This window comes from Alphaproteobacteria bacterium (assembly GCA_037146715.1).
Taxonomy (GTDB): Bacteria; Pseudomonadota; Alphaproteobacteria; order UBA7879; family UBA5542; genus JBAWWO01.
The window spans coordinates 1-57,671 of sequence record JBAWWO010000003.1; the positions used below are offsets into that span (position 1 = coordinate 1).

The 57,671-nt window shown below is 42.2% G+C and carries 44 protein-coding genes (1 of these 44 running past the window's edge); 30 read left to right on the forward strand and 14 right to left on the reverse strand.

The window, feature by feature from the left end; all coding sequences use genetic code 11:
• The 4 genes from WCG05_01680 to radC all read left to right on the forward strand — a co-directional run.
• A partial coding sequence (locus WCG05_01680) for a TIGR00366 family protein (protein ID MEI8320704.1) occupies window positions 1-974 on the forward strand: 974 nt, incomplete at its 5' end.
• Between the two features lie 6 nt (window positions 975-980).
• Entirely contained in the window at window positions 981-1,685 is a 705-nt protein-coding gene (sfsA, locus tag WCG05_01685) for a DNA/RNA nuclease SfsA (protein MEI8320705.1), read from the forward strand.
• Complete coding sequence (map, locus tag WCG05_01690; GenBank protein ID MEI8320706.1) at window positions 1,685-2,485, forward strand: type I methionyl aminopeptidase; 801 nt, start codon at window positions 1,685-1,687, stop codon at window positions 2,483-2,485. The genes sfsA and map overlap by 1 nt, the downstream gene beginning before the upstream one ends.
• 9 nt (window positions 2,486-2,494) lie before the next feature.
• Window positions 2,495-3,175, forward strand: coding sequence for a DNA repair protein RadC (gene radC / locus WCG05_01695; GenBank protein MEI8320707.1), 681 nt, complete (start codon window positions 2,495-2,497; stop codon window positions 3,173-3,175).
• A gap of 149 nt (window positions 3,176-3,324) precedes the next feature.
• Here radC and WCG05_01700 read toward each other — a convergent pair whose 3' ends face one another.
• Window positions 3,325-4,608, reverse strand: coding sequence for a proline--tRNA ligase (locus WCG05_01700; GenBank protein ID MEI8320708.1), 1,284 nt, complete (start codon window positions 4,606-4,608; stop codon window positions 3,325-3,327).
• A 59-nt stretch (window positions 4,609-4,667) separates the two neighbouring features.
• Between WCG05_01700 and lnt the strand changes: the two genes are divergently transcribed.
• The 4 genes from lnt to dnaJ all read left to right on the forward strand — a co-directional run bounded on the left by lnt (window position 4,668) and on the right by dnaJ (window position 10,033).
• The gene (gene lnt, locus WCG05_01705; GenBank protein ID MEI8320709.1) at window positions 4,668-6,116 is read left to right on the forward strand and encodes an apolipoprotein N-acyltransferase; all 1,449 of its coding nucleotides are present in this window, start codon (window positions 4,668-4,670) and stop codon (window positions 6,114-6,116) included.
• Complete coding sequence (gene trmB, locus WCG05_01710; protein ID MEI8320710.1) at window positions 6,113-6,754, forward strand: tRNA (guanosine(46)-N7)-methyltransferase TrmB; 642 nt, start codon at window positions 6,113-6,115, stop codon at window positions 6,752-6,754. Before lnt ends, trmB begins: the two co-directional genes overlap by 4 nt.
• A gap of 89 nt (window positions 6,755-6,843) precedes the next feature.
• Complete coding sequence (gene dnaK / locus WCG05_01715) at window positions 6,844-8,739, forward strand: molecular chaperone DnaK (protein MEI8320711.1); 1,896 nt, start codon at window positions 6,844-6,846, stop codon at window positions 8,737-8,739.
• Between the two features lie 154 nt (window positions 8,740-8,893).
• On the forward strand, window positions 8,894-10,033 hold the full coding sequence (gene dnaJ, locus WCG05_01720) for a molecular chaperone DnaJ (GenBank protein ID MEI8320712.1): 1,140 nt from the start codon (window positions 8,894-8,896) through the stop codon (window positions 10,031-10,033).
• Window position 10,034: 1 nt separating this feature from the next.
• Here the strand turns inward: dnaJ and WCG05_01725 are convergent, their stop codons facing one another.
• The 3 genes from WCG05_01725 to WCG05_01735 are packed head-to-tail and all read right to left on the reverse strand — an operon-like array spanning window position 10,035 to window position 12,399.
• Entirely contained in the window at window positions 10,035-11,354 is a 1,320-nt protein-coding gene (locus WCG05_01725; GenBank protein MEI8320713.1) for an ATP-binding protein, read from the reverse strand.
• Complete coding sequence (locus tag WCG05_01730; GenBank protein ID MEI8320714.1) at window positions 11,342-12,040, reverse strand: response regulator transcription factor; 699 nt, start codon at window positions 12,038-12,040, stop codon at window positions 11,342-11,344. The genes WCG05_01725 and WCG05_01730 overlap by 13 nt, the downstream gene beginning before the upstream one ends.
• Window positions 12,037-12,399: a hypothetical protein gene (locus WCG05_01735; GenBank protein ID MEI8320715.1), complete on the reverse strand. Its 363-nt coding sequence runs from the start codon at window positions 12,397-12,399 to the stop codon at window positions 12,037-12,039. Before WCG05_01735 ends, WCG05_01730 begins: the two co-directional genes overlap by 4 nt.
• 95 nt (window positions 12,400-12,494) lie before the next feature.
• Here WCG05_01735 and ubiE point away from each other — a divergent pair, with 95 nt between their 5' ends.
• From ubiE to rnhA, 3 genes are read left to right on the forward strand one after another with little or no spacing between them, the layout of a single operon-like run.
• The gene (ubiE, locus tag WCG05_01740; protein ID MEI8320716.1) at window positions 12,495-13,241 is read left to right on the forward strand and encodes a bifunctional demethylmenaquinone methyltransferase/2-methoxy-6-polyprenyl-1,4-benzoquinol methylase UbiE; all 747 of its coding nucleotides are present in this window, start codon (window positions 12,495-12,497) and stop codon (window positions 13,239-13,241) included.
• Window positions 13,229-13,699, forward strand: a complete 471-nt coding sequence (dut, locus tag WCG05_01745) for a dUTP diphosphatase (protein MEI8320717.1) — start codon at window positions 13,229-13,231, stop codon at window positions 13,697-13,699. Before ubiE ends, dut begins: the two co-directional genes overlap by 13 nt.
• Window positions 13,696-14,133, forward strand: coding sequence for a ribonuclease HI (rnhA, locus tag WCG05_01750; protein MEI8320718.1), 438 nt, complete (start codon window positions 13,696-13,698; stop codon window positions 14,131-14,133). The genes dut and rnhA overlap by 4 nt, the downstream gene beginning before the upstream one ends.
• Window positions 14,134-14,414: 281 nt before the next feature.
• Here the strand turns inward: rnhA and WCG05_01755 are convergent, their stop codons facing one another.
• Window positions 14,415-15,554, reverse strand: coding sequence for a glycosyltransferase family 4 protein (locus tag WCG05_01755; GenBank protein MEI8320719.1), 1,140 nt, complete (start codon window positions 15,552-15,554; stop codon window positions 14,415-14,417).
• An 89-nt stretch (window positions 15,555-15,643) separates the two neighbouring features.
• Here WCG05_01755 and WCG05_01760 point away from each other — a divergent pair, with 89 nt between their 5' ends.
• The 4 genes from WCG05_01760 to WCG05_01775 all read left to right on the forward strand — a co-directional run bounded on the left by WCG05_01760 (window position 15,644) and on the right by WCG05_01775 (window position 18,872).
• The gene (locus WCG05_01760) at window positions 15,644-15,847 is read left to right on the forward strand and encodes a hypothetical protein (GenBank protein MEI8320720.1); all 204 of its coding nucleotides are present in this window, start codon (window positions 15,644-15,646) and stop codon (window positions 15,845-15,847) included.
• 84 nt (window positions 15,848-15,931) lie between these two features.
• Window positions 15,932-16,564 carry a hypothetical protein gene (locus WCG05_01765; protein ID MEI8320721.1) on the forward strand — a complete coding sequence of 211 codons (633 nt, stop codon included), beginning with the start codon at window positions 15,932-15,934 and terminating at the stop codon, window positions 16,562-16,564.
• Between the two features lie 406 nt (window positions 16,565-16,970).
• The gene (locus WCG05_01770; protein MEI8320722.1) at window positions 16,971-17,942 is read left to right on the forward strand and encodes an HEXXH motif-containing putative peptide modification protein; all 972 of its coding nucleotides are present in this window, start codon (window positions 16,971-16,973) and stop codon (window positions 17,940-17,942) included.
• Between the two features lie 24 nt (window positions 17,943-17,966).
• The gene (locus WCG05_01775) at window positions 17,967-18,872 is read left to right on the forward strand and encodes a DMT family transporter (protein MEI8320723.1); all 906 of its coding nucleotides are present in this window, start codon (window positions 17,967-17,969) and stop codon (window positions 18,870-18,872) included.
• Window positions 18,873-18,953: 81 nt separating this feature from the next.
• Here WCG05_01775 and WCG05_01780 read toward each other — a convergent pair whose 3' ends face one another.
• Window positions 18,954-19,829 (reverse strand): LysR family transcriptional regulator, encoded by an 876-nt coding sequence (locus tag WCG05_01780; GenBank protein MEI8320724.1) that lies wholly within the window; start codon window positions 19,827-19,829, stop codon window positions 18,954-18,956.
• A gap of 134 nt (window positions 19,830-19,963) precedes the next feature.
• Here WCG05_01780 and WCG05_01785 point away from each other — a divergent pair, with 134 nt between their 5' ends.
• Window positions 19,964-20,257, forward strand: coding sequence for a hypothetical protein (locus WCG05_01785; GenBank protein MEI8320725.1), 294 nt, complete (start codon window positions 19,964-19,966; stop codon window positions 20,255-20,257).
• Here the strand turns inward: WCG05_01785 and WCG05_01790 are convergent.
• The 3 genes from WCG05_01790 to WCG05_01800 form a co-directional block, all read right to left on the reverse strand.
• Complete coding sequence (locus WCG05_01790; protein ID MEI8320726.1) at window positions 20,254-22,638, reverse strand: AAA family ATPase; 2,385 nt, start codon at window positions 22,636-22,638, stop codon at window positions 20,254-20,256. The two genes, WCG05_01785 and WCG05_01790, sit on opposite strands and share 4 nt — an antisense overlap.
• 106 nt (window positions 22,639-22,744) lie before the next feature.
• Window positions 22,745-23,383, reverse strand: a complete 639-nt coding sequence (locus WCG05_01795) for a LysE family transporter (protein ID MEI8320727.1) — start codon at window positions 23,381-23,383, stop codon at window positions 22,745-22,747.
• A 98-nt stretch (window positions 23,384-23,481) separates the two neighbouring features.
• On the reverse strand, window positions 23,482-24,222 hold the full coding sequence (locus WCG05_01800; protein ID MEI8320728.1) for a Bax inhibitor-1/YccA family protein: 741 nt from the start codon (window positions 24,220-24,222) through the stop codon (window positions 23,482-23,484).
• A 348-nt stretch (window positions 24,223-24,570) separates the two neighbouring features.
• Between WCG05_01800 and WCG05_01805 the strand changes: the two genes are divergently transcribed.
• Together WCG05_01805 and WCG05_01810 are read left to right on the forward strand one after the other, a co-directional pair.
• Window positions 24,571-26,442, forward strand: a complete 1,872-nt coding sequence (locus WCG05_01805; GenBank protein ID MEI8320729.1) for a ShlB/FhaC/HecB family hemolysin secretion/activation protein — start codon at window positions 24,571-24,573, stop codon at window positions 26,440-26,442.
• Window positions 26,443-26,465: 23 nt separating this feature from the next.
• On the forward strand, window positions 26,466-41,921 hold the full coding sequence (locus WCG05_01810; GenBank protein MEI8320730.1) for a filamentous hemagglutinin N-terminal domain-containing protein: 15,456 nt from the start codon (window positions 26,466-26,468) through the stop codon (window positions 41,919-41,921).
• 3 nt (window positions 41,922-41,924) lie between these two features.
• Here the strand turns inward: WCG05_01810 and WCG05_01815 are convergent, their stop codons facing one another.
• Window positions 41,925-42,872 carry a hypothetical protein gene (locus tag WCG05_01815; protein ID MEI8320731.1) on the reverse strand — a complete coding sequence of 316 codons (948 nt, stop codon included), beginning with the start codon at window positions 42,870-42,872 and terminating at the stop codon, window positions 41,925-41,927.
• 85 nt (window positions 42,873-42,957) lie between these two features.
• Here WCG05_01815 and tsaD point away from each other — a divergent pair, with 85 nt between their 5' ends.
• The 5 genes from tsaD to WCG05_01840 all read left to right on the forward strand — a co-directional run bounded on the left by tsaD (window position 42,958) and on the right by WCG05_01840 (window position 46,531).
• The gene (tsaD, locus tag WCG05_01820; protein ID MEI8320732.1) at window positions 42,958-43,989 is read left to right on the forward strand and encodes a tRNA (adenosine(37)-N6)-threonylcarbamoyltransferase complex transferase subunit TsaD; all 1,032 of its coding nucleotides are present in this window, start codon (window positions 42,958-42,960) and stop codon (window positions 43,987-43,989) included.
• A gap of 69 nt (window positions 43,990-44,058) precedes the next feature.
• Window positions 44,059-44,871: an enoyl-ACP reductase FabI gene (gene fabI, locus WCG05_01825; protein ID MEI8320733.1), complete on the forward strand. Its 813-nt coding sequence runs from the start codon at window positions 44,059-44,061 to the stop codon at window positions 44,869-44,871.
• Window positions 44,872-44,903: 32 nt separating this feature from the next.
• Window positions 44,904-45,230: a YggT family protein gene (locus WCG05_01830; GenBank protein ID MEI8320734.1), complete on the forward strand. Its 327-nt coding sequence runs from the start codon at window positions 44,904-44,906 to the stop codon at window positions 45,228-45,230.
• A gap of 6 nt (window positions 45,231-45,236) precedes the next feature.
• Complete coding sequence (locus WCG05_01835) at window positions 45,237-46,091, forward strand: tetrahydrofolate dehydrogenase/cyclohydrolase catalytic domain-containing protein (protein ID MEI8320735.1); 855 nt, start codon at window positions 45,237-45,239, stop codon at window positions 46,089-46,091.
• A complete protein-coding gene (locus tag WCG05_01840) occupies window positions 46,091-46,531 on the forward strand; it encodes a DUF721 domain-containing protein (protein MEI8320736.1) in 441 nt (146 codons plus the stop codon). The genes WCG05_01835 and WCG05_01840 overlap by 1 nt, the downstream gene beginning before the upstream one ends.
• Here WCG05_01840 and WCG05_01845 read toward each other — a convergent pair.
• Entirely contained in the window at window positions 46,528-47,277 is a 750-nt protein-coding gene (locus WCG05_01845; GenBank protein ID MEI8320737.1) for an FkbM family methyltransferase, read from the reverse strand. The two genes, WCG05_01840 and WCG05_01845, sit on opposite strands and share 4 nt — an antisense overlap.
• Window positions 47,278-47,658: 381 nt before the next feature.
• Here WCG05_01845 and WCG05_01850 point away from each other — a divergent pair, with 381 nt between their 5' ends.
• A complete protein-coding gene (locus tag WCG05_01850) occupies window positions 47,659-48,270 on the forward strand; it encodes a hypothetical protein (protein MEI8320738.1) in 612 nt (203 codons plus the stop codon).
• A gap of 245 nt (window positions 48,271-48,515) precedes the next feature.
• On the opposite strand, the gene recA is transcribed toward WCG05_01850, so the two are convergent.
• Complete coding sequence (recA, locus tag WCG05_01855; protein ID MEI8320739.1) at window positions 48,516-49,556, reverse strand: recombinase RecA; 1,041 nt, start codon at window positions 49,554-49,556, stop codon at window positions 48,516-48,518.
• A 119-nt stretch (window positions 49,557-49,675) separates the two neighbouring features.
• Entirely contained in the window at window positions 49,676-50,332 is a 657-nt protein-coding gene (locus WCG05_01860; protein MEI8320740.1) for a hypothetical protein, read from the reverse strand.
• A gap of 236 nt (window positions 50,333-50,568) precedes the next feature.
• Between WCG05_01860 and WCG05_01865 the strand changes: the two genes are divergently transcribed.
• The 6 genes from WCG05_01865 to WCG05_01890 all read left to right on the forward strand — a co-directional run bounded on the left by WCG05_01865 (window position 50,569) and on the right by WCG05_01890 (window position 56,688).
• Entirely contained in the window at window positions 50,569-51,804 is a 1,236-nt protein-coding gene (locus WCG05_01865) for a pitrilysin family protein (GenBank protein ID MEI8320741.1), read from the forward strand.
• An 82-nt stretch (window positions 51,805-51,886) separates the two neighbouring features.
• The gene (locus WCG05_01870) at window positions 51,887-52,276 is read left to right on the forward strand and encodes a VOC family protein (protein ID MEI8320742.1); all 390 of its coding nucleotides are present in this window, start codon (window positions 51,887-51,889) and stop codon (window positions 52,274-52,276) included.
• Between the two features lie 566 nt (window positions 52,277-52,842).
• Window positions 52,843-53,835 (forward strand): hypothetical protein, encoded by a 993-nt coding sequence (locus WCG05_01875; protein MEI8320743.1) that lies wholly within the window; start codon window positions 52,843-52,845, stop codon window positions 53,833-53,835.
• 373 nt (window positions 53,836-54,208) lie between these two features.
• A complete protein-coding gene (locus WCG05_01880) occupies window positions 54,209-54,928 on the forward strand; it encodes an OmpA family protein (GenBank protein ID MEI8320744.1) in 720 nt (239 codons plus the stop codon).
• Between the two features lie 331 nt (window positions 54,929-55,259).
• Window positions 55,260-55,808: a hypothetical protein gene (locus WCG05_01885; GenBank protein ID MEI8320745.1), complete on the forward strand. Its 549-nt coding sequence runs from the start codon at window positions 55,260-55,262 to the stop codon at window positions 55,806-55,808.
• Window positions 55,795-56,688 carry a nucleotidyl transferase AbiEii/AbiGii toxin family protein gene (locus WCG05_01890; GenBank protein ID MEI8320746.1) on the forward strand — a complete coding sequence of 298 codons (894 nt, stop codon included), beginning with the start codon at window positions 55,795-55,797 and terminating at the stop codon, window positions 56,686-56,688. The genes WCG05_01885 and WCG05_01890 overlap by 14 nt, the downstream gene beginning before the upstream one ends.
• A gap of 74 nt (window positions 56,689-56,762) precedes the next feature.
• Here WCG05_01890 and tgt read toward each other — a convergent pair whose 3' ends face one another.
• A protein-coding gene (gene tgt, locus WCG05_01895; protein ID MEI8320747.1) for a tRNA guanosine(34) transglycosylase Tgt crosses the window boundary here: on the reverse strand, window positions 56,763-57,671 show its 3' portion. 276 nt of this gene lie beyond the right edge of the window; only the last 909 of its 1,185 coding nucleotides appear in the window; the start codon falls outside the window, past its right edge; it ends in the stop codon at window positions 56,763-56,765.

A 57,671-nucleotide genomic window follows, 5' to 3' on the forward strand; every position in this document is an offset into this window, starting at 1 on the left:
TTGGTTTGGTGGTGGCTAGTTTGCTCTGTCGCGAAATTATTAGGGTTCTTCCAAAAGCTAATTTCCGATTAATGGTTGCCAGTGCTTACGGCGGATTCCTTTTGTTTCATGGGGGGTTTTCAGCTTCCATTCCCCTGATTGTGGCAACCAAAGGTAATTTTAGTGAAGAGTTTATTGGTCGGTTAATTCCCATTCAGGAAACGCTTTTCTCACCCTTAAATCTTTTTCTGTGTGGCACCCTAGTTGTCCTGATTCCTTTGACTGTATGGTATATTAGCAAAGTAGAAAAGGCTTCCCTTCAAACCTATACTCTGCAACCAGAACCTATTTATGAACCAGAGGCAAAATCGCACGCTCCCGCAGAACGCTTGGAACATAGTCGGTTGATTTGTTTGCTGGCAGGCGGAACAGGTCTTACCTATCTATTTATAAAAATTTGTTCAGGTGCTTTTTCTTTAGAACTTAGTTACGTGTGCTTTGTCTTGTTATTCTTAGCCATATTCTTACACAGAAATATTAAATCTCTTTTAAGGGCCGTTGATGAAGCCGCCCAAAAAGTGGGGCCCATTATTTTACAATTTCCATTTTATGCCAGCATCACAGGTATCTTAAAACAATCTGGTTTGGCGAGTATTATGGCAACCTATTTTGCCAAAATTTCTACCCCCGCAACCTTCGACTTGATCAGCTTTTATACGGCTGGACTTTTGACTTTGTTCGTTCCATCGGGCGGTGGGTTATGGGTAATTGAAGCGCCTATTGTTATTGAGGCTGCAAAAACCCTGGGATCTGACTTGCCCAAGGCCTGTATGGCCGTTGCTTGGGGCGACGCCTGGACCCATATGATTCAACCCTTTTGGGCCCTGCCGGTTTTGGCTATTGCGGGACTGAAGTTGCGCGACATTATGGGCTACTGCGTCATTTTGCTGATTGTATCTGGAATTGTGATCACGACCGGCTTTTTGATTTTTTAGAGGCCCATGAAATTTGATACTCCTCTCCTCCGCGGAACATTAATTAAAAGATACAAGCGATTTCTGGCAGATGTCATGTTACCAGGACACAAAGTTGTAACTGCCCATTGTCCGAATCCAGGCTCTATGAAGGGGCTTGTAGAACCAGGCAATCCCGTCTGGATTAGTGAACAATTTTCCCCTACCCGCCGGTTGAAATATACTCTTGAAATTATTCAGGTAGAGGGCGCCCTTGTGGGGGTTAACACGCATCGTCCCAATGCCTTGGTTCATGAGGCCCTGCATGAAGGCACGATTCATTCCCTTATTGCCTATGAATTTATAAAGGAAGAGGTTAAATACGGACAAAATTCCCGAATTGATCTTTTGTTATCGGGGGAAGATCTTCCCAAAGCCTATGTTGAAGTTAAAAACGTAACCTTGAAAGAAAATGGACGCGCTCTCTTTCCAGATTCTGTGACTGAACGGGGAACAAAGCACCTGCGTGAACTAATGAATGTGGTGGCGGAAAATAATCGGGCGGTTATGCTATATGTTGTTCAGCGGGAGGATTGTGACTCGTTTTCAATCGGGTCAGATATAGACCCCATCTATGCCAAAGCTTTTCTGGAAGCCATGGAAAAAGGGGTTGAAGTTTTGGCTTACAGCTGTATAGTTGCAGAAAATGCAATTCGTATTCACAAACCCATACCTTTAGATCTGAAATTTTAATGACATACCGTAACTCACAATCGCAGATTCCGATACATGCCTCAACAGATTTTATTTCTATGCGTAAGGCTGGAAAATTGGCGGCGGAAGTGCTGGATTTTATCACTTCTCACGTGCAAATTGGGGTTACAACAGACCACTTGGATACCCTTTGTCATAATTTTATTCTTGAACATGGGGCGATTCCTGCGCCTTTAAATTATCGCGGTTTTCCAAAATCTATTTGTACATCAGTCAATCACGTGGTTTGTCATGGCATTCCTGGCCCGAAAACCTTGTATGATGGGGATATTTTAAACATTGATGTAACTGTTATTTTAGATGGATGGCATGGGGATACAAACCGTATGTTCTATATTGGAAAACCTAGCCTAAAAGCCCAAAAACTGGTGGAAACCACTTATGAAGCTATGATGCGGGGAATTGAAGTGATGGGGCCTGGTGCCCAACTTGGGGACATTGGTCATGCCATTCAATCCTACGCTGAAAAGAAAGGGTATTCCGTTGTTAGGGATTTTTGTGGTCATGGTATTGGCAAAAAATTTCATGATGCGCCAGATGTCCTTCACTTCGGCAGAAAAGGAACAGGGGATACGTTAGAGACTGGGATGTTTATGACCGTTGAACCTATGATTAACGCTGGTCGTTATGAAGTCAAAATTTTGCAAGATGGGTGGACGGCGGTTACCAAGGACAAGTCTTTATCAGCCCAGTTTGAACACACTGTCGGGATTACGGAAACAGGGGTTGAGATTTTCACCCTTTCTCAAAAAGGGTATGCTTATCCACCCTACAAATAAAATGAATAAATGACTCCTCAAGATTATCGCTATGGCCATCGTCAACGTCTTAGAGAGCGTCTTTTAACGACGGGAGAAGAATCTTTTGCAGATTATGAGTTGCTGGAAATGCTTTTGTTTTTAAGTCATCCCAGAGGGGACGTAAAACCAATTGCCAAGGATTTGTTAAAAAAATTTGGCAGTTTGCAGAGTATGTTTCAGGCGAGTTCAGAAAGCTTGATGGAATGCAAAGGGTTTGGAGAAACCTCAGCCGCTTATTTCAAGATGATCCATGCTTTAAGTCAGCGCCTTGCTTTGGCGGATATTAACAAACGATCCATTCTGTCAGATATAGATCAGTTAGTAAGGTATTGTAGATTGCGCATTTTGGATACTAATGTTGAACAGTTTCATGTGTTTTATTTAGACAAAAAGAAACAATTCATCGCAGACGAAATCCACCAAAAGGGGACTGTTGATCATACCATGGTTTACCCACGGGAGCTTATCAAAAAAGCCTTGGATTATGGGGCTTCTTATTTATTGCTTATTCATAATCACCCTAGCGGAGATTGTACACCATCTGACTTTGATATTGATCTGACGGAATTTATTGCTGAGGTTGGGGCAAAGTTAGGGATAGAAGTTCTTGATCATTTGGTCATCAGCACGACTGAGTATAAGTCGATAGGCACAAAATCTAAACAATAGGAGGTCGGAATACTATTTCTCGACTTGGTAGAAAATTTTAGGTCTTAGATACTTCAGCCCCAAACCAATAGTAAAAAGGGCAGAGGCTACCGGGGAAGCATAAAACCCTTCATCTTCGCGAATTGAAATCCAAGCCCAGGGAAAATTTGTTACATGCCCTCAACTAAGCTTTCAGGGCTTAGATGTTCGATGGCACCTGTGCGACGGTTTTTAAGTTCTACCAGGTTATCTTTTAACCCCTTAGGTCCTACCAAAATTTGCCTAGGAAGACCAATTAAATCCATGGTTGAAAATTTGATGCCGGCCCCTTCATCTCTGTCGTCATAGAGTACAGAAATCCCTTTTTTGGTCAGCTGTTCATAAAGGTGGTCACACATAGCAGTTGTAGCTGGATCAGAGGCTCTTAGGTTCAACAGTCCCAAATCAAAGGGGCTGACAGCCTCGGGCCAAATGATTCCCTTGTCGTCATGATTCGCTTCAATCAAGGCCCCAACCAATCGGCTGACCCCAATGCCATAAGATCCCATTTCTGGCAAAACCATACCTCCATCAGGCCCCATAACTTGGGCTTTCATGGCTGCCGAATACTTGGTGCCAAAATTGAAAATATGCCCCACTTCAATGCCACGGGCTTGACACAGATCTTTTTCTGCCAAAGGGCATTCCGCGGGCTTATGCAGATCATCAGCCATGGCGTACATTTTCATGATTTTATTCACGTCAATGGTATCAATGTTTTGACGCATCTCATCAAACTTTTTGTCATAGTAAACAGCGCTTTCCCCTGTTTGGGCTAGCACATGAAATTCATGACTTAGATCACCCCCAATGGCCCCCGTATCTGCTTTTACGGGAACAACAGCCAATCCCATCCGTTGGAATGTTTTCAGATAAGTCAGCATCATTTGCCGGTAAGTTTCAAGCGCCCCTTCTTTATCAATATCAAAAGAATAAGCATCCTTCATGAAGAATTCCCGCCCGCGCATCACGCCAAATCGTGGGCGAATTTCATCCCTAAACTTCCACTGAATTTGGTAAAGACATTTAGGCAAATCCTTATAGCTTTTTACATGGCGGCGAAAAATATCAGTCACCACTTCTTCTGCTGTGGGCCCAAACAATAGGTTGCGCTTGTGACGATCTTGCACTCGTAACATTTCTTGGCCATAGTCGTCATAACGGCCACTTTCTTGCCACAGATCTGCCGTTTGCAAAATGGGCATCAAAATTTCTTGGCAACCGGCCTTATCTTGTTCTTCCCGAACGATCTGTTCAATTTTTTTCAGAACACGCAACCCCAGGGGAAGCCAGGAATAAATCCCCGATGTTTCTTGGCAAATCAGCCCTGCCCGCAGCATCAGGCGATGAGAAACAATTTGTGCTTCAGCAGGCGTTTCCTTCAAAGTCGGCAAAAAATAAGTCGATAGTTTCATAAAAATCCCTTTTTTAATGGTTCACATCATAAGTGTTTTTGTGGTATTTGGAAAGAGTGATGAAACGCAACCTACACAACAGTCTTCAGAATACTTTGAAAATTCTTAATTGGATTAATAGGCACCCTTATCTTTCAAGTTTTATTAATGGGTTGATGGGGGGGGCTATTTTTTCTGGGTCGATTTTTGACTTTATTTTTTCAAGTGTGGCCATTGTCTGGTTTTTGAAAAATAACGAAACCCACCAGAATCCTCTGCTGTGTACTTTTTTGTTCCTATGGGCTTTTTTTATGATGCCCCTGTATTGGATTCCGAGCGCTCTATTTGTTGAAATTGAGAGTTTTTGGTGGCTGGTTCCTTTCTGTTTTGCCGGTATCCCCGCAGCCCTGGCAGCCATTTATACGGTCGTCAGCTTTTTGGTGCCTTGGCGCAGAAGATCCCCCGTTTTAAAACTTTTTCTTTTTGCCGTCTTTTGGGTGGTGGCTGAATTTGTTTCCTCCTTTATCTTTACGGGCTTCCCTTGGGCCTTGATTGGGTACTCTTGGGATAGTCTTCCTATGTTGCAGTTTGCAAGCGTTGGCTCTGTCTATGGGGTGAGCTTTTTTTCTATTCTGGTGTTGGGGGCCCCTTATCTTTGGCTGCAAAATTATCGGTCTCCATGGCCATGGGTTATTCTGGCTCTATGGGGGGGGATTTACAGTTGGGGATATTACCGACTTGAAAAAAATCCCACGCAATTTACAGGTGTTTCTGTTCGTTTAGTTCAACCCAATATCCCCCAGGTTTTTAAGTGGGAGTATGGGTTGCAGGAGTCTAATCTACGCAAGATTTTAAATCTTGTGGAGAGGCCTGCCGCTCAGCCCATTCAAGTGGTCATATGGCCTGAAGCGGCCTTTGGGTTTGATCTGGAAAAAGATAGTCATTTCTGCTTTAAGGTGGCAGCCTCTTTGCCATCGGGAAGCACCTTGGTTACAGGGGCTATGCGTTACGCGGGGAGGCAGGGCTTTAACAGTGTTTTTGCGCTAAGCAGTGGGGGCGATATTTTGGCCACCTATGACAAACACCATCTGGTACCTTTTGGGGAGTACATTCCCCTGCGACGGTATTTAGAAATGGTGTTTCCTAAAAATCATCTGCGGATTATTACGGCGGGGTTGGGTGATTTTGCCGAAGGACCGGGGCCCAGAACTTTAGCTATTAACAATATTCCCCCTTTCAGCCCCCTTATTTGTTATGAGGTTGTATTTCCAGGGCAGGTGGTGGATCCTACCCATAAGCCCGACTGGCTTTTGAGTGTCACCAATGATGCCTGGTTTGGGGATACGGCGGGGCCCAGACAGCATTTGAAAATTGCTCAGGTTCGGGCTATTGAAGAGAGCATCCCCCTGATCCGCGTGGCTAACACGGGCATCTCTGCCATTATTGATCCTTGTGGTCGCCTAATAAAAACATTGCCTCTGAACACCACAGGCGTTCTGGATGGATATTTACCGCGAGGGTTATCATGATTTATGGTCGCAGGATAGGCCGCCGCCTAACAGAAAACCAAAAGGAACGGCTGAGTCGTTTTTTAAATACCTTTGAAATTAAACTGGGGGAAGAACCCTTTGTTTTGAAAGATACGGAATCCTATGAGGATATCCAAATGGAGATTGGGTTTGGAACGGGCGACCATCTGGCCATGCAGGCAGAGCACCATCCCAGAACTTTGTTCCTGGGGTGTGAGCCCTTTCTGAATGGGATTGTTGCCTTGGAACTGAAAATGGAACAAAAGGGGCTTAGCAATGTTCGGGTATTCAAAGATGATGCGTCCCTGTTGCTGCGGGCTTTGCCCGATGGAATGCTCTCTAAGGTTTTTGTTCTTTTTCCAGACCCATGGCCTAAAAAGCGGCATTATAAGCGGCGGTTTATTTCTAAAGAGAATTTGGACTTGATTGCCTTAAAGCTAAAACCAAAAGGAGATCTGATTGTGGCAACAGATCACACAGATTACGCCGCATGGATTCGAGAGCATCTTGAGGCTCACCCAGCCTTTACGGTGCAGGAAACAAGCGAAATAGACTCTCTTTGGGTCACAACCCGGTTTCAGGAAAAAGCACAGGTGGCAGGCAGGAATACCTGCTTTTTCCTAGGAAAAAAACGATAGGAAGAAAAAAATTAGCACTTGGACTTGAAGAGTGCTAACTTTTTGCTTATATATAGGAAAGAACGTTAAATTTTGAACGAGGTGAAAAAATGAGTAAAGTAATTGGAATTGACTTAGGTACTACAAACTCTTGTGTTGCTATCATGGATGGTAAGGCACCAAAAGTTATTGAGAATGCCGAAGGAATGCGAACAACCCCTTCTATGGTGGCCTTTGCAAAAGATGATGAAAAGTTGGTAGGGCAATCGGCCAAAAGACAAGCTGTCACAAACCATGAAAATACTTTCTTTGCAATCAAGCGGTTGATCGGGCGCCGTTTTGATGACCCGATTATTCAAAAGGACAAAAGCTTGGTTCCTTATAAGATTGTTGCGGGTCCGAATGGAGACGCTTGGGTTGAAGTTGATGGTAAGAAGCATAGCCCCAGTGAAATCAGTGCGCTGATTTTGCAAAAGATGAAGGAAACAGCTGAGAATTATTTGGGTACTTCTGTAACACAGGCGGTTATTACAGTGCCTGCTTACTTTAATGACGCCCAACGTCAAGCTACAAAGGATGCAGGTAAAATCGCAGGTCTTGAAGTGTTGCGTATTATTAACGAACCAACAGCAGCTGCCTTGGCCTATGGACTAGATAAAAAGCAATCAGGCATGATTGTGGTCTATGACTTGGGTGGAGGTACTTTCGACGTTTCAGTTTTGGAAATTGGCGATGGTGTTTTCGAAGTGAAGTCAACCAACGGGGATACGTTCCTGGGAGGTGAAGACTTTGACGGACGGATTATTGAATATCTTGTGGCTGAATTCAAAAAAGAACAAGGAATTGATTTACGTAACGATCGGATGGCCTTACAACGCCTGAAAGAAGGGGCTGAAAAAGCAAAGATTGAGCTTTCTAGCAGCATGCAAACCGACATTAACTTGCCCTTTATCACGGCCGATGCCAGTGGTCCAAAGCACTTAAACGTTAAGTTGACGCGCGCTAAGTTAGAATCTTTGGTGGCCGACCTAGTTGAACGGACTCTTGAACCTTGTAAAAAGGCTTTGAAGGATGCAGGCATTAAGACCTCTGAAATCGAAGAAGTTATTTTGGTAGGAGGAATGACCCGTATGCCAAAAATCATCGAAACGGTTAAAGAGTTTTTTGGAAAAGACCCTCATCGTGGTGTGAACCCAGATGAAGTGGTGGCCATGGGTGCTGCTATTCAAGGGGGTGTTTTGCAGGGAGACGTAAAAGACGTTCTGTTGCTTGATGTGACGCCTCTTTCTTTGGGAATCGAAACTTTGGGCGGTGTTTTCACAAAGCTGATTGAACGAAATACGACAATTCCGACAAAGAAAAGTCAGGTCTTTTCAACGGCGGAAGATAACCAAACAGCCGTAACTATTCGCGTGTTCCAAGGAGAACGAGAAATGGCTGCTGACAACAAAATGTTGGGGCAGTTTAATTTGGAAAACATTCCATCAGCACCGCGCGGAATGCCGCAAATTGAAGTGGCTTTTGATATTGATGCCAACGGTATTGTGAATGTTTCTGCAAAAGATAAGGCAACAGGAAAAGAGCAACAGATCCGCATTCAGGCGTCTGGCGGCTTGTCTGATGCCGACATTGAAAAAATGGTCAAGGATGCAGAAGCCAACGCGGATGCTGATAAAAAACGCCGAGAAGTGGTAGAAGCCAAAAACAATGCTGACGCTTTGGTTCATTCCACAGAAAAGCAATTGGCTGAGCATGGTGACAAGATAGACGCTGCTGAAAAGACAGCTATTGAAGCTGCTTTGGTAGATCTGAAGGAAATTTTGAATGGTGAAGATGTAGAGGCTATTCAGGCGAAGACACAAGCCTTGGTTCAGGTTTCTATGAAGCTAGGCGAAGCTGTGTACAAGCAGATGCAAGAAAAAGAAGGTAAAGAAGCTGCAGAGCCCAAACCTGCTGAAGAGGGTACGGTTATGGACGGCGAATTTACCGAGAAAGATTCTGAGTAACAGAGTTTAGTCCTTGCGAGGATGGAGCGTAGTCCCGACGAAGCAATCCAGCTCTTGTGGACAACTGTGGTGTAGTGCCATGTCTAAAAAGAAGCTGGATCCCCACGTCGGTCTTGCGACCTCCTCGGGATGACGGAAATAGAATGAGATAACCATGGCACGAGATTATTATGAAATTTTAGGCGTTAGCCGAAATGCAACGGCACAGGAACTGAAAAGCTCTTATCGCAAAAAAGCTATGGAATTTCACCCAGATAAAAACCCCGGAAACAAACAAGCCGAAGAAAAATTCAAGGAACTAAGTGAAGCTTATGAAGTCCTAAGCGACCCCCAAAAGAAAGCAGCCTATGACCAGTATGGCCACGCGGCTTTTCAGGGTGGTCAGGGAGGGCCAAGCGGCGGGGCTGGAGGCTTTGATTTTAACCAGTCTGGATTTGGGGGCTATTCAGATATTTTTGAAAATATGTTTAATGAGTTTACTGGGGGGAGACAGTCTTCTACTCAAGAATCTTTACGCGGAAACGATTTACGCTATGACTTGGAAATTAGCTTAAGAGACGCCTTTCACGGCACCGAAAAACAAGTGACCTTACGGAAAATGAATCCTTGTGAGACTTGCTCAGGGAGTGGTGCTGCCAAGGGTAGCTCAGCCGTTTCTTGTAAGACCTGTCATGGGTCCGGTCGCCTTCGGATGCAACAGGGATTCTTTTTGGTGGAACGCACCTGTTCAACCTGTCAAGGCATGGGAAAGATGATCAAGGATCCTTGTAAAACTTGCCATGGACAGGGAGCTACCAAATCCTCTAAAACCTTAGATATAAAAATTCCAGCAGGTATTGAAGATGGCGTACAAATTAGACTTTCTGGCCAGGGCGATGCGGGCATGCGAGGGGCGCAGTCTGGGGACTTGTATGCCTTTATCCATATTAAAAGTCATGAGCTTTTTCAAAGATCTGGAGCAGATCTTATTTGTAAGACCCCTATTTCTATGGTAACTGCTGCTTTGGGTGGCTCTATTGAACTGCCAACCATTGATGGGGGACGTGTTACCTTGACAATTCCTGCGGGTACTCAACCAGGGGATAGATTCCGTCTAAAGGGTAAGGGAATGAGCATCTATCGGCGATCTAGCCGAGGGGATATGTATGTAGAAGCCAAGATTGAAATTCCTAAGAACTTGGGCAAGTCACAAAAAGAAGCCCTAGAAGCTTTTGAAAAAACATCGGAAACTGATAAAAACCAACCGGATTCTTTTAACTTTTTCAAGAAAGTTAAAAAGATGATGGGTGACTAGGTTATAGCGGCAGCTTAATCACAACGCGCAAACCACCCTGAGGTGAAGTCCCTAGATCAATCTTACCCCCATGGTGATGGATAACATCTTGAGTAATGCTTAGACCTAACCCCACACCCCCCGTTTTTGTGTTTCTGGATCCCTCTAACCTAAAGAAAGGGCGGAACACTTCCTGCCTTTTTTTCGTTGGTATTCCCTGTCCGTCGTCGTCAATAACAATCCAAAGATTTTGGTGGCGTTCATAGATTTTTATGAACACTTTTTTTGCATACCGATTCGCATTTGAAAGCAAATTCTGCAGAGCCCGTTTAAAAGCCATTTTTCGAATAGGCATCACAAAATCATGGGGAATATCACAAGATATTTTCAAAGCTTCTTTTTTGAATCCATCCACAACCTCTTGAATAAGCTCTGCAATAGACGCGGGTTCGGGCTGTTCCGTGTAGCTTCCTTTCACGAAAGCCAAATACTCATTCACCAAAAATTCCATCTGATGGACATCATTTTTCAAATTACCGACAGCTTCTGAATCTGGCAGCATTTCTAGCTCTAACTTCATCCGTGTTAGGGGTGTTCTAAGATCATGGGAAATTCCCGCCAACATTTCCGTTCGTTGGTCAATCTGGCGGCGAATACGTTCCTTCATCCCGTTAAAGGCTTTCGCAACGCGCCTTACTTCTGTTGCGCCATACACCTTAAACTTTCCACCATCTAGTCCTTTACCAAAATTTTCAGTGGCAATGGCAAGTTGTTCCAAAGGCCTGACCTGATTTTTCATAAAAATCATGGCGATAATTAAAAATAAAAGGCTGGCCCCAAAGGCCCATAACAGAACTAAAACTGTTGTGCGGCTCATCAATCTTTTGCGCTGAAAAGAAAGACTTAGGACCTCTTTGTCAATCTGGATAAAAACTTCTAAATGGTTGGGGAAGGACTTCATTTTATAGTGAAAGGGAACATTCACCCGTAAGGATCTGTTTAGAAACCGATCTTCCCAAGCATGAAATTTTCCAGATTTTATGCTGTCCAAAGACTGATTAGAAAACACTGTAACTTTAAAGCCCCAATCATCGGCCATTAACAAAGCATCTGTTTTATTATTAGGATAAAATTCGGCAATAGTCTTAATGGCCATAGTTAAATTATCAGCCATGGTGCGGGTAACAGAATCCAAATGGCGGTCTAAAAAAACAACAGAAAAAATGATCTGCACTAGAACAAGAGGCGTTCCTACAATTAACAAAGTTCTGCGAAACAGTCCCTTGGGAAGCAATGTTTTAAGAGACAGATCGAATCTCAATTTCTTTCTTAATAACCCCATAAGACATACCCCTTGTTTCTTATGGTTTGCAGCAATTTTGGATTCTTAGAATCATCTTCTATTTTTTTGCGCAAGCGAGTAATTTGCACATCAATGGTTCGGCTATTGCCATGTAAGTTCAAGGTCTCTGACAAAAATTCTCGACTTAAATATTGCCCTATATTGTGTACAAATATTTTCAAAAGTTCAGCTTCTGCTTGAGTTAAGACAATAATTTCAGTGCCTTTTCTAAGTTGACCTTTTGACTTGTTAAAATGAAAAGGGCCGATCTGAACATCTTCTTTCATAAAGGTTGGGGCCGTCTGACGAGCCCGTTTCAAAAGACCCTGAATACGCAATAAAAGTTCTTTCGGCTCAAAGGGCTTGGGCAAATAATCATCTGCGCCCGATTCCAGACCCAAGATACGATCTTCCACTTCGCCTCGGGCTGTTAGCAGAAGAATAGGGATCTGGGTTCCTTCTTCTCGAAGGTTTTTTGTAAATTCTAAGCCCGTTTCTTCCGGCATCATCACATCAACAATTAACAAAGAAAATTGCAAACTTTTTAAAATCTGGCGAGCATCTGGCGCAGAAGATGCAGTAGAAACTTGAAAATGGTGCTCTTTTAAATATTTTGAAAGAAGACTCCGAAGTCGTTCGTCATCATCAATAATTAAAAGATGGGGGTTTTCCGATTCTGGGCTCATTTTGAATTCACGGGCGTTATTTCTATGGTTACAGTTGTTGCCTTTGTTCCAACTCTATACTGAATTGTAAGCTGATCTCTGTCCCGCACAAAAATAAGAGAAGTGGGATTATCTTGAGAACAAGTCCAGCCCAAATTTGGCAAAACATTTTTGTAAAAGGCAGAAATTTCTTTTGGAGAGATGCTGGCTGTAAATTCATTCGTAATCACCCGGCCATCTGGCTTATCAAAGATCACAGTGTCTGATATGGCCTGCAACCCTGGCATTAAGGGTAGATCTTCTGTGCCAGAAACGAAGGTTGTTTTGGCTGACAAATTTACTGCCAATACGAAAATAAAAAATAGAATTGTACGATTCATTTTGCCCACTAGAATTTCCTAGAAGGTTACCGTCTTCTTGAATAAATCACAAGAATTTTATTGCCAGGAAAAAGACCGGTCGATAGAGTCTTAATATGAGTGAAAAATTTACGGATTTCGGGTTTGACAAGGTTTCCCTTTTAGAAAAAGCAGGTCGGGTAAAAGATGTCTTCAAAAGTGTGGCGTCCCGCTATGACTTTATGAATGATCTGATGAGCTTGGGTCTTCATCGTTTTTGGAAAAGAGAATTTTTGGCTAAAATACCGGCAAAACCCCATATGAAAGTTTTAGATCTAGGTGGCGGAACTGGGGATATTTCCTTAGGTATTGTTAAAAAATATGGGCATTTACGCCCCCACATTACCTTGTGTGACCCCAGCAAAGAAATGATGGAACAGGGGCAAGAAAAGTCCTATGACAAAAACCTGTTTCAAGGCATTGAATGGGTTGAGGGATCTGCTGAAAATCTGCCTTTTGATGATGGAAGCATGGACGTGTGTACCATGGCTTTTAGCCTTAGAAACGTGACGAAAAAAAAACGGGCACTCGAAGAAATTTATAGGGTTTTAAAACCGGGTGGATGTTTTTTATGTTTGGAATTCAGCAAAGTGAATTCTAACCTAAAATCTTTCTATAATTTTTATTCATTTTCTGTTATTCCACAATTAGGCAAATGGGTTGCGAAAGACAAGGAAGCTTATGATTATCTTGTGGAAAGCATTGATATGTTTATGAACCAAGACCAATTGAAAGAACTTTTAGAACAAGTTGGTTTTTCCCATGTGACCTATAAAAATTTAACACAAGGAATCGTGGCAATTCACGAAGGATGGAAAAAATAACAAACCTTTTAACAATTTCTCTTAAAATATTGGATCATGGACAAGGTCTGGATCTGCCCACTTATGCAACGTCCCTAAGTGCGGGGATGGATCTGCGGGCTGCTATCGGAGCAGAAGATATCATCTTGGCCCCTATGGCTCGTGTCCTTGTGCCTTGTGGGTTTGCCATGGCCTTACCCCAGGGGTTTGAAGCCCAGATTAGATCTAGATCTGGCCTAGCTTTTAACAACGGGGTCATCGTGCTGAATGCGCCGGGCACCATTGATGCAGATTATCGGGGTGAAATTAAGGTGCTTTTAATGAACTTGGGGTCTGAGGTTTTTACAGTAACCCACGGCATGCGAGTAGCCCAAATGTTGATCGCCCCGGTCACCCAATGTGAATGGTCAATAGTATCTGATTTTGAAGAAATAACAGAAAGATCCGCAGGAGGCTTTGGATCAACGGGGGTTGGGTGAAGGATCATATCGAAATTTATACGGATGGCGCCTGCCAGGGGAATCCTGGACCGGGGGGTTGGGGCGCCTTGTTGCGGTATAAGGGGCACGAAAAAACCTTATCTGGATTTGAACCAGAAACCACTAATAATCGTATGGAGTTGATGGCCGCCCTGAAGGCTTTGGAATCTGTTACAAAAGGTTTGGAAATTCATCTGTATACGGATAGCGAATATTTGCGCAAAGGTATTACAGAGTGGCTAATTCAGTGGAAAAAACGCGGTTGGAAAACGGCCAGTAACAAGCCTGTTAAGAATCAAGATTTATGGGAAATTTTGGACACCCTGAATCAGAAATTTAAGATCCATTGGCATTGGGTGCGGGGCCATTCAGGCCATGCTGAAAATGAACGAGTGGATGAGTTAGCCCGGGAAGCCATCAGACTAAAAACCTAGATTTTTGCCCGATTGCTTCGCGAAATGCCCCCCAATTGATTCCCTCGGGTGCGGAACGCGCCCCTTGGGTTACCGAAAGAAGTAAGGCGTGGGTCCTCGGGTCAAGCCAGAGGAATTCAAAAAAAAGAACCCGAGGAAAGCAAAAAAAAGAGGGCTCGAGGAAAGCAAAAAAAGGGGGCCAGAGGAAAGAAATTATGGGATGGGTCCTCTCCGCACTTTGGGTATCAGAGCTGACGGGAGTGGGGTATTTTCGCGAAGGAGTCGGCCAAAAGGGCTAGGTTTTAAGCCAAAGCGTTCTTATAAGCCTGCAGTGTCTTATCAAACATTTGCTTGTTTGAAAACTTTTTCTGAATATGTTCAATGGATTTACGGCCCATGGATTCTCGCTCTGCCTTGGTCAGGCCCAGAATTTTATCAATGTATTCGGCCAAAACCCGGGTATCTTCCGTTGGAAACAAGTACCCTGTTTCCCCGTGGATCACAATTTCTTTCACGCCCCCTTGGTTGCTGGCAATAACGGGGCACCCCATAGCGCCCGCTTCTGCCATAGTGCGGCCAAAGGATTCTGGCCAAGTTGAGGGGCTAACCGTAACAGTTGCCAGCTTATATAGGGCGGGCATATCTAAACAATTTTCCTTAATAAACAACTTATCCCGGATGCCATAAATTTCCGCCTGCTCTTCCAGTTCTTTTCTGTAAGATTCATTTTTGCTTTTACCAACAAACAGACAAATATATTCTTTGTTTTTAAGGTAAGACAAGGCTTCTAGCAAAACCTCATGACCTTTGGGGCGCGACAACCGACCAGGCACAAAAATAACAAATTGATCTTCTGGAATTTGCAGATTCTGAATCAAGGCTTCTAAACGTCGTTGAGGAACTTTATCGGGGGCAAAGATAGTCAAATCAACGCCTCGGGGAATCAGGACGATTTTTTTAGGATGAATTTTGTAAATTTCTTTTATGTGCGCGCTAATAAAATGAGAAACCGCAACAATCAAAGACCCCTTGGTCATAATTTTATTATAAAATTTCTTTAGAAAATTCTGATGACTATAGAGCCCATGAAAAGTGGCAATCATCTTGGCCTTCGTTTTACGAATGGCGAAATAGGTGCTCCAAGCCGGCGCACGGCTACGTACATCCACCAAGTCAATATTGTGGGTTCTAATAAATTTGCGCAGTCTAAAAATATTCAAAAATATAACAAGGGGATTCTTTGAATCAACGGGAATAGACTGATGAACGGTACCTTGTTTTATCAGCAAAGGAACCAGATTTCCCCCAGCAGACACAACAAAAGAGCCCACATTCTTTTTGTTTAGATACGCAGCCAGTTCAATGGTGCCGCGTTCTGCCCCGCCCATATCAAGCCTTGGGATGATTTGCAGAACACGAAAAATTTCTCCAGTAGATTTCATATTTTCACTATAAGTGGGGAAAGTTAAAAAAACAACTTGAAATCAAATTAAAGATGATGTCATAGTAATAAGAACAGGGAGGATTTATCATGAAAAAATATATTTTTATTCTAATCGGGTTTCTTGCAATGGTTGCTGCAACACAAGAGTCTTTTTCCTATTGGCATGGGTATCGCAATGGCTGGGGAAGGGGCGGATATTTTGTTGGCAGACCTGGACTTGGTGGCGGATTTGGCCGCTGCGGTCGTTGGGGCTGTGGCGGTGGTGGTTGGGCACCAAGAATCGTTCTATAAATCACCACAATCCCTCTAGTCGCCCAAAAGCCTTTAGAGAAAGTGATGTAAACGATAACATGATAATCAGGGAGATATAATATCATGAAGAAAATAGTTTTTATTCTACTTGGTTTCGTTTTGGCCCTTTCTCAAAATGCTTTGTCAACAGAGGCTGATGTGGGAGGAACAGAAGAAGAATCAGGGGCAGGCGCACCAAATTTAGGAGCCGAAGACAGTGATGTATTGGGCACGCCAACGGGAGCTGCTCCCTCTGGTCAGACACAAATGAATCAGGGGCAAGGATCTATGCGGTCTCAGGGAAGCTATCAACAAGGAGGAAATCCTCAACAGATGTCAAATAATCAGAATCAACAATCGTTTCAGGGACAATCACCCTATGGGCAGCAAATGGGATACCAACAGCCAATGATGGGTGCAGGGTTTGGTGCCTATGGTTATCGCCCTATGGGTTGGAATCGTCCCTATTCTCCTGGCGTCTATCGTCCAAGTTTTGGTGGCGGGTTTGTCGCAAACCACCCTTACTGGGCTGCAAATCACCCTATAGCTGCTGTGGCTTCTGCCTTAACAGGTTTCAGACCCGGTCTAGCTGGCCCCGGTTGGGGTGCTCGTCCCGCATGGCGCCCCGGTGGTTTTGGTCTAGCTCGCCCCGGTTGGGGTGCTCGTGCTGCTTGGGTCCAGCCCGGCGTGGGGGGGTATGGTCGTCGTTGGAGATAATCTAACTCCTCCACCTAAAAAGAATCCAGATATTCCATTCTGTTAAACGATAATAGAAAAAAATTTCTTTTTTCTATCTTGACGATCTGCTTCGAATGGTCTAATTAGTCATCCTATAGCGAAGTTGGTTTGAAGGGTATAAGGAATAAGAAGCGGGCGTGTTAGCTTGTCTGCACCCGCGACGAATGACGAAATACTCCTTTTTAGTAGCTGAGCTATATAAAAATAACATAAAAAAAGGAGACTAATATCATGACTACAATTAATCTATCAAAAGTTCTATTTTCAAAAAGCGACCTACCAACAACAAATATCGTTTCCCCTAAATAGTTATTATTTAGGTAACAACTAAGCCATTTTTTGGCAGCCCCTCTGAAGCAAGAGGGGCTTTTTTTAAGGATTATTTGTGAGAACTGAAACAGATTTTTACCCATGCCCTAAGCGGGCAGACTTTTTAGTGGCGGGCCTTCGTAAGAAGTTGGCTGGAAGTCTTTCCTATCTGTTGGAATTTGCATCCGTTAATCACAAAATTGAGCCGACAAAAGCCCAGAGCAAAATAAATCAAATTTCCAATGCCCCGAATGTTTCAGGGTATTTATTTGCGCTTAATAAAAAACTTTTAGATAGTTTGCAGAATAATGATAAGCAAACTGTCCAAGAAATTATTGATGAAATTGCCACAGGAAATTATATTTTTTCAGACTTCTCTTTCACGAATTTCCCCACAGAAACAAGGCAGAAAACCTGGTTATCTGAGGTTGTGTGCTTTGAGGAAAACTGCTACCCAGGGCCTGTGCGTTGTGAAGAAGATCAATACCAAATCACAAAAAAAGGATTAGAAAAAGCCTTCCAAGTCTTGAAGGATGTTGATCCAGAACTTCATGGGGAGATTTTTTCTTTGGCCAGCGAAGCTTTGATTTTCGATTCAAAAGTTATGCGCACTGGATCCAGTTTTGATCTTTATGGATCTATTTATTACAGCCAGCTTAGACCCCACAATGATTGGTTAAAATTTTTAGAAGATACAGTGCATGAGGCAGCTCATCTTTATTTATTTTCCTTTGTTGGGGATGACGCCCTTGTTTTGAACAAATTTGAAAAACTTTATAATATTCACTTCCGGGATGACAAAAGGGCTTTAGTTGGCGTTTATCATGGAACGTTTGTTTTGGCTAGAATTCTATATTTCTTTGATAAGCTGATAAAAAGTGGGCACCCCTCAATAAAGGGTCGAGAAGACAATCTAAGAGAGTTGCTAGCTGGATGGAAGCAAAGCTTTTCAGACGGTCTGCAAGTCATAGAAAGAGATGGGGTTTTAACGCCATTTGCCAAGGATTTGATGCTAGATACGAAGGAAAAAATTTCTTTAATAGATTAAAAAATAAAAAAATATGGAGGAATCTTGATATCATTATTTTTGTTAGTTGGGCTTATTGGGGGTACGACCTGGGTTCTTGTTCCGGTTCAACTTAAATATTTGCCTTTTGAGTTTGCTGTATCTTATCGATTCGGTCTGGCCAGTCTTGTTCTTTTTACGGTCGCCTTGGTGAAACACAGGTCCTTTATAAAAATTTCAAGGACGGATCATCTGTTGCTTGTATTACAGGGGATTCTTTTTTTCGGCTTGAATCATATCCTGTGCTATATTTCGTCACAATATATTCCCACAGGGCTGATTGCCGTTTCCGTTTCGTTGATGATCATTCCGAATGCTATTTTGGGCTTCTTATTGTTCAGAGAATCGATCACCCCCCAATATATTTTGGGGGCGACGTTGGGTCTTATTGGCGTTCTTTTGACTCTTTATGGAAAAGATTTTTCCTTATCAGGTCATTATTTCACAGGGTTTTCTATTGCTTTCTGCAGCACCTTTTTGTCAGCGGCGGGCACCATACTTTCCAAAAAACTTACTCTTAGGAAAATTCCTATTCTGTGGATAACGGCTTACGGTACCCTTTATGGAAGTATTTTTAGTTTCTTTTTAGGCTTTCTACATCATGGAAAAATTTATACGTCTTTTGATACATCTTATATTTTGGCTCTTTTTTATGTATCAATTGTGGCAACCGCTTTTGTAAGTATCGTTTACTTTCAAGTGGTTGCAAAACAGGGCGCTAGTCGAGCTGCTTATTTGTGGCTGGTCGTTCCAGTGATTGCCGTCTTTGCATCCCAAATATGTGAAAATTTTCATCCCCATATCTTGACCTGGTTTGGACTGGCGCTGGTTATGGGGGGGCTCTTTTTATGTCTAAATGAAAAGAAAATTCCTATGAAAAAACTGGATGTTAAAGTTTCAGAAAGCGCTTAGGATATAGCTAAAGACTATAGAGAAAGATACCCCTCTATTGCTTTCCTTAGGTTTGTCCGAAGGATCTGTAAAAAAGATAAACTATTTTTTAGAAAAGAATTTCCGCAAGTATTCGTACAACTCATTGATTTTTTGCGAATCCCGCATTCCTTCTGGGTAGTAAAAATAAACTTTAACGGAAGGACCAGGGTATTGTGGCAATAATTTAACCAAAGGCACCTTACTGTGAAGAGCCATTTGTGATATAGGGGCAATTCCCAGACCGTTTTCAACTGCTTTTAACATGGCAGCACCTGAATTAATGCTTAAAAAAGGCTGAAAATCTTGAGGTAACAAGGATAGATGCCAGTTAATTTCCCTATAAGGAAACGCCGCATAATGTCCATAGGAAATAATTCTATGTTTTGCAAGGTCTTCTTTGGTCTTGGGTTCTCCATGAGTTTTAATGTAGTCTTCACTAGCATATAAATACATCTGCGAATCCCAAAGGTCTTTTTTATCAAAATCCTCGTGGCTAGACATGAAAGGCCGAACAGCAACATCAACCTTGCCAAAAACGAGATGAGTTTCATCATCACTCCCTACAACCGTAAGGCGAACAGCTGGGTAAGCTTTTATAAACCCTGCCAATGCATCAAGCATATATAAATTAGCCATGGCATTGGTCGTTGAAATAACGATTTCACCAGCTATAGATTGCTGATTAGCTTCAAGCAATCCTTCTGCCTTCCGCAGTTCAGCTAAAATCTTATTGGTTGATTTCAGAAAAGTTCTGCCTTCCTCAGTCAAAACAAATTTTCTTTTGCCTTGAAAAAAGAGATCACAATTTAATTCTCGTTGCAGGGCATAAACCTGTTTTGAAACCCAAGAAGGTGTTACAGAAAGATTTTCTGCCGCTTTATTTAAACCGCCAAATTCGGCCACTAAAGAAAAAGCTTTTAATTTATCTATATCCATTTTTTATCATCAAGTTATACGTTCTTCCTTCAAGATAAACGAAGAGCGTGCATTTTCAAAGTTTAATTTACGAAACATGTCTATAACAGAAATATTCGGTTGATCGCAAGGAAATTATCTTATATAAGGAGACTATGGAAAAAATACATATCAATTATGGAAACTATAACAGAAGGCTGCACATGGAAACCTCATCAGAAATTACTACTACAGGGCGCCCAACACTATCCTTTGAAGAAAAGGTTACCGATACCTACGGTCCCCATTTTAAAAATTTGGAATTTTTTATGAATCAAGCGGAAGATCGCATTGTGGTTGTGCAAAAAAAAATTGACCAATTATCCTGTTTTCTAAAAACATTAAAAGAAAATATGAATCAAATAAATCAGTCTTCCTCCTTTTCAAAGTTTTCTGATAAGAATTTTTAATTCATCTCTGTATCGAGTAGTCTTTTTTTGAGTTCTGTATCGTAAAAGCGCAATTGCTCATAAACTTTTCCAAAAACTGTTTCTTTTGTTTTATCAGTTTCCTTTAAAAACATCTGATGGCCGGATTCCAGGCCCGTAAACAACTCAACCGCATCAAAGACATCATCAAAGCTCCATACACTAAACTTGCCCTCGTCAATGGCTTTAGAGACCTCTGGCAACAGGTTTAAATTGGTTTCATTGCCCTTGGGAATCATGACTCCTTGAGTACCCGTTAAACCTTGCCGTTTACAGGCGTAATAAAATCCCTCAACCTTTTCATTGACACTCCCAATGGGTTGCACCAAACCGAACTGATTCATGGACCCTGTGATGGCGATATCTTGTCGCAAGGGAACATTGCCCAGGGACGACAAAATGGCCAATAATTCAGCAATAGAGGCACTGTCTCCCTCTACCCCCGTATAGTTTTGTTCGAAGGTAATATTGGCGGAAAAAGAAATGGGAAAATACTTTGCCAAAAGACCCTTCAAAAACCCTTCTAAAGATAGTACTCCCTTATGTTGAAGGGGTCCCCCCATATCAACAGCATGCTCAATATTAATGACTCCATGACGACCCATATAGGTGCGTGCTGTAATGCGAGAGGGGCTTCCAAAAGTTTCAGACCCAATACTTTGAACTGTCAATCCGTTGATTTGCCCCGTGGCCATTCCCCGGGTTTTAATCATAATCAGATCTTCTTCCAAATATTCCTGTTCAAGATCTTGGAATTTCGAATTGCGACGATGGCGGCCTTCAATGGCATGCACTACATCCTCTTGTCGGATGCTTTTTTTGCTATCAGTTTTTGCGAAAACGCTCGCTTCTTTTAAAATATCCTTAAAAACAGATATATCTGCCGTAATTTTTTTACGATGGTTAGCCAGACGGCATCCATAACTAATGACATACTTAAGGGCAGAAGATTCAACAGCATATTTTAGTTCTTTAATGCAATATTCTTGCAGCAAACAGGAAATTATTTCCAGGTTTTTTGGTCCAATAGAAATGGTGGCATCAATGTCTGATTTGATTTTGAAATAATCCTGAAATTCATCATCTGCGAAGAAGAATGAATAGTACCATTTGGGATCGCCCACCAGAACAATTTGAACGTCTAAAGGAATGGGTTGGGGGTCTGGAGCCTCTAACAGCGGCACACCTGCAACACGATAGAGTTCTTCAATGCGAATTTCTTTGTCTCGTAAGGCTGCTTTTAAAAAGTGCCAGGTTTGGGGGTTGTTGGCAAGTTCTTCTCCCCGTAAGACCAAAATTCCCCCGTTAGCTTTATGAAGAGATCCAGGAAAGATCATCGTGAAATCCGTTTCAAACCCCCCCATAGGCGTTGTATAATATTTGATGGATCCAAATAAATTTTCGTAAGAGGGATTGGGCTCCAAAATCACGGGCAAGTGAGACATGCCGTCGTTCGAAACAAGCACATGAATGGCATACCATTTGTCTAAAGAAACCTCATCTTTCTTTTTCAAATCATTCTGGGTATTCAAAAAAAGATGCAAATGTTTCAGCATATCTTCCTGCATCGCATGAATCCACTCTTGCATCCCATTTACTGTTGCATAGGCTTTTTCCAGTTTTTCCAGATGGGGATTAATAACTTCGCTTGCTCGTGATCTTTTAAGGTGGTCTAACCTTTCCGAAAGGTTATCCCCCTCTGATAGGGCAATCTGGGTTAAAGAGGCTAGACCTTCATGTATTTTTTTCAACAAGGGAGCAAGCTTCTTTTGCATCGAATCTGGTAACTCTTCAACAGGTGTAAACCCCTTTTCCGTTTTGAAAACGATTACCAGGCTTTCGTCCTTGGCCCGATGAATATCTAACTGATGGGATACAGCAAAATGGCGCACCTTATCTAAGGTTTTTTGCACCATATGTTCAACACTTTGTTCTTCTTTTTTGATGGCCTTAATGAATTCTGGATCTGCAAAATTCTTTAAAAGAGATTCCTTAATTTTTCGAATAGTTTGCCCAAGTTCTTCTTTAAATTTGTTGGCTATTCCTGTTGGAAATTTACAGAAATAGGGCTTGCTGGGTTCTTTAAAGTTGTTCAAATATACAAGATCACAAGGGGGGGGAACGTCAGAAAGGTTTGATTTTATATAATTGAGTGTGGCCTCCATGGTACCTGTTCTGCTGCCTGCAATTACAAATACATTAAATCCCGGATCCCGCATTTTTATTGCAAAATCCAAGGCTGTTTTGGCCCGATGGTGGGAAGATAAATCAAATAAGCTCAGATTCTTTTGGTCCGCCGATTTTTTTGAAGGAACGGCTAGATTTGGAATTCCATAATTTTTAAGCAGAACGGCCTTTGGCATGGTTATCTTCCCTGTCTTTTATATTTTTCTAAGGGTACCGTACCTTACAAACCAAAGTCAACGACCATTTCCAGAATCAGAGCTTGAAAAGCAGAAGCTAAGGCAGTTAGCCTATTAGCTTGTAAAGAGCCTTTCCAACGGTATAAGTTCCAAACCCTAAAATTCCTGTGCCAGCAATACGGTTGATATATCTAAAAATAACTATATCGAAGCGGGTGTGAACAAAGTGAACAAAAAAGGCCAAAACAGTCCACCAAATCATAGATCCCGCGGAAACACCAATAACTAGGTTGCCAATTTGATTACCAGATAGGGCTGTTTCAAAAACGCCAAAGGTGACAAACATTCCTAGAAATAGAAAGGTCGTCATGGGGCTGGCAATGGTTAGGAATAGAGTGCTTACGAAAGAGTGAATAGCTTTTTTTTCTTTTGGAGGCTTGCTTTTGTCTAAAAGGGGGCTTGTGAAAATTTTAGCGCCTAGATAGACCAAAAAAAGACCCCCGACAATATAGAAATAGATATCATAGCTTTTCATCCAACTGTTAATGGCATTAGAGCCCATGGCTGCAACCCAGCTATAAAAAGCATCAGCCAGAGTGGTTCCTAAACCAGCAGCTAGGCCAGATATAAGGCCATAAGCCATGGTTTGTCGAATACAGAATATGGCCACAGGCCCAGGAGGAGCTGCCACAAAAAACCCCACTAAAAATCCCTTTATGAGAAATGCATTAAGAATGTGTTCCATTTTAAGACCCTTTCACGATAGATGCGCCCCTGGGTTAAAACCTGAGTGAGCCCAGGGGAAATCTTTAGTTAAAACAATAGGCAGTTTTTTTAATTTTTTTATGAACGACGATTTCCAAAGAACCGAAGCAGCATCAAAAACAAGTTGATGAAGTCAAGGTACAAGGCCAAAGCCCCCATGATGGCTTTCTTTGAATGCACTTCAGTTGTGTCTTGTTCCCAGTATATTTCCTTAATACGTTGAGTATCATAGGCTGTAAGGCCTGTAAAAACTAACACGCCTACGGCAGACACAACAAATTCTACCATGGTGCTTTTTAGCCAAATATTCACAACAGATGCCAAAATAATACCAATCAAACCCATGAACAAAAATGAGGCAAAGGAGGATAGATCTTTTTTAGTTGTATATCCATATAAACTCATGGCACCAAAAGTACAGGCTGTGATACTAAATACGCGGGTAATGCTGGCGCCTGTATACACGTAACAAATGGGCGACAAACTTAAACCGGTTAGGGCTGCATAAGACCAGAAAATAAGCTGAGCCGTTGAGGCATCCATTTGACTAATGCGCATAGATAACCACAAAACCAAACCGATTTGGGCAAAAAGGAGCATAATAGCAAAACCGCTAGCCGCTACATGCCCTTGGGCATTTATAACAAACAATAGATTTTGAAGAGCTGGTATTTGGGTGACTGCGAAAGCTAGCAAAGCTGTTACCACAAGGCCAAAGGACATATATCCGTAAACCTTTAACATATAGGATCTTAATCCCTGGTCAACGCCTTCGCCAATAGCGGAATGATTGATAATGTGGGGGTTATAGTTTTTCATAGGACCTCTCTTATGATTAGTTACAAACAATAAGAAAGATACACCAGGTAAAAAAAAAAGACAAGCTGTCCCAATTTTGCGTATAGCTATCAAAGATATGAGACTAAGAAAGGGTGAGTGGCTATATAGCTAAACTTCTAGAAAAAGATACCCCCTATATATAAGGTGTGAAGAATATCTAAAGATAGGCCCCATCCCTTAAAAGTAACTGCTTTGTACTTCATGTTCTCTCTCGAAATAAGGCTCAGAAAAAATTATAAATTCTCTCTACTTTGCCATTTTATTTTGTAAAAACTGTGATACAGTAAATTAATATATAAAAAAAAAATAAAAACCGGGGGGGTTTTATTGTTACGTCAAATAATTTTTGCGACGCTTTTTATTCTAATAAGCATGTCTGTAGGGGCTTATGTTCCTGAGGGAGCTTTGCCGTCTCAAGTAGAACGGAATCTTGAACTTGAGCCAGACATCTTAGCCGAAATGCAAGACGAGCCAACATTTGATGAACATCCCCCAGAGATACCTTCCTATGTTTCAGAGCAACCTAATGCTTATAAACGGAAAGAGCATTTTGAACCCGAGTCCTCAGACATCCTTTCGGATATGCATGACTCTGCTCTTCACGAGCATCATGCCCCCAAACACCATGCTGCTCATGAGACAGAATCTCATCATGCTTCTTATCACCATGAACATGGGCGCGAACATCATAGACATCATCATGAAGAACACAAAACCCCGGTTCATGAAGCAAAATTTATTTTAAAGAAAATAACTTTGGATGGAAAAGATATTGATGAGCCGCATCTTATGCTTATGGCTCAAAAATTTTTGGGTCGGAAGACCAGCTGGAAAGAACTTGATGTTCTTTCTAAGGAAATTACCCGCTTTTATCGAAATCAAGGATGGTTCTTGGCCCAAACAACTTTACCAAAGCAAGAAATCGTTAAGGGTGTTCTGAATTTGCACGTGGCTAAGGGATATGTAGACAAGGTTATATATAAAGGTGAGGCCTCGGTCATTAATGATAAGGTCAAGTCTTATATGGACAATGTAACCATATCGCGACCTTTAAATAAGAAAACCTTAGAGCGCTATATTCTTTTACTAAATGATCTGCCCGGCATTGTGGCGACGGTAACCTTTGATGCGTCCCATAGCCATGAAGAAGCAGCCACCATGATTGTTGAGATTGCAGAAACTCCTGTCAATGGAAGTACGTCAATCAATAACGATGGTACTAAATATATGGGCCCATGGCAGGCTAACACGAGCCTAAGCCTTAACAATCTTTTGGGTCAAAATGAAAAGGTTGATTTAACGGCGGGCGCTGCAACTGAATTTAAAGAAATGAAGTTTGTTCAGGCCAATTATTCCCAGCCCTTGTTTTCTGAGGGGCTAAAATTGAATATGGAAGCCCAAAGAATTTGGACGCGCCCTGGAAACGTTTTGGCACCGCTTCATATAGAAGGTCTAATGACTGAAGGTAAGATGGGGGTTAGCTTCCCATGGCTTAGAAGCCGTTTTGAGAATTTGTCAACGGAAGTGAATCTGAAGACCATTGATATGCAGAACTATACGTTGGCAACTAATGCTCAACAAAAAGATCGCCTGCGTATGATTGAAGCTTATATCAACTATGACTTTTCCGATAAATATATGGGGCAGAACTTAATCCGTGTTGGTCTGACAAAAGGGTTTGAGGGGCTGGGCTCTATGTCGAACAACTATCCATCCAAAACCAGGCCCGGGGGCAATGTGGAATTCTGGAAAACAAATTTCTTGTTGATGCGTAACCAAGCTTTGATTGACGCTTGGATGCTGGCCCTTAGCTTGCAAGGGCAGTTGGCGGGCAGTGCGCTGCTTTCATCCCAGCGCTATGGTATTGGGGCCACTTTTGATCGGATTTATCCTGCGTCAATTTATACAGGTGACAGCGGATTCCAAGCCAAAGCGGAATTGAATTATACGTTCTATGACCTGCTGAAAACTCAAACGTTAACACCTTATACTTATTGGGCTTATGGGATGATCCATAACAGATCACCGCAATCAAATGAAAACTCTGAATCGCATATTCAAGGATTGGCGTTGGGGCTTCGCAGCAGAATTTTGAAAAATTTAGACGGATATATTGAATTGGAGTTGCCCTTTAATACAAGTACTCCAACACAGGGAATACAGAATAAAGTGTCAATGGGGCTCACATTAAAATATTAGAGAAAAAGAAAAATATGTCTTTTATGGGTAAAAAATTTGGATTTTTCTGGGCGGTAGTGGCTCTAGTCTTTTGGGTTGGGACACCCCAAGCGAATGACGGAACAACACAGACGGCTGCTCCAGAAATTGCCGTTACCCCGAAAGCACCAGAAGCTGTTGCGCCTTCAATGCCAGAGGCGGCTATTCCCGTTATTAATATTACCCTGGCGCCGCCCGCGCCGGATGCGTTGCCTCAAGGGGCTGATGTTCGCCACGGGCAAGCAGACTTTGCTTATTCACCCAATAATTTGGATGTCAAAACCCATACAGATCTGACCCGTATTAATTGGAAGTCTTTTGATGTGGGAGCCCAGGCTCGAGTGGGATTCGATCAACCTAGCCCACAGGCCGTGACGGTCAACGAAGTTTTAGAACAAAAAATGTCACATATTGCGGGGCGGATTGATGTGAATCAGGGGCTGGTCTATATCACCAACCCCTACGGTATGGTGTATCACGATGGCGCTGTGATTGACGGACACGTGGTGGCCAGCACCTATCGGTTGAATCAGGAAGCTTTTGATAAACGGGGAGAAATGCTGTTCGAGCCCGTGCACGGTATTGATGGGGAGATTTCTGTTGAGGGTAAGGTAACGGTTCGGGGGCCAACGGCCGAGCAGGGTGGTCTGATGGGTATCATTGCGCCCTATTTCACTAACAAGGGACATATTTTAGGGGAATTGAGTACGATTGAAGTGGCCTCTGGCGGTGAAAAAGTGCGGGTGGCCTTTAACCGGGATAAGCGCATTCAATTCACGGTGGACGGTACGGCCAAGGGCGCAAAAATCAGCGCGACCAAGGGGTCTAAGATCGAAGGTAAAGAAATTGTGATGACGGTAGGGGCTGTTGAAAAAGTTCTGGATCATGCCATTCGCATTGATGGAGAACTTAAGGCCACGGGTCTGGTTGAGGGAGAAGGCGGAAAAATTTTCTTGGATGGTGGTGAAAGCGGCCAGTTAAGTATGGAAGGTAAGTTGGATGCATCGGGCACGGAAAAGGGCGGCCAGGTTGTCTTACAGGGTAAGAAAATTTCTATGGGCGTTGAGCAGGACTCTGTGATTAATGCTAGCGGTAAGGAGGGCGGTGAGGTTCTTCTGGGGATACATGAGTATGATAGCCCAGCGCCTGGGCGTAATGAAGGTCGGGTTAAAACCAGCCATACAGATGATGTGATTCTTGGAAAAAAAGCCCTGATTGATGCATCTGGTACAGAAAAAGACGGCGGTCACATTGTTACCTATGGTCGGGAAAGTGTTCTTTTAGAAAAGGGAGATCATTCCTATAGTTTGGCGGCTCGGTCTGAAGGCGGTAAGGGTGGTTTCATTGAAACATCTAGTAAAAATGTGGAATTATTAGGGCATGGGGATGTATCGTCTGGGGTTGGTTCAAAGTCGGCAGGGCAGTTCTATTTGGATCCTATTAGTATTTTTATTCAGGATGATACGGGGGGATCCAATATTTATTCTTCTGGTTGGGTTTATGATCAGCTGCAACTGGGAGATTTAACCTTGTCGACGGGGATAGGTTCTGATTTATCAGCGAATGAATCCATCACCATCAATGCCTCTATTGGGGATTGGGGAGCTAAAACCCTTTCTTTTATTGCAGAAAAAATCACTATCAATGCGCCCATCACAAACTATAGCAGTGGGACTCTTAATTTAAGGGGTCATCGGAGCGGAGAAGTGCATCTTGCTTATAATTCTATAGAATTTGGCGCTGGTTATGATGATGGAGATCCCGGCAGTATTTATTTTGGGAATGGGGGATTCATTAAAACATTTACGGCTAATGGTCAGGATATTTCAGATTATGTGACGGTTGGATCCCAATACCAAGCTTATACCAATATTTATACGGCAGCGCAGCTGGCAGCGATGACAAGTGGAACTGGCAGTCCCAATAATTTTTATGCAGTGGCGACAGATATTGATCTAAGTGCTTATAATGGAGGGGTATGGACGCCTTTAGATCTTTCATATGTGGTTATCACGGGAGATGATTTAAATGGAGGGTCCTATAAAATTCAAAATATGAACGTGACTGGTTTAGACGGCTCTAACAATGCGGGGTTTGTAGGGACCGGTGGTTACGGCCCTAACTTTGATCATCTGATTTTTGAAAATCCCAGTATTACCGTTACAAATCCAAGTTCTGTGGGAATTTTAGGGGGGAATTTATACGCCAGCACTATAAAAAATTGTTCTGTTATTGCAAGTGGCGACATTATTAATGTTACCAATACCAATGCATCGGCTTCTAACATGTATGTGGGTGGTCTTGTAGGGAATTTGTACCGTAGTAGCATTCAAAATAGTTATGTTAATGGAAATGTTGTCATGACCAACACTGCGGCGGCTACAGGACTTACGGTGATGATGGGTAGTGTTTTTGGAGAAGCATATCAAGGAAATGCAGATCAGAGTTTCTCCACAGGCAATGTGAAGGTTCATAACCAGGGCGATGCCTCGTTAGGTACCCTTTCAATTGGTGGATTTGCAGGGGATATTAATATTAATGGCGGTAGTATTTCTGATTCTTTTTCTCTAAGCAATGTGACCGTTGACAATGGAGGCGATGATAGTCACGGATCTATTGATACCCTTAATGTGGGTGGATTTATTGGAAGCAATGGAAATACTATTTCTACCAGTTATTTTGCTGGAAATATTTCCGTGACAGCGCAGGATACTAATGCCCAAAACCTACATGGTTTTGCAGGAAATAATTCTGGAACCATTGGCTCTGCGTACTTCTATGTTGATCCTCTTGCCCTAATAGAAGATCCTAACGCCACTAAGTTGACAGCGGCACAGATGTCAGATATCCACAATTTTTCTGGTGGGGAGTGGGGTACTAGATCCACTTGGAAAGGGGGACATGATTCTTATTCTAATGGGCGTTCCCTGTATCCCTATCTGGTGAACACGGGGGTTCCGGTTCCGGTTGCTGTTGCAGTAGACCGTGTGTATCCCGTTATTACTTATAGTCGTGGATTGGTTGTTCCTCAAATTACTACGACCATTCTAGATGCAGACGGGGACAATCTTGCCGTTTCACAGAATCAATATTTCGTGCCACCTAAGGCAGTTTTCTTATCCACAACAGGTGGAGGAAACCCCATGGTGGGGGAATTTAATTCAAACGGAGAACCCCTTGTTCCGAATTTTTATTATGGGGGGCAAAGCTTTATAGGTTCCCTAGATGGTCTTGTTTGGGAAACGGCGATGGTGGGGGATAGTTCTAGCAACTTTAATGCCCAACAGTTTTATCTGCAGGATGGGGATCTTTCTTTTAAGGGAGGAGAGTGGGCTCACGAATACACTTTGCAGGGGGATTTGACTAATTTACGTACTTTTACTTCTAGCGATCCCACCACGACAGGGCTTCTAAGTGGTACCATCACAACACGGGGAGGACAACACCATGGAGTTATTAGTGTAGTGAGAGATTCCACATTAACTTCAACAAATACGGATGGTGACTATCAGTATCCTGCTGGATTTCTGTCATTTCATTCGCCTATTGATAATGATGGAGATTCTCCACCAGTGGCCCTAACCCTGGAAGTACATTCTGGTAATGGGATTAATCTTTTTAGCGATGCAACAGTGGCAACAGTGGGGGCAACCCATCCCTTGGGTTCTTTGACTACCAATGGCAATCACCCCTTCAATTTATATTCTAATACCATTACGACAACAGGCGATCAAACCTATAATGGATGGATACAGCTTAATTCGAATGCCACTTTGACGGGCGATAATATTACCTTCAATAATAAAATTGATGGAACCTATCAGTTTACGGTCGTGCCAACTACTATGGCAACTTTTCATGACCTTGTAGGGGTTTGGAACAACTCATTATCTTCTTTAATAGTAAATGGTCCATCTACCTTTGCTATTCAACAATACTACTGGGATTGGCCAACTGTTCAAACATCTGGTTCTTCAAATTTTGACGGATCTGACTATGGGCAAATTTACCAGAACGCAGTGACTTTAGGGTATGATCAGTATTTCCAAACGAATGGATCTAGCATTCTTTTAGGAAATGGTTCTGGTAGTGCAGGCGTTAATGGGGATAATCATTCTCTGACATCAATGAACGGGAACGTTACAGCGGCTGATGGAACTACATGGGGGAATATGACCCTTTCTGTCACGGGAGCTGTTTCTGTTGGGGACCTGACTATGAGTGGAGTCAACATTAGCACAACTGCAGGACAGACCTATGCTGGCGCTTTGGTTATTACAGATGATACTAATTTAACCGATAATAGCGGTTCTGGCATTCAGTTTATATCAGGATCCGTCAATGGATCTGCTGATGGCGTAGGAAGTTTAACGCTTACTGAAAATGGGGAAAGTTTCATAAACATTAGTGCGCCGATTGGACAGACCCATCCTATTTATTCTATCGGTACCAATGGATCTTTGATTATTAATAGATCTATTGCTACGTCAGGCGCAAGTGGTTCAGACGTTGATCAGAATTATGGTAATGCCGTAGCTATTGGAAATTATGAAATTACCTTGTCGGGTGCAAATATAACATTTGGATCTACAATTGATCCGTATAGTGCAAATGGCAGCCAAATTTTAACTTTGACCACAAGTGGAACCGCAGGGACAACATTCAGTTCAACGGTTGGGTCAGACGCTTTAGGTCAATTGATTGTGAATGGGGGCCTGAATATTGCAGGCTCTGCAGGAAATTCTATTACAACAGTGGGTGGGCAAACCTATCATGGGCCTGTATCTTTAGTTGCTGTAGATCAGCATGATACTGATTTCGGAACAATTAATTTAACTGATTCTAGTTCTATTACTTTTAATGGAACAATTGATAGAGGGGATGCGCCCTCACAAATCTTGAATATTTCAGTTGGGAATGGAGATGGGACTGTAACGTTTAATGGAAATGTGGGGGGTTCAAGTCCTCTTTTTACCTTAAATATCATAGGTCCTACCCATATTGATGGGGTTTCTATTACCACTACAGGGGTAGGCTCGTCGATCGTTGACCAAACTTATAATGGGCCAGTGGTACTGGGGGCTGTTTTATCTATGCCGGGACGGGTTGGTAGAGCTTATGTACCGAGCACTTCTTCCTTATCAGGGGTCAACATTAATTTTCTAAGCACAGTGGATGGGGGGCACCCCTTAGCGGTTAGCACTTCAGGGGATACAGGTGTTACATTTGGTGACCTTGTGGGGGATGACACATATTTGGATTCTCTTTATGTGACAGGTTCAGCCGTAATAGGGAATAATATCAGTACGGCAGGAGGTGGCCAAACCTATGCAGGGCCTGTAACGCTTTTGAATACAGAAAGCAACATGACAACTTTCACGGATACAGAAAGACTCTATCTCGGAGTTTCAAATCCTAACGGTAGATTTGGTACGCCTGTTGGGGCTGTGGCTAATGCAATTATCTTCAATAGCGCTGTGGATGGAAGTGAGGATGGCACACAAGGGCTCACCGTGAATGCAACCAAGTTTGTAGAGAATTTCTTATCTAATGGTACTGTTTCTTTTAATGGGGGTGTGGGGCAAAGTTATAGTTTTCCATCCCTAACAACGACTGCAGGAACTTCAACAACAATTTCAGAAAATGTTGGCAGCCCTGTGGACACAAACGCTGGCCCTATCGGGTATTTGGAGATCAATAGTCCGACCATTTTAGGGGGGGATATCTATACTGTAGATGGGCAAAATTATAATGGCTCTGTTTCTTTAACTTCAGATGTGACAGTGCAAGATCAAAGTGTGGATTCGGGCAGCAGTATCGTAAATTTTAATGGTACCATTGATTCTTTTGATGGAGATGCCCAATCTTTAACGGTGATTTCAGATTCAGAAGGGGCTGGAACTGTGAATTTCTATGGGGATATTGGGTATACTAATGTTTTGAATACTTTGAATGTAACCGGAACTTCAATATTTGGGGGGAATTGGGTGATTTGGCAGCCTGGGCAGCTAGAAAGCTCACAACATTTTGGATTTGTTAATACTGTGGGCAGCCAAACCTATAATGGACCTGTTCAGCTTGGGGTTGATATGTGGTTCGAGGATAATAACTCTGATCGCTCTTTAAGTTCGGTAGTGTTTAATAGTACGGTTGATGGAATAGATGATATTAATTTTTCTTTTAAATCCGGTTCTTCTGTGCAAAGTTTAGTGCTTGGTTCTGGAGTTGGCAATAACTGGCCATCTGATTCTGCTATAGGCACTATAACTGTGGGTCCCGTTGGCACTCATGTGGCAATAGGAGTAATTTTCACTTTTGGAAATGCCACGTTTAAGGGAGATATTGGTACAAGCACTATGCCCGTGGCGCTTGTTCTGGCAGGATTGGAGCTTGCAGACAACACAGAAGTTACAACCTTAGAGGGGAACGTTTATACCATTTTTGGGCAAGAATATATAGGGCCTGTTTTGCTTGGGGCACCCTCGGTGACGTTGACGAATTTTTCCGATAATTCAATACTATTTAATAGTACTATTGATTCAGTGACCCCTGGAGGATCAGATTTGGTTCTTAATCCTTCTGGGGGCGGTGTCAGTTTTGGAGGGAACGTTGGGGCTAATGCTCCACTGAGCAGTATTACAGTGAATGGAAATAGTGAGATAAGTGATGATAATCCTGGCGATAGTTTCTCTTTTTATACTACAGGAAATCAGACTTATAATGGGACCTTTACGAATTCAAATCCAGAAAATGCAAGTTTTGTAGCGGGAGTTTATCCTTCCAGTCTTTACATATTAGAACACCCAAGTGATGGTTTTTCTTCTTCTCTTAATACCATTGGTCGTAACGGGTCCTTTTCTATTAATGGCGGGGGCAGTGCCAATTGGAATGGCAATATTTTAACCCTTTCTGATTTTAATAGTCATCGATTTATGATTTTTCCTGGTGAAGGGGTTGTACAGGGTCCTCAAATTCCTAGCCAAATTCCTAGCCTTAATGGAACGCCTGCGACCAGTGTTCTAGTTGTTAATACAGGTTTGGGAGCGGTTGTTGGGAATGATAGTATTAGTTCTGGAAGTGGAATCGTTGTTGGGGATGGTCAAAGTATTAACTGGGATCCTGAGTCAAATTTGATTGTTTTCACGGGATTAAATGGCGCTCATTATACCCTTATTGATGCTGATACAGGGTTGAATGTTGATATAGGATCAAACTCTCAGGACGTAGCTGTTCCAACATATCCAGGTACAGTTACTTTTGGAGGGCAAGTTGATCTGGGCTCTGTCACTGTAGGATCATCAGACCTGCCATCAACCGTCTCTTTATCGGCCCCGGTTAACACAGGAATGGGGCAAACCTATTATGGTCGAGTGGTGCTGAACACTTCAGATGATACAACAACTCCGTCTTATACGATTGGCTTGACGGACAGCAATTCTGATCCAACTTCTAGCTTTGTAACCTTTAATAGTACGGTTGATGGAAATCCTGATGCTTACCAACAGTCTTTGGTCGTAACTGCCAACTCTGATAGTCCCAACGGTGTAACTTTCGGCGGATATGTAGGAAGCACCACTTCACTGAATACCCTTTTTGTGACTGGTACTGTTCACATGAATGCTGGAACTAATCAGGGTGATACTACTACGGTTACAACAGCTGGGGATCAAACCTATAATCAGCGAATAATTCTAGGGGCTGACGCAATTATTAATGCCGCAGGTACGGTTACGTTCGCTGGGGTAACAGACGACCATAGTTTGACCGTTAATGCTCCTACTACCATTATTAATGATGCTATTTATGAACTTGACAATCTTAGTGTGATTAATGGGGACGGCGTAACACTGCTTGGGTCAAACGTCACAACTTATGGCAATCAAAACTATTATGGGACTATTCTTCTGGGAGCCCCTGGTGGATTCACTCTAACAGCAGGAGATACGGTTTCTTTGCAAGGGGGTGTGAATGATAACATTGCTGGTTATGATTTAAGCATCCACCAATGGTATAATAGCAACAAATACCAAGGCGGAAGCTTACAACTTGGAGGGGATTTTTCATTTGGAATCTTCAATGTCCCTGGGGTAGATCTCGGCGGGCCTCGCTGGAGTGATCCCATCATTACACTTATTGCAGATACAACTTTTAATTTTGACCCAGAAAGTATTCAAGGCATTTTGGGATTGGCGAATGGGGGGAATGCTTTTACAGGTGGCGGACACACCCTAACTGTTGAGCCCGCAATCACATTTCCAACCTATATTGCAGGTCCTGATCACGCAGGCTTTAATGGAAATCTTATTTTTAGCAGTGATGTAATTTTGGATGCTAATACCGCCATTAAAGTGGTGGATGGGAGCTCTGTGACTTTTTCTGGAAATGTGGATGGGCCCTATGATTTTACCGTGAATACAAATTCAACCGGTTCTGGCATGGGAAATATCTTGTTTAATGGTTCGGTAGGGTATGCTTCATCTTTGAGTTCTCTTACAGTTACAGGAAATACAACTTTGGAAGGTAATGTCAGAACGGCTGGAGGACAGCAAAGTTATATAGGACCTGTTACGATTAATAACCCAATCACTCTCGATACAGCCGATGATGGGGATGCACAGGGGGCGAATATAAGTTTCTCAGATAGCATTAATAGCGCAGGAGAAGGTGATTATTCTGCAAACTTTGATTTAAATATTTTTGCAGGTGTAGGCACAGTAAGCACTGGAAGTGATGTGGGATCTTCTTATAGTTTGGGAAATTTTGCGGTTCATAGTGAGGCAATTAATTTGGGTGGGAACGTTACAACGGTCGGCGGGCAGAGTTATAACGGTAATGTTACGCTTACAAATAATGTGATGTTAAGGGATAATAATGATAATCTGGAAAATAGTTTTATTCAGTTTTCTGCTAATCTAGATAGCGATGGTATTGACGGAAGCAGCAATTATCGCAACCTTAGAATTCAAGCGGATTCTAGTGGTGGAACAGGCTCTGTTACGTTAGGCACTGTTGGAGACGCCTATAAGTTAGGGAGCCTGACTATTGTAGGAAATGCTATTTTAAATGGCTCTATCAGCACAGTTGGGGGGCAAACTTATAATCAGACTGTTCAATTGAATGCGATAAATCCTTACTTGGTAACTCTATCTGATCAAAATGGAGACTCTTTAGGGGCTAGTTATATCTTCTTTTATGATTCAGTAGATACTAATCGAAGCCAACCAGATGACCCCTATCAATCTTTGACGGTCATGGCAGGAACAAATGAACAACCAGGAATCGTTACTTTTGGAAATGGCATAGGCAATTGGAATCAATTAAATGTGCTTACTGTAACGGGGGCGGCTCAAATAGGCGGAAACATGACAGCCTCTGGCGGACAGACTTATAATGGTCCAGTTTCTATTATTGATAATTCCATAGGAGATGATAATGATCCTGAGACCATTTCTATCAATTTTGACACCACAGATGGGGGGAATAACTCAACTGGGGCAGATATAACCTTTAATAGCACAGTAGATGGCTATGATGGTGATTCTGATGATACTACAAACATAGCTGTGACCGCAGGGACTGAGGGTACTGTAACATTTGCTGCAGATGTGGGTACTAACTTTGCTCTCTCAAATTTCACAGTAGTTGGTCAAACAATCAATTTGAGTGGGAACGTTACAACAACGGGCGGACAAGAATATAATGGGGCGGTTAGCCTTAATAATAGTCTGCAACTAACCGATACAAGCACGAACTCTCCCGGTGGGACTATATCTTTTGATAGTACGGTGGATGGAGCCCATGACCTAACAGTCAGCACTCCTTTTTCGACTGAAATCTGGGTAGAATTTGATGGAGGAGGGGGAGAATACGTTCCTCAACTGCAATCTGGCGGGACTGCAAATTTTGTAGGTAACGTAGGGGGTATGAGCATTCTGAATTCTCTGGATGTTTCATCAGGTGCTTTGATAAATTTGGGTGGTAACGTTACCACAGCTGGAACACAAATTTATCGTGGGCCGGTTGTTCTGAACGGGGATGTTTCTTTAGATACAACCAGTGATGGAGACGCAAATGGGTCTAATGCAACTTTCTTAAGCACAGTTAATAGTTTGGAAGACTTAGACTATAATCTAACAGTTAACGTTGGAACAGAGGGAACAGCAACCTTTGATGATTCGGTGGGGGCGCAAGTTTCTCTTAATGCTCTTCAGGTTACAGGGGCAGCAATCCTAACAGGTGATGTTTATACAGCAGGTGGGCAGACCTATGGTGGGCCTGTGACCTTGACCGCAACACCTTCAGGGGATCCATCCATTGGGTGGATTACCTTGCATGACCCTGATTCTATAACATTTAATGATACGATAACGGGTACCAGCCAAGGGTTGTCATCTAATAACGCTGGAACAACTACTTTCAATGGAGATGTTAACATAGAGGCACTTTATGTTGGTGGAGCCACAGCTATTAATGGAACGACGACGATTACGACTGCTGGGTTTCCATTATATACCAGTGACCAAACCTACGATGGACCAGTGTTATTTGGCTCAGATGCAAATATCACTTTATCAGGGGTTAACCTTCAATTTAATGGAGCAATTGATAGCTATGATAACGATAATTTTGCAAACCTAACGCTCAATACCACGGGATATACTGGCTCTGTTTTCACTCAAGATGTGGGCAGTAATGCGCCTTTAGCATCTCTGACGGTTAATGCGACAGATGGATATGCTCTGTTCCGAACCAATCCAATTTCTGTAACAACGATAGGGGATCAAACTTACAATGCTACTTATGGCACGTGGCTGGATAATGGGGATAGTGCAATGACCTTTACCTCAGGGGGCACAGTTTATTTGAGCAATGGTGTTTGGGGCGCTGGAAATCCATTAACCATTGCCCAATATAATAATGGAGACAGTTTAGTTGGCGGCAATCTGAGTTTCAACGGTGGGGAAAATAACTATTCTTTTACTTTCGGAACATTAACCGTTCCAGGAATTGCCACGGTTTCTTTGGCAGGAGACACAACCTTTAATTTTGATGCAGGGAGTATCACAACAATCTTGGGGATTTCGGACACTGGAGGCACTTTTGCCGGAAATGATTGGACCCTTACGATTCGACCAGACTTCACTTTGCCAGCAACTATTACGGGTCCAGATGATGGTTTTGATGGGTCTCTTATTTTCAATGGCAACATAACCTTAAATCAAGATTCCAGTATTATTGTAAGAGATGGTTACAGTGTAACTTTTAATGAGACAGTTGATGGAAATTTTAATCTTACAACAAATGCTCATGCTAACGGATCTGTATACTTCCTGAATAATGTGGGGGGTGACTATCCTATTCTATCGCTAACAACTACAGGGAATACCTATTTAGGATATAGCAATAACTTGTATGGATCCCCAAGTAGTAATGAAGTCATATATGTTACAACAAGCGGATCTTCTCCCTCTATTACAGATCAAGATTATAATGGTCCGGTGTGGTTGGGATCTGGTACTAGTGCTGTTTTATCAGGGGTTAATATTCTATTTAATGACATAGTTAATAGTAACGACGGAGATAATTTTGCAAACCTAACACTCAATACCACGGGATATAATGGAGCTATTATCACTCAAGATGTGGGGATCAATACACCTTTAGGGTCTCTTGCGGTGACTGCTACAGATGGGTATGTAATCTTCCAGAGTAATCCAATTTCTGTACAAACTTCGGGGGATCAAACTTACAATGCTGCTTATGGCACGTGGTTGAATAATGGGGGTAGTGCAATGACCTTTACCTCAGGGGGCACAGTTTATTTACACAATGGTCTTGGGGGAGGTGACAATCTATTAACCATTGCTCGATATAATACAGGAGATGACTATATTGGCGGTAATTTAGTGTTTGGTGGCGGAGGGTATACTTTTGGAACGCTTATTGTTCCAGGGGTGGGAGCGGCCACTGTTTCTTTAGACGGCAACACAACTTGGAATTTTGATCCAGCAAGTATTTCAAATATTTTAAGTATGGCCGATAGTAATGGAGATTTCTTTGGTAACTATGATGCTCTGACCATTCAACCCAGTATTACTTTGCCGGGTCTGATTACAGGGCCTGATGGATTCTTCACGGCCTTTTTGACCTTTAATGGTGATGTTAGTTTATTTCAAGACACAACCATTAATGTTACAGATGGCTATACCGTAACATTTAACGGTAACGTGGATGGGGCCTATAATTTCACAGTGAGTGCGGGCAATGGTGGTGACGATGGTCCCATTGGAAGTGTCTATTTTAACAGTGTGGGGCTAACAACACCTCTTGCTTCCTTAACGGTCAATGGGTATGCGGGAACCGATGGTGGGGGATTCAGCTTTAATACAACAGGTAACCAACACTTTAACAATGGATTTCCCAATATGAACACGGGGGGAATTATCAATGCAACAGGTCCAGGCGCCATGGTTACATTTGGTGGATCTGTGGGAACAGGTCAAGAATTCAGGCTTATAGCTGGCACAGCTGATAGTCCTGGAACGGCTCAATTCATCTCAACCATTAATACCTTTAGTTTGACTATTGGAAGCGCAGGAGATGGGGGAGTTGCGACAATTGCTTCTTTAGGGGGGGATGTTACAACCACCAGTGGGCAATCCTATAATGGCCCTGTTCAGATTATGGCAGGCTATGGTGAGGGGATAACTCTAACATCTGGAAATTATGTGAGCTTTAATAGCACAGTGGATGGATGGTATGAAGGTGGGCAAAACCTGACAGTCAACGCAAATTCAGGAGATTCACCTGTTGCCTTTGGGGGCCCTGTAGGTACTAACAGAAATCTGGGTAATATTAATATTACCGGCTCTACCATTGATTTGTTTGGCAATGTGTCAACAACAAATGGCCAAACCTATAATGGGTCTGTGCGTTTGAATACAGATATTACTTTTACAGATAATACTTATATAAATTTTGGAAACACAGTTGATTCTTTTGATGCAACGCCTCGATCTCTCATCTTAAATGCAGGCTATGGGGTTTATTTCTATGGTAGTTTAGGGTGCACAAATCCTTTGAATATTTTGTCCATTACAGGGGCAACTGTGTTTGGAACATATACAAGCATTATCTATAATGCCGAGGGATCCTCCTTTTATGGAACTGTTAACACGGTGGGTGGCCAAACTTATAATAGCCCCATGTACAATGAAGTTGACATGACCTTTACGGATCAAAATGACACTCTTTCTAATAGTTCTGTTGTCTTTAATACAGTGGATGGCTATGGCAACTTTGATGGTCCTAAACCATTAGCAGGGCAGACTGTAACAGTCGTTTCTGGAACAATTCAGGACCCAGGAACTGTTACGTTTAATGGGGGCGTGGGCAATAACATCGTTATTGGAGACGTTATAATCACAGGCAATACTACTTTTGCCGACAATGTGGGAGAGGCTAGCTTAGGGATAGGAGCGCTTCTGATCAACAATAATGCCACTTTGAATGGTAATATTACAACGACAGGAGGGCAAACCTATGGGGGTGCCGTTACTATTATGGGTGAAGTATTCCTAAATTCTAATGCTAACACCATTACCTTTAACAGTACCTTGGATGGATGGTCTGACGGAGAAAACACATTGAACCTTTTTTCTGACGCAATTTTTGAAAACAGCGTGGGAAGCCTTGCGAGTTTTTATGAACTTAATGCGGTGGCTGTTACTATGAATGGTGGCAGCGTGACAACAGTGGAAAATCAATCTTACTATGGTCTTGTTACGTTGGGTGTTGGCACAACGCTTACGGCTGGAGGGGCTGTTTACATTAATGGAGGAGTCGCAGGGGGTGGCAACGATTTAACTGTTGATAGCACGTTACAGGTGACTCCAGATTTCACAGATCTTAATTCTCTTGTTGTGACGGGTGATGTTTCTCTTTCTGGAAATGTCATAACTTCTGGAAATCAAACCTATAATGGGTCTGTGGTTTTATATGATGAGGATCGAACCTTAACATCAACTGATGGAAATATTCAACTTCAGGGCGGAGTTTCAGGAAATGGTAATGCTCTTACTACTTCAGGAGATTTGTATTTGGGAACGTTAGAATCTACAAAATTGTTTACAGGATTGAGCTCTCTTTCATGGAGCGTTCTTCACCCCTATCTTGCGGGCAACATAGTTGTTGATGGAATGCATACCTTAAGTAATTATACGGGTTTGAATAGCCCTGATGCTGGTACTCTTCTATACTCTTTGATGCCAGCAGATGGGGGAAGTTACGGCATTGAAATTACGGCAGATATAGGGCTTTCATCTACGCTAGGAAGTTCACAAAACTTTACCTACTTGCAATTTGACAGCACTGTAACTTTGGGGGGTAATGTTAATTTAATAGCAGAATCAGTTCTCTTAAATACTGTTAATAGCGATCCTCATGACCTTACAATAACGGGAGGTGCGATTTTCCAAGGGCCCTTAACCGTCAACAATCTAACCGTTACAGGAACAACGACCATGAACTATAGTCCCATCATTACAACAGGTAACCAAACCTATCAGGGAGCCATGAGTCTGGGTCAGGATACTACTTTGCAGGCGGGCGATTCTAATTCTGTTACAATTGGAGATGTAGATACTAGTAATGATGGGCACGCCTTAACCCTGTTGCCTAATGCAGTTATTACAGGAGACTTGACAGGGCTGACATCATTTACTGTCGGAAATGTTGACTTGCCTGGCACTACAGCTCTTGGAGGTTCTGTGAGCACTGTTGTTGAGGGAGATTCAACAGGCGACCAAACATACTGGGGACCTGTCAACTTAACAGTGACCCCTATTACTTTAACATCAGGTGGAGGAATTTATTTCAAGAGTACTCTTGAAGGGGCTTCCGATCTTATTTTGAATGTTACAACAACAATTGATTTGGCTGCAGGGGCGGGGGCAACCTATCCCCCACTAAGTTTGACTATAGATGGTGCCATTAGTTTGGAAAATGATGTGGTGATAGCCAACTCTCAAGTTTATGCAGATACAACAATTACAACAACTGATGCGATGTCTTTGGTTCATCTTGTGGCGAATTCAGGAACGATTACAGTTAATGGAACTGTAAAACCAGCAGGCCTTTACACAGATGTGGGTCAATATATGGTTGGTCGAGATACTCCTCCTGCTCCTCCTCCGCCCGCTCCGCCTGCTCCTGGTCCTGCACAAAACACAGCTAATGGGATTACAACGGCGGTCTCAACAAGCGTAGCCACCATAGGAACAAGCGTTATTACTACAAACACAATGCTGGCAAACTATAGAATGGAAGATCTAGCCTCTACTGACTACACAAGCACACCTATTTATACACTTACAGGGACTAGTTTTGGAGGAACTGGAGTAGGCGGCGGCACTTATGGAGGAACTCGAGAGGAAGATGATGAAGGGAACCCCTTACCTTAAAATCTATGGGTTTTCAACCCAGTTAGCAATTTTTCTGATTACCCAGCTATCGATAATTTTTCTTTCCCAGCCCCTAAGTCCCAAGTCTAGTTTTAGCATTAGGCTGTGATTTACAAACTCATCACTCTTACGATGGTGCCATTTTAGGATATTGTTGTGACCAACGCCCTCAGCATCAACCAACACAACCCCTTGGGGATTTTTGGCATATGTTAAACTGAGCAAAGATTGGTCATACATATGGCGTCCCCCCAGCTTTGAATCTGGCAAAATCATATCTTCGTCTGAACAGTAGTCTAGCCATTGTTGAATAAATTTACGGCCTGTTGGCGTATTCTTCACCAATAGAAATCCTGCCCAGATAAGGCGAGATTCCTGGCAAGGCTTTGTTTGACAGTTGGCCTTAATCAATGCCTCTAACTTAATACGATTCCCAAGAAACCCAAAGATTTCCCTATTATATTCCGCCAGAATAACATCATGAGTTTTGAGCAGTTCCAAAAGAGGTGACAAATTTCCCTTAATCATAAACCCACTGTCACAGTATAAAATGTACGCATTTTCAGGGGCCTGTTTCATGGTATTCATAATGACCCAAGGTTTCCATAGCCAGGCTCCCGCCCCAGATTTATGATCAAAAATTCGTTGATGACTTTTAACAAAAACTGGATCGATTAGATGCCTTTTATAATTGAAAATATAGCTAACCCCCTTTTTAAGAGCAGAATAAGTCAACATTTTTTGGTTTTTGTGAAAGACTTCATGTCCATCCGCATAAGATACTAAATAAAGGGGTTCTGTGATTTCTTGTTGCAAGGGTGCTTTTGAAAGATCCCCCACGAAAAAAGCATGCATAAACACGAAAGCAATCAGGGCAAGGCCTAGAAAACTTAAAGCGATAACTGTTCTTAAAAGAATTTTTTTCATAATTTTACAAACAGATAAAATCATTTTTTCGGATATTCTTCAACAGATTTCTGGAAATACCTGCGATCATGACCTATATTGTGGTGATGCAACCTACTATAGGTAAATTTTGATTATTCTTGGTATAGAAACAAGCTGTGATGAAACGTCTGTGGCTCTTGTTACGGCAGAAAAGAAGATTTTGGCCCATCGGGTGCTATCCCAAATGGATCATGAATCTTTCGGGGGTGTTGTGCCAGAGCTGGCTGCCCGGGCCCATTTACAAGCTTTAGAATCTCTTTGTGCACAGACATTGCAGGATGCCCAGATTGGGTTTGATCAAATCACGGCTGTTGCGGCTACTTGTGGGCCCGGATTGATCGGAGGCTTGATTGTGGGGGCTACTTTTGGAAAGGCTTTGGCTTACTATCACGAGAAACCCTTTATTCCCGTGAATCATTTAGAGGGCCACGCCCTAACGGCCCGGCTTACGAATGATTTAGAGTTTCCTTATTTGTTGCTTTTAGTTTCTGGGGGCCACTGTCAAATTTTAGCGGTTGAGAATGTGGGATGCTATAAACTTTTGGGAACAAGCTTGGATGATGCCGTGGGGGAAACCTTTGATAAGGTGGCGAAAATGCTAGAGTTACCCTATCCCGGGGGCCCATCCTTAGAAAAGGCCGCCCAAAAAGGACACCCAGATCGCTTTCTTTTTCCCCGCCCTCTGACCCATCAAAACAATTGCTCTTTTTCCTTTTCCGGTCTTAAAACGGCTGTTCGCTATCAGATTGAAAAAAGCATGCCTCTGGATCCCCAAGATGTGGAAGACATAGCAGCCTCTTTCCAAAAAGCAGTGGCGGATATTTTAATCAATCGTGTAGAAAATGCTTTTAAAATGAACAGTCATCTCAAGACGTTTGTGATGGCGGGGGGAGTTGCATCCAATGCTTATATTCGGGGAAAAATGGAAGATTTTTGCCAAACCCAGAATATTCGATTTGTGGTGCCGCCCCAAAATTTGTGTACAGACAATGGGGCCATGATTGCCTGGGCAGGGCTGGAAAAGCTGCGTTTGGGCTATGAATCGGATTTGAATTTTAGCCCCAGACCTCGTTGGCCGTTGGAAGAATTAAAGCTTGGCAGAAATTCTTTCAATGTATAAGATGTCTTTCATGTTTTTTCATGCTACACATGTAGTACGATTCAAATAAATGTAATAAACGAGGATACAATGCAAAATTTTTCTGGCCTGATGCATGGCAAAAAAGGCTTAATTATGGGGCTAGCCAATGATCGATCTTTAGCGTGGCCCATTTCTCAAAAGTTAGCTGAGCAAGGCGCCCAATTGGCGTTTACTTATCAAGGTGAGATTTTAGAAAAGAGAGTTCGCCCTTTGGCGGAATCTTTGGGATCTGATCTTATTTTGCCTTGTGACGTTATAAACCCCACTGATTTGGATGCAACTTTTGAAACAATAGAAAAGACCTGGGGCAAGCTAGATTTCGTTGTGCATGCGATTGCCTATTCTGATAAGGAAGAGCTCAAGGGGCCTTATTTTAATACAAGTCGGGCCAATTTTTTGAATGCGATGGATGTTTCTTGCTATTCTTTTACAGCTATTGCTCAGCGGGCCCAGAAACTGATGACAGAAGGCGGCAGCTTGATTAGTTTAACCTATTATGGGGCGGAAAAAGTTATGCCTCACTATAATGTTATGGGTGTTGCCAAGGCTGCTCTTGAATCCAGCATTCGGTATTTGGCTGTTGATTTGGGTCGCCAAAATATCCGCGTTAATGGCTTGTCTGCAGGACCTGTGAAAACTCTAGCTGCTTCAGCTATTGGGGATTTTGGGTATATTTTAAAATGGAATCAGCATAACTCTCCGCTAAAACGTAACGTCAGTTTGGAAGATATTGGCAAGGCAGGGCTTTATTTGCTTAGCGATCTGTCTTCTGGGGTTACAGGGGAAATTCACCACGTAGATTGTGGATATCACGTGGTTGGAATGAAATCAGTTGATGCGCCTGATATAAGTATTGTATAAAGGGTAATACATAAATTTCAGGAGGACACACTATGGACATCATTCTTTACCCTTTGATTGAGCTTATTAGGCTTATTATTGCTCTGTACAACGGAGCTCTTATCGTTTACGTGATCTTACATCTTTTGATGGTGTTCAAGGTTTTGGAAACAAAGAACAAGTTTGTTTCTGGTGTTTATGAATTTCTGCAGAAATTGATTGAGCCTTTGGCCCGTCATATCCGGAAGGTTATTCCAACAGTTGGTGGATTTGATCTATCCATCCTTATTTTGTTTATGGCGTCTTATTATTTGAGCTTGTTTTTCCAAGGCATTGCCATTCGGTACTCTATGTCAAGTATGATGAACATACTATCGTAGGTATGCATGGTTCAGATTTTAGATGGTAAGCACCAAGCGGAACTTTTAAAATCTGATCTTATCAAGAGAATTGCGGATCTAAAAAACAAGGATGTTCATCCCAAACTGGCCGTTGTGTTGGTGGGGGATGACCCTGCCTCCCATCTTTATGTGAAGAAAAAGCAAGAAAAAGCTGCCCAATTAGGTATTGAAGCAACACTATATCGTTTGCCGGCGGATACGACTCAACAGAAACTTCACGAACAGTTAGGTGCTTTGAATCAGGATAATACCGTTCATGGGATACTGCTGCAGCTGCCCCTTCCCAAACATTTAGATACACTGGAAGCCCTTAAAAACATTGATCCCGATAAAGATGTGGATGGGTTAACCCCGACCAATGTTGGTCTATTTTCTCTGAATGTCCCTAACTTTATTCCCTGCACCCCTCAGGGATGCCTTCATCTGATTCACCTGTGGAAAAAAGATTTAAAAGGGCTGAATGCCCTTGTGATTGGTCGTTCTGCTTTGGTGGGAAGCCCTGTGGCCCGTTTGTTACTACAAGAAAACTGTACTGTAACCATGGCTCATAGCCATACGGTAAATATTGCAGACCTTTGCCATCACGCAGATATCGTCATTGCCGCTATAGGCAAAAAGAATTTTGTTCAGGGAACTTGGGTCAAATCGGGTGCTTGTCTTATTGATGTGGGAATTAATCCCCTGGACGACCAACGCATTACGGGGGATATTGATTTTGACACAGCCACGAAGGTAGCTGGAGCCATCAGCCCCGTGCCTGGTGGGGTTGGTCCCTTGACCGTTATATTTCTAATGACAAACACAGTTAAGGCGGCTGAGCAGCAGGGGAAGGCTTCCTAATGGCTGTTCATTTTGTGGGAAACGTTCTGAAAGGTTTGTCAAAAACATACTTGGAAAAAAAGGGATATGTGCTTAGCACGCTTCTTAACAATTGGGATTTTGTGGTGGGGGAATCTTATGCGGCCTACTGCCTACCGGAAAAAATATTTTTCAAAAAGGGGGAACCTGGCACTTTATATCTAAACGTTTACAGCCCCAGCATGTTGATGAGTTTGCAACATGTTTATTTGTTGCTGATTGAAAAAATTAATACCTATTTTGGATACACGGTTCTGGAAAAAATTATTTTCAAACGGGCGATTATGCCAGAAAAAATAAAGCCGAAAGCACCCTTGCCCCCGCCTCCTGACAATCCGGCTGTTCAAGAACTTTTGTCTGACTTCCCCGAGGGTGACTTAAAAGAACGCCTTCGCGATTTGGGGAAAAGGCTGCACACCTAAGGTTGCGCTAAGAAAATAAAATTGAAAATATAATCCTTCTTATTGCCAGTCCAAGCATCATTATGATGGATCCCGCTATCAAAAAATTCTAAACTCTGAAGCTTCCCGTCAAAAAGAGCAAATCCTTTGTAGCCAAGGCCTTCAATCCATTTTATGTCAGATAAGATAGAGCGTTTTGTGTGGCGTTCTTCCATTTCTATAAGAAGGGTAGGTTTTTCTCGTTTCAAAGTTTTTTCCGCACCCATTAGAACTTCTTTTTCAAAGCCTTCCACGTCAATCTTAATAAATCCAATATCTTTCAAGTTAAAGTCATCCAATTTCTTGCAATCTACCTGGATAGGTAAAAAGTTCTTTTGGATATTGTTAGGATTTAAAGAAGCTCCTTGATTTGACAATTTTCCTTTGCGTCCCAAGGGAATCCGAAGTGTTTCTTGACGGGTCTTATCAGAAAGTGCACAGGAGAAAACTTCTGCATTTGAAGGGCTATTTTTTTTCAGGAAAGCGAACATTTTGGGATTTGGTTCAAAGGCAAAAACTTTTTTAGAAAGCTTAGCTAAGGCTACCGTATAAGTGCCTTTGTTTGCCCCTACATCAATACTATTTTTATTTTTGTCGACCAAAAAGGGAAGCATCCGAAACTCCGGCTCACCTTTTCGATACTCTTTCTTATGCCTGTAGGAAGCATACCAAGATCTGGGTACAAGATGATATTTGATAAACTCTTCTAGAGAAAATTTATATTGCACAACAAGTTCCTTTCTTTGAATGTTTATACCTCGATTCCCTGTCGCTGAATAGAGGATTTTCCACTCTTTTTTGAAACAATAAAAATGACATTGAATTATCTATTGACTTTTATTCTTTACGCTTCAAAGTATTTAATGGGAAGACAATTAATACTGGGAAGAAAATCATGAAAATATATATGTTAATACTTTTAATGTTAACGATTATGCCGAGTGCAAGTTTAGGGTCTAGTTTTGGCTCTGAAGATGAATATTACGGTCATACGGAAGCCGAAAAATAATATATCAATTAATCCACTTCATCCTGAATTTTATATTGACTTTTACTGTTCATGACTCATAGTGGTAATATAAGAATAACCTATATACAGGAGAGGCGTCATGAAAAAATATCTTTTAGGATTCATATTGTTGCTATCATTAGGCAGCACAGCCAAGGCGTCTTATGAAAGCCCCATCTTTTCCAACGATGAGCAGCAAACCACAGATCAATATGCGCCTGATCAAAATAAAAAAATGAAAACCAAAGGGTTTTTTAAGAGGGTTGGTGGCATCACACGTAAATACCTATTAAAAACTGAGTCAGAACTGGATAATATAAATCGTTGTATTGCCTATCATATGCCAGAAAGCCAAGGATATAACGCAAGAAAGGCTTGTGCTGTCATGACGATTGAATCGGAAGATGGGGTTACTCCTGTTCCTCCTCAGTTGTTAAGTGAGGCTTGCACTCCTGCGGGGAGAGCTTGTGAAAAACTAGCAGCAAAAGCAGATCTTACCGGATTGTGCAGGCGCCTCTGTAACCGTGTCGAATACAAAAAGCCAGGTGTCTGGGCAAAATGCCGAGCCCTACAAGATGTGGGGATTTGCACAACCATTCATGGAACTTGTGAGGGAGAACATTGCAATATGATGTCTTCCAAACTGGCAGAGGTTAAACGGTTCCTGAAAAGCAAAGAAGACAATAAACTTTGGAAGTTAGCTTTAAAATAAAAACCTTAATCTCTTTTCTTATGCAGTGTTCCCGTGGGCACCTGCCTTTCTTAAGAGCGCAGCCCTGATGGGTGCTCTCTCTCTTCCCAAAGTCTCACCTCTATTTGAATTTATACATCCCCAATCGTCTTCCCTGGGCTTGACCCGAGGATCCATTTTTCTATAAAAAATCGGGTTTTGACCCTCGGGTCAAGCCCGAGGGAATCACTGTAAGGCATACTCATTTTATCCGAGTTTAGCTATAGCTACTCAGCTTCAGCGGTAACGCCTGCTTCAATAGCTTGAACAATGGCGCCTTCGTTCGCACGAATATCTTTTTCCAAAGATGCCATAATCTCAGGATTTTCTTTTAGATAGCGGCGGGTGGCTTCCTTGCCTTGCCCCAATTGCTTGCCTTTCCACGAGTACCAAGCGCCGGCCTTTTCAACCAGGCCCGCTTTCACCCCAAGGTCAATCAGCTCACCGGTTTTAGAAATACCTTCCCCGTACATGATGTCAAATTCCACTACCTTAAAGGGTGGGGCCACTTTGTTTTTAACAACCTTTACGCGGGTTTGATTTCCAACAACTTCCTCTTTGTCCTTAATGGCGCCAATGCGGCGGATATCCAGGCGAACGGAAGCGTAAAACTTCAAGGCATTACCGCCAGTAGTTGTTTCAGGATTCCCAAACATAATGCCAATTTTTTGGCGTATTTGGTTGATGAAAATCACCATGGATTTTGACCGGGAAATGGACGCTGTTAATTTACGCAATGCTTGGCTCATTAGACGGGCTTGCAGGCCCATGTGAGAATCACCCATCTCACCTTCTAACTCAGCCTTTGGAACAAGGGCGGCAACGCTGTCGATAATTAAAACATCTACGGCACCAGAGCGCACCAAAGTGTCGGCAATTTCCAATGCTTGTTCGCCGGTGTCAGGCTGTGAAATGATAAGGTCATCTGTATTAACCCCCAGTTTGCGGGCATATACAGGATCTAAAGCATGTTCCGCATCAATAAAGGCACAGGTGCCCCCTTTCTTTTGGCATTCAGCTGCCACGTGTAAGGAAAGGGTTGTTTTGCCAGAGCTTTCTGGGCCATAAATTTCAATGATACGGCCTTTTGGTAATCCACCAATGCCCAAAGCAATGTCTAATCCCAGAGAGCCCGTTGAAATAGCTTCAATAGCATCTGCATTGGCACCTTCCCCCAGCTTCATGATTGAGCCTTTTCCAAAGGCGCGTTCAATGTGTTTTAGGGCGGCTTCTAATGCTTTTGACTTTTCTGGTGCGGATATACTCATGGGATTACCTCTTGTAATTAAAACCAATCACAACCTACCACAGGATAGGTTGATGGGAAAGAATTTTTGATACTTTTTTAACGAATTTTATAAAAAAAGGACTTCGAAAAGAAGTCCTTTTAATAGGGGTGGGAATTGTATTGGAAGGGTGCTCTCTGGTATGGAGTCCTTTTGCGTAAAGTATTTTGATTCAAGAATCTTAAATGGCTCTTATAAGCAGCTATTTTTTTTTGACGATTTCCCCCTTCTTGTAAAGGCCTCATCCAGGGCAAGTCATCTGAACACATAGTAAGAGCAGAAAGTGGCAGTACTATAGCAGGGTTCCCAGTCTCTTGAGCGATGTCTTTAAGGCAGGCCGCAGACAATTCATCAATTTCTTGTGCAGATAGTCCTGTGGCTTCTTCCTTGTCTTGTTCAAGGCTTGCCACACAGGCCAAACTCATCTCATCGATTTCTTTTCGAGAGATCTTGGTTTCTCTATCTGAGTCACATTGGCTGCTTTCGGGGCTGTCATCTCTTGGAGAAATAGCTATAGATGAGTCCTTATCAGAGTGGCTGCTAGGAATTTTTGGCAAAAGAGCTTCAAGCACAGGCAATAAAATGTTGCTTCTTCGTTTGGAAAGCCCCACAATTTTTTTTTGCCCGAAAGGCGTCCTGTATCTGAGTGAGGTGTGACGAATTTCCTCAGCTGTAGGTTCTTCAGCTCTGCTCGCTCCAAACACATTAGTGCTGATACAAATATATGCTGTTATAAATAAATAAAAAGTCTTCTTCATTCTAACACCTATAAAATCTTTCCGAAAACGAAAAGAATAGTTTCCTCAAAAGAAAACATAATTAATTATTATTTAAATTTCAAGCTTTTTTATCAATTATTTTTATTAATTACTTATTTTTTACTTTAATTAAGTTTTTATAATTGAAAATTCTAACTTTTTAACCTAAGGGAATTTATATTGATCGCGCCTTTTTTTAAGACTATAGTGGCCGAAAATAAAGAAAGAGCTTTCAAATGACCATAAAAATCACCACCCTTCCCGATGGACTTCGTGTTGTCAGTGACGCTATTAGCACTGTTGAAACCATTGCTGTGGGGGCATGGATTAAAGTTGGTTCCCGTTATGAAACGATTGAGACCAATGGAGCGGCTCACTTTTTAGAGCATATGGCTTTTAAGGGAACCAAAACTCGCTCAGCTTTTGAAATTTCTAAGGCTATTGAAAGCGTGGGGGGGTATTTGAATGCTTATACATCGCGGGAAACAACGGCTTATTATGCCAGATCTTTAAAAGAACATCTTCCTATTGCTATTGAGTTGCTTGCGGATATTTTGCAGAACTCAGTCTTTGACCCCGCTGAAATGGAAAAAGAGCGAACGGTGATTTTACAAGAAATTGCCCAGACGAATGATACCCCTGACGATATTATTTTTGACCACATGCAAAATACAGCGTTCCCCAATCAATCTTTTGGGCGCTCTATTTTGGGGCCGGCGGATTTGATTCAACAGATGAAACGGGAAACATTGATGGATTTTATGGCCAGTCACTATAGCCCGGAAAACATGGTCATTGCAGCGACGGGTAATCTGGATCATGACAAATTGGTGGGCTTGGTGGGTGCTCACTTTAACTGCCTGCCATCTCACAAGCCAGCCACGTCTGAATCCGCGGTTTATAAGGGCGGCGTTTTTCAAGAACATCGCCCTTTAGAACAGCTGCATGTTGTGCTGGGTTTTCTGGGGCGATCTTTTAAAGAAGATTATTATGGGGCGTCTCTCTATTCCTCTATCTTAGGGGGAGGAATGTCCTCTCGCCTGTTTCAAGAGGTTCGCGAAAAGCGGGGTCTTGCTTATTCCATTTCTGCCCATAGCTCCAGCTTTTCAGATACGGGGCTGATCAACATCTATGCAGGAACATCCCCCAAAGAGGCTGAACCTTTGATGGAGGTTATTCAGAAAGAAATGAAGAAACTGCCTAAAACCATAACTGACGAAGAAATCCTAAGTGGCAAAAATCAATTCAAGTCAGGGCTATTGATGAGTTTGGAAAGTACCTCTGCCCGAGCCAAAAGCATAGCCCAACAGATGTTGATATTTAATCGAGTTAAAACAATTCCAGAAATTATCAACCATATTGATTCTATTCAAAAAGAAGATCTTGTTGAGTTTGGAGTCCAGTTAGTGAACTCACCCATGACCTTGGCGACTATTGGATCGACTTCAGTTAAGGTTCCCGTGAGTTTTTAGGGACCTTTTATGAAAGAAAACTAGGGGCTGAAGTAGATAAGACCTAAAAAAGGGTCTATAGTAGATGAAAAAGGAGACTAAAATGAAATTCAGATATGCTATTATTTATGTGCCAGATGTAGAAGCTGCCATAGATTTTTATAAGAAAGCATTCGGGTTCCAACTGAAATTTATGCCAGAAAGTAAGCTATATGGCGAATTAGATACGGGTGCAACCTCACTTGCTTTTGTGGCCGAGAAAATGGCAGAGATGCACGGTGCTGAGATTACAAGAAATGCACCCAACAAACCTGCAGCAGGTATTGAAATTGCCTTTACTAGTGATAATGTTCAAGAGAGTTATGACCGTGCAGTAGAGGCCGGTGCTGTAGCACTTAAAGAGCCAAAAGTAACACCATGGGGGCAAACTATTGCCTATGTGCGGGATCTTAATGGTGTATTGGTGGAACTCTGTAGCCCTATAGAGTATTAATACTCAAATTATTAAAAGTCGCCTATTATCTTAGTTTCTGATTTTGTAGAGGTTAAACTGAGTGAGGAACATAGGGGCTATCTTTGGGTTTCTTTTGAAGATGCTTGTCTTATGCTTTCGGAGAGATATAAGAACAAGGTGGAACAACTGCAAGGCCGTTGATATAGGGAAAGTTCTTGTGCTATAAGGTTCTGTAAAATCTTATGAATAAAGGGGTCTATCATGTTTAAAGTTTTAGTGTTGTTACTGTTTCCAGTTCTTGTTTATGGGGCGGCTGCCGATGAGTCTTCTTTTTATACACCTTTAGCCCCCTTTCATTGTCCTCAGATTGAAGGGGATTCAGAAACAAAAGGTATCTTTTTGCCCACTCGGCAAATAAGGGAGACGATCTTTTCTTCAATATTAATGGTTACTCCTTTCATAGTCCGGACTATTCCCGGGGCTTTTTTCATTTCCACATTCCCACGAAAACCTTAAGCACTCTTATTGAACCGAGAAAGGGCAGTATAATTTCTGAATCTTGTGGGGATGGCTTACTAATCTATGACGGGCGTAAAGAAGGAAGTGTGACCAGAAAACTAGATTTTTCGACCATGATGCAAACGGAAACAAGATTGTCAGAATGTTTGGATTCCGAGCGTTGTGGGAGCATGCAGTGTTTTCGTATCAGCAAAATAAATCCCGATATTATTTTTACCTTACTTGCAGAGGGTGAGAAGGGAGGTTCAGGGACTTCTATTGCCGTTAGCTGTTTAGAGTCGGGCAGAACTTCCCTAATAAACTTTGAATTAGGGAGGGATATTATTTATCCCTCTTTTTTGGCCTTAAGTGTTGATGAAAAATTTGCTTACATAAGGTTCTCAAATGTTCTGGAACGGGGATTCAGATTGATATGGGGTATATATGGTGAATATTTGCTTGTTGAGGATAGACTGTCTACCGTAGAGCTTTCTACCGGCCAAGTGAAAAGTATTTTACAATCTCCAGCAGTTAAATATCTTGACTACAACCCTAACTATATTACTGACGTTCAAGAGAAAGATAATCTTATTTTGATCAACTTGAATGATTCTTTTTTGGTGCTGGATAAAACTTCAAAACAAACTATCAAAACTTTGGATTGCAAGGGCGAGTCGGTTATCAGATCTGCAATGTATCCCGACCAAACAATGTTGGTAAAAGGAAATAAGTTTTATTTCCCTAGCCCTGATTTGCTCGGTATCCAAGTATTGGATATACCCGATTTTAATACAATCAAAACTATTGAATTGCCTTTGTTTCCTGATGACCCGGACTATGACGGACAATGTCTAGATTGTTTTGTTTTTTCCAAAGATCAGAGCCTATTGCTTTTTGAACTGCAGAAACATATTGGAATTATTGATACGAATAAAGACCAGCTGCTGACGATGATTCCCATTGCTGCCTTAGATGATGGTAAGGGGGATTCTTTGGGGTTTCCGAAGCACGGGCCTTTTCACCTGTTAATAAGTGACGATAACAAACGCGTTTTTGCGATAACCTCCCAGTCCATTTTTATGGCGGATTTACACCTGTAGGAAAAGGATTTCCTCATATTGACTAAATTTGATCAATGGTGATTGACTAAATTTAGTCAATGTACTGTATAAGTTCAGATAGAAGTGAGACTGGATAGAGACCTGAGACAGGGTAGAATAGGCTTCTTGCCTAGCCAGAGCTGTGGGGGTTTTACCCCCGTCAGCTGGATTGTTTCGTCGGGATGCGCCCTTCTGGCAAGGACGGTGAGATAGACTTCTCGCCTGCGCGTTTCCTAAAAATTCCCGTCCATATTTGGGTTATACAAGAAGTCTATTTTAGCCGGAAACCCTTTTTAAAAGAAAATCACCAAAATACTTTCTTCGATTCCTTGTTCATGGTAAAAATAAGAAAACAAGGGGACGGTAGAATCTTATGCGCTTTAGTTTTCAATCCTTTATCATCAACATATTGGCTATTTTTTTGCTGGTTATATTGGTCGGCATTACCTTTGTTATTGGGGACCGGTTGGTATTGGATGGTCAATATACAGGCGCCTACAGCAAAACTGAAAGAATTCGAGAATTGGTCGGCCAAATCAATGATGAACGCATGACAATCTTTAATTTGAAAAAAGAAAATGATGCCCTGAAAGATTCTCTCGCAAGTTCGCGCAATGCCTTGAATCAGACCCGTTCTCAAATGCAGGATACCTTGGTCAATATTCCTTCCTATCAGTTGGCTCAATTTCTGCAAAAGGCCATTCCGGGCCAATGGGGCTTAATCTTTAGAAATGGTCGTGTTGTTTATGGTCGCGACATTAGGTTTTCTGAAAACTCGGCCAATTTACCAAATGAAGCAGCCTCAATGTTGAACCAAATGGCTAGCCAGTTGCGGCATCTTGAACAAACAATGCCTGCTGTTCCTTGGGCTTTTCAAGTTGGAGGGCATGCCTCCCCGCAACGATCTATGACGGGACCAGGATTTGGATCTAACTGGGAGATGGCCTATAAACGAGCTTTTGGAGTGGTTCAGTACCTTATTGCCCAGGGTGTTAGCCCCGAACGTCTATCTATTGCATCTTTTAGCCAGTACGAGCCCGATGCGGGGTCAAGAAATGATAATCGTGTATCCTTCCGATTTGACTATAGGTAATACCTTTTCACAAAAATTAAGTACTACTCGCAAAACTGCGGGATCTCAGATTTCTAATGTACGTAAAAGTATAGCAAAACACTTATAAAAAGATGCCCCCCGATTGCCTCGGCCTTGACCCGAGGATCCATTTCTCGATAAAAACATAGGGTTTGGACCCTCGGCTCAAGGCCGAGGGAGTCGCTGGAAGGTATACTCGTTTTATCCGAGTCTAGCTATATAAGAATGGGTAAGAGCCATAGAGTTTCTACCATGTGTTGCTATGAAGTAAGTTGCACATAACTCTACACTAGGTTATACTAAGTGTAACTTAATGTGGAGTAGTTAGTTTATGCAGCCCATGAGAATTTTAAGCAATTGGCTTCAACAAAATGCCAATGACGAACATTACTTGTTTTCACTTCAAGACTTGAGGGCTCTTTGCCCTGACTTATCCGATTCAGCTTTTAAGGCATTACTAAGTAGAACTGTGCATGCTGGATATTTGCAGAGAGTATGCCGAGGACTATATGTTTATAAAAAAGCTATTCCCTCCAATGGTCTCCTATTATTTCATGGAGCAACTCATTTAAGGAGTAATAAGTTTAATTATATCAGCCTTGAAACAGGTTTAAGTGATGCAGGGGTTATTTCGCAGGTTCCCATAAATCGAATATCAATTATGTCATCAGGTCGAAGTAATATAATAGCTTGCGGAGAATTTGGCACAATAGAGTTTATTCATACTAACCAGAGTCCTACTAGCATCATGGACCAACTGACCTATGATGCAGATTGTAAACTATGGCGTGCGAGTGTTGCTTTGGCTCTTCGGGATATGAAAACAACTCACAGAAATTGTGACTTAATAGATTGGGATATGGCAAATGAACTTATTTGATAAACTCGTAACCGAAGCTTTAAAAAAGCAGCCAAATTTATCTCCTTTAAGAATAGTGGTCGAAAAAGAATTGTTACATCACGATATATTAAGGGTGTTAAGCACTGAAAATTTACTGAAGAATCTTACTTTTATAGGAGGAACATGTTTGAGATGTTGCTATGGAGGGGTGAGATTAAGCGAAGATTTGGATTTTACTGGAGGGAGTGATTTCTCACGGGGCAGTCTATCTACGATGGGTGAGTTATTAACGGAAAGTCTTCAAGATAAATACGGATTGCAAGTTAAGGTCAGCTCCCCTACAAAAGATAACCACAATAAAGATAATCCCAATGTAGATACATGGAAAATCAAAATAGAAACCAGACCTCAATCCAAGAATTTGCCTGCTCAGCGCATTAATATCGATATTTGTTCTATATCTTCCTACGAAAAGCGTCCTATGATGCTATTAAATCCTTATGATATTGATATGGGTACGAGTGGACTTATTATTCAGGCACAAAGCCGTGAAGAGATTTATGCAGATAAATTGATTGCGTTTGCCTTTAGGAACCGTATTAAACACCGTGATTTGTGGGATATATTATGGCTTCACGGTCAAGGGTTAAAACCCGCTCTCGAATTAATCCCGCATAAGATCAAAGACCGAAATTATACCATAGACTATTTTTTGAATTTATTTGATGAACATAAAAGATTGCTTACAGCCAAATCTGAAATTGAAACAGAATTTAAACAAGAAATGCACCGGTTTTTACCACAAGAGTCAATTAAAAAGGTCTTAGAACAAGAGAATTTATGGGGGTTTTTGACCTACTTAATGGAAGATCTAGCTAACCAGATGATGCTGTTTCTTGGCTCTCAAAAATCTCAATGAGAAGGGCCCCAAAAGGCTATACTTCTAAATATAGCTAGATTACTTCAAAGGATACGAGTAACGACGTACCCCTTTTATAAGGAATCAGCTATACCTACCCATTTCCTTTGCATTTCGCTCAATGTGCCCGTATCAATACCGTAACGAATGTCAGCTAGCAGGGCATTCATAAAATACAAATTGTGCACGCTTAAAAGCTGCAATCCCAAAATTTCTTTCGCCTTAAACAGGTGATGAATATAGGCTCGAGAGTGGTGTATGCACGCATAGCAGCCACAGTCACTTTCAAGGGGATTAGGATCATCCTTATAACGTGCATTACGAATCTGCATGTGTTCGTGAGCACCGCCCTTTACAAGAGCACCCCCATGACGGGCAATGCGGGTGGGGTGAACACAATCAAAGGTATCAATTCCCTGCTGCACCCCCATAAAAATATCCTGAACGCCCCCAATCCCTAATAAATGGATAGGTCTGTTTTCATCCAGTTTTGGGGTGATGAAGCTTACAATGCTTTCCATCTGTTCTTTGGTTCCCCCCAGGCTGCCCCCAATGGCATGGCCAAAGAACGGTTGGCTGTTCACAAAATCAATACCTCCTTGACGAAGGTCTTCATAAATTCCCCCTTGAATAATACCGTAAAGAGATTGGGTTCCCTTATCTTTTCTGTTGAACTCCGCAAGGCTTCTAAGGGCCCACCGATGGCTGCGGTCCATAGACCGGGCCGTATAGCTTTTATCCACATGAAAAGGTGTGCATTCGTCCAACACAACGATCAGGTCTGCCCCCAATTTTTGTTGCACATCAATGGATTTTTCAGGCGTCAGCATATGATACGCCCCATCAATATAAGACCGGAATCTAGCCCCATCCTCGGTTATTTTAACCATAGAGGTTTCCCTTTTTACAGATCTTTTCCCCTTTATTTCATCAGCGACAGATCCATGCCCCAAGCTGAAAATCTGAAAGCCGCCTGAATCCGT

What these genes read in the sequence shown, in the direction of transcription:
- sfsA (MEI8320705.1), top strand. Translation starts at nt 981, where the DNA reads ATGAAATTTGATACTCCTCTCCTCCGCGGAACATTAATTAAAAGATAC.
- map (MEI8320706.1), top strand. Translation starts at nt 1,685, where the DNA reads ATGACATACCGTAACTCACAATCGCAGATTCCGATACATGCCTCAACA.
- radC (MEI8320707.1), top strand. Translation starts at nt 2,495, where the DNA reads ATGACTCCTCAAGATTATCGCTATGGCCATCGTCAACGTCTTAGAGAG.
- WCG05_01700 (MEI8320708.1), bottom strand. Translation starts at nt 4,608, where the DNA reads ATGAAACTATCGACTTATTTTTTGCCGACTTTGAAGGAAACGCCTGCT.
- lnt (MEI8320709.1), top strand. Translation starts at nt 4,668, where the DNA reads ATGAAACGCAACCTACACAACAGTCTTCAGAATACTTTGAAAATTCTT.
- trmB (MEI8320710.1), top strand. Translation starts at nt 6,113, where the DNA reads ATGATTTATGGTCGCAGGATAGGCCGCCGCCTAACAGAAAACCAAAAG.
- dnaK (MEI8320711.1), top strand. Translation starts at nt 6,844, where the DNA reads ATGAGTAAAGTAATTGGAATTGACTTAGGTACTACAAACTCTTGTGTT.
- dnaJ (MEI8320712.1), top strand. Translation starts at nt 8,894, where the DNA reads ATGGCACGAGATTATTATGAAATTTTAGGCGTTAGCCGAAATGCAACG.
- WCG05_01725 (MEI8320713.1), bottom strand. Translation starts at nt 11,354, where the DNA reads ATGGGGTTATTAAGAAAGAAATTGAGATTCGATCTGTCTCTTAAAACA.
- WCG05_01730 (MEI8320714.1), bottom strand. Translation starts at nt 12,040, where the DNA reads ATGAGCCCAGAATCGGAAAACCCCCATCTTTTAATTATTGATGATGAC.
- WCG05_01735 (MEI8320715.1), bottom strand. Translation starts at nt 12,399, where the DNA reads ATGAATCGTACAATTCTATTTTTTATTTTCGTATTGGCAGTAAATTTG.
- ubiE (MEI8320716.1), top strand. Translation starts at nt 12,495, where the DNA reads ATGAGTGAAAAATTTACGGATTTCGGGTTTGACAAGGTTTCCCTTTTA.
- dut (MEI8320717.1), top strand. Translation starts at nt 13,229, where the DNA reads ATGGAAAAAATAACAAACCTTTTAACAATTTCTCTTAAAATATTGGAT.
- WCG05_01755 (MEI8320719.1), bottom strand. Translation starts at nt 15,554, where the DNA reads ATGAAATCTACTGGAGAAATTTTTCGTGTTCTGCAAATCATCCCAAGG.
- WCG05_01760 (MEI8320720.1), top strand. Translation starts at nt 15,644, where the DNA reads ATGAAAAAATATATTTTTATTCTAATCGGGTTTCTTGCAATGGTTGCT.
- WCG05_01765 (MEI8320721.1), top strand. Translation starts at nt 15,932, where the DNA reads ATGAAGAAAATAGTTTTTATTCTACTTGGTTTCGTTTTGGCCCTTTCT.
- WCG05_01780 (MEI8320724.1), bottom strand. Translation starts at nt 19,829, where the DNA reads ATGGATATAGATAAATTAAAAGCTTTTTCTTTAGTGGCCGAATTTGGC.
- WCG05_01785 (MEI8320725.1), top strand. Translation starts at nt 19,964, where the DNA reads ATGGAAAAAATACATATCAATTATGGAAACTATAACAGAAGGCTGCAC.
- WCG05_01790 (MEI8320726.1), bottom strand. Translation starts at nt 22,638, where the DNA reads ATGCCAAAGGCCGTTCTGCTTAAAAATTATGGAATTCCAAATCTAGCC.
- WCG05_01795 (MEI8320727.1), bottom strand. Translation starts at nt 23,383, where the DNA reads ATGGAACACATTCTTAATGCATTTCTCATAAAGGGATTTTTAGTGGGG.
- WCG05_01800 (MEI8320728.1), bottom strand. Translation starts at nt 24,222, where the DNA reads ATGAAAAACTATAACCCCCACATTATCAATCATTCCGCTATTGGCGAA.
- WCG05_01810 (MEI8320730.1), top strand. Translation starts at nt 26,466, where the DNA reads ATGGGTAAAAAATTTGGATTTTTCTGGGCGGTAGTGGCTCTAGTCTTT.
- WCG05_01815 (MEI8320731.1), bottom strand. Translation starts at nt 42,872, where the DNA reads ATGATTTTATCTGTTTGTAAAATTATGAAAAAAATTCTTTTAAGAACA.
- fabI (MEI8320733.1), top strand. Translation starts at nt 44,059, where the DNA reads ATGCAAAATTTTTCTGGCCTGATGCATGGCAAAAAAGGCTTAATTATG.
- WCG05_01830 (MEI8320734.1), top strand. Translation starts at nt 44,904, where the DNA reads ATGGACATCATTCTTTACCCTTTGATTGAGCTTATTAGGCTTATTATT.
- WCG05_01835 (MEI8320735.1), top strand. Translation starts at nt 45,237, where the DNA reads ATGGTTCAGATTTTAGATGGTAAGCACCAAGCGGAACTTTTAAAATCT.
- WCG05_01840 (MEI8320736.1), top strand. Translation starts at nt 46,091, where the DNA reads ATGGCTGTTCATTTTGTGGGAAACGTTCTGAAAGGTTTGTCAAAAACA.
- WCG05_01850 (MEI8320738.1), top strand. Translation starts at nt 47,659, where the DNA reads ATGAAAAAATATCTTTTAGGATTCATATTGTTGCTATCATTAGGCAGC.
- recA (MEI8320739.1), bottom strand. Translation starts at nt 49,556, where the DNA reads ATGAGTATATCCGCACCAGAAAAGTCAAAAGCATTAGAAGCCGCCCTA.
- WCG05_01860 (MEI8320740.1), bottom strand. Translation starts at nt 50,332, where the DNA reads ATGAAGAAGACTTTTTATTTATTTATAACAGCATATATTTGTATCAGC.
- WCG05_01865 (MEI8320741.1), top strand. Translation starts at nt 50,569, where the DNA reads ATGACCATAAAAATCACCACCCTTCCCGATGGACTTCGTGTTGTCAGT.
- WCG05_01870 (MEI8320742.1), top strand. Translation starts at nt 51,887, where the DNA reads ATGAAATTCAGATATGCTATTATTTATGTGCCAGATGTAGAAGCTGCC.
- WCG05_01880 (MEI8320744.1), top strand. Translation starts at nt 54,209, where the DNA reads ATGCGCTTTAGTTTTCAATCCTTTATCATCAACATATTGGCTATTTTT.
- WCG05_01885 (MEI8320745.1), top strand. Translation starts at nt 55,260, where the DNA reads ATGCAGCCCATGAGAATTTTAAGCAATTGGCTTCAACAAAATGCCAAT.
- WCG05_01890 (MEI8320746.1), top strand. Translation starts at nt 55,795, where the DNA reads ATGAACTTATTTGATAAACTCGTAACCGAAGCTTTAAAAAAGCAGCCA.